This is a genomic window from Azoarcus sp. Soil_N_20 (assembly GCF_057656155.1).
The window spans coordinates 114505-171148 of sequence record NZ_JBDGKX010000011.1 but is presented as its reverse complement, the minus strand read 5'-3'; the positions used below and the strand labels follow the sequence as shown (position 1 = coordinate 171148).

The window sequence follows — 56644 nt, the reverse complement described above, 5'->3', positions numbered from 1 at the left end:
ACCGTGAGCCCGAGGTTATGGCCGAGGGCGATGGTGGAGGCGACGATGGCGGCATCGTTGCTCTGGTTGCGGATGTCGCCGATGAAGCTGCGATCGATCTTTATGATGTCGATTGGCAGGCGCTTGAGGTAACTCAGGCTGGAGAAGCCAGTGCCGTAGTCGTCGAGTGCGATCCGGAGCCCGAGGGCGGACAGCGCTTCGAGGGCGAGGCGGGGGCGCTCGAAATCTTCGACGACGCAGCGCTCGGTGATTTCGACTTCCAGCAGTTCGGCGGGGATGCCATAGTGCGTCGTGGTCTCGCGGATGACCTCGACCAGGCTTTGATCGCGTAACTGCTTCGGCGACACGTTGATTGCGACCGGCACCACATCGATGCCCTGGGCCAGCCAAGCGGCAATCTGGCGGCAGGTTTCGCGCACCACCCAGTTGCCGAGTTCCACCACCAGGCCTTCCTGTTCCGCGTAATCGATGAACTCGCCCGGGAAGACCAGTCCGCGCTCGGGGTGCTGCCAGCGGATCAATGCCTCGAGGCTGGTGATCCGATAGCCGTTGAGCGCGATCCGCGGCTGGTAGTGGAGCACGAACTCATTGCCCATGATGGCGCGACGGAAGCGGCCACTCAGATCGAGCTGCAGTGCCGAACGCGAGTTGAGCGACGGGTCGTAGAAGCGGAAGCAGGCTCGCCCCGCCCCTTTTGCTTCGTACATCGCCGAGTCGGCGTGACGCATCAGCACCTCGAGATCGAGGCCGTCGCGCGGGTGCACGGCGATGCCGATGCTCGGTCGAATATCGATTTCGTGTCCCTCGATCTGCAGGGGACGGCCGATTTCGTCGATCAGCTTACGTGCCACCTTGCCGGCATCGTCGATTGACTCCAGTTCGGTGAGCAACACAACGAACTCGTCGCCACCGATCCGGGCCACGATGTCCGCCTCCCTCACCGTCTTGCCCAGGCGTTGTGCCACTGCCTGCAGCAACAGGTCGCCAATGCGGTGACCGTGCGTGTCGTTGATGAGCTTGAAGCGGTCGAGGTCGAGAAACATCAACACGAATGGCGCATGGCTTCGTCGGGTGCGTGACAGGTGGCTGTTCGCCAGTTCGGCGAAGAGCATCCGGTTTGGCAGTCCGGTGAGATGGTCGTAGGAGGCAAGCTGATAGACCGCACCCTTCTCCTCGCGCAGTTGTGCCACCAGTGCCGTCTGACGGTCAAAGGCCGCAGTGAGCTCGATAAAGGTCTGCCTGCGGCGGCGCACCTGGGCGACGAATACGCCAGTGCCCCCAAGCAGAAATACAGTCAGTAAAAGCGTCAGCGCTACGCGTTCGTCGCCGGACACCATTGAACGCAGGCCCCATATCCCGAAGCTCAAGCCCAGGCCAACGACGACGGGGCCGAAGGTCAATGTCGTCCAGTCGTCGAGCAGGCAGCTGGCTCGGCGCGAGAGCGCGCTGATCATCGTCGCAATGCGATGTGTGTGCAGGGGCACGGGTGCGACCCCCGGTTGTTGCTCGTTCGGATTGGGTCTGGTCACTGGGTCTGAAGAACGTGGCGAATATGCAAGTGGTCGCCAAGCTTGGCGCCAAGGCCACCATCCTCCATTACCAGCATTGCACCTTTGTTAAACGTAACCGCACTGACACACTTTGCGAGATCCATAAGCGGCACAGTGCCTCGTCGGTGGCGACATTGCGCTTGCGCTGCCCTGTTGTGAGCCCTCCGCCTCGAGGCCCAGAGGGGAGCAAATGTCTGCAATCACATGCCCGTGTCCAACGACTGAGGGCTTCCAATGAATTTGAGCGCGTCCATCCGTGGGACTGGAGCGCGGTGGAGAGAAGATCGGCATCATCTGTCTCACGACCGTGATCAAGACCGGGCAATCCTCTCGCCCGGACATCGGAACGCCCCTGCTCGATGAAGTGCTCTCCGCGCAAACCGAGATCGATGCCCTGACGCGCATCGGGATCGATTCGATGGCGAGGGCGAGGTGAAGTCCCGCACCGGACAGCACCACATACTGATCGGCGGGGACTTTGGCAACGGTGCCCCGGAGGCGGTGGCCGCGATCAAGGCCGATATTGATACGCTCCTGCTTCTGCCAGATTGCGGATGGCGTGGCGGGAACGAAACCGCCAATGTCAGTGGGACGTTGTGCTGAGCGACACAGGCAACACAGTTGTCGGTACCGCCGGGAAGTTCGGAAGCGCTGAGCCCGTTACACCGCTTTCGATCATCGCCAGCGTGAAGTTGCTGTAGCGGGTGTCCAGCGTAATCTCTTCGCCGATCCAGACAGGAAGGTTCAGGGTAGTGTGTTCGTGCGGCAGTTCCACTTCCGCCACGATCAGGCCTGTGTGGCGCCCTTCGAAAACATCGACTTCAAACACATGGCTAGCGTGATCGATCAGGTAGCGGGTCTTGCGCACAATTCGTCCGGCACAGTGGTGGTCGATCATCGCCTGTGCGTCGGCGAGTGGGATGGCGTATTCGAACTCGTCACGGCTGAAACCCTGCTTGGATGACTTCAAGGTGAGATAAGCACGTCCGGCACGGATACGTACCCGCGCCGACATCGACCCGGCCTCCTTCGCAATGTAGCCCTGAACGATGCGCTCGCCATTGCGGCCATCGAGGACCCGAAGGTCACGGACCAGGAACCTGCGCTCGATCTCTCGCGCCATGATCTCTAATTCCCTTTTGCAGGAATGCAATTATAGCGAAGACTTCCGTCGCTGTGCCGCAACACAGCAGTGCCGCATCCAGTGCTGTCGGGCGCTGGCGCTACCGCCGGTTCACCCTGCTCCCGAACCCGATACGCTCGCCTGCATCGCAGCGGCTGCGTTTGGCTTGCGGCAGCAGTGGGGGCGTCGGCATGGGTTTAACACTGAGAACGTTCGGACTCACAGTCAGCGCTGCACTCAAGTCAGCCGTCGAGTCAGCTTGAGGACGAGCGCCGGCAGGGAGACATTCAAGCCTCAGACTCTCACCTTGTTGAGTAATCCTTGCTTGATCGCGCATACGGGAGGATTGTCATCGGATGCCCGCCGCTGTCCTCACGGCTCGAAATCACCCCGAAGACAGTTTTGTAGAAGCGCGCCGCGCGCCCGATGTCCACAGCCGGCAGTTCGAACCGGCAGATCGGGTTTTCCATGACCAGCTCCTGTGCAAGATGTCCGTCGCAACATGTTGCGGCGCGAGCGATCGAGGAGCGCATCGCCGGCAGCGAGATGCGATTCTGCGCGCCCGCTCCGAGGCGGTGGAGTCCACCGCGGAGCTTTGCGACGATCGCTACGGCCATCTATGGAAAGCGTATCTCGTCCCAGCCCGCAGCGACGCGGAACTCTAGGCCGGCGCGATCAACTCACGTGCGCCAGTCCAGGCTCCGCGCCGAGGCGGAAGCGCTCGATGATGTGGCCCATGCGCGCCGAGATCTCGCGCAGGGTTTCCGCCGAGCAACGGGTGTGACCGGCCAGGGCGTTGGTCTGGCTCAGCAGTCCGTCGATCTGGCCGACCTGGTCGGCGATGCCGGCGCTGGCCGAGCGGCCCACGTCCGCGCGCGCCGTGATCGCCGCGACGACGGCCACCGTCTCGCGCGCATGCCGTTCGATCGTCATCATCGCCGCCGCTGCAGCGTTGGTCAGCGCCGTGCTCGCGACCATGTCCTCGACCACGCTGCGCATCAGCGCCGCCGACTGAGCCGACGCCGCCTGCACTTCGCCCGCCTGGCCGGAAATCGAGCGCGTCGCCTGCGCCGCCATCTCGGCCAGCCGGCGCACCTCGTCCGCCACCACCGCAAAGCCGCGCCCGGCTTCGCCCGCCCGCGCCGCTTCGATCGCTGCATTGAGCGCCAGCAGGTTCGTCTGATCGGCAATGTTGCGGATCTCGTTCACCACCGCTTCGATGCGCTCACCGGTCGCCGCGAGTGCGACGACCTGTTCCGAAGCGGTTTCCGCACGGGCCGCGAGCGCTTCCAGCCGCTGCGCAGCCGCACGGATGACCTCGCTGTTGCTGACCGCCTGCTCGCCAGAGCGGGTGCTGAGCGTGTGCGCCTGTTCGGTGCCGGTGGTGATCTCCTCGATATGCGAGCGAATGCTGCGCACGGCCGATTGAATCTCTTCGGAGGAGCGGTGGCCGTCTGCCGCGATGGCCGCCAAGACCTGTGCCGACTGCTGCATTTCGATCGATGCCGTCTCGTTGTGCCGCACCACGCCGACCATTTCGCGCAAGCTCGCCTGCAGTGTTTCCAGCAGCGCATTGAAGGCGCCGACGGTCTGGCCGATCTCGTCCCGGTGGAGCACTGGCACGCGGCGGGTGAAGTCGAGCGAGCCGGCGATCTCGACCATCGCCGCTTCCATCATCCGCAGCGGGCGCACGATGCGGCCGTAGATCCGGAAACCGACGCCGCAGAGCACGAGCGCGCTCAGCAGGCCGGTCACCAGGCCGATCCGGCGCGTCGCCACAAACTGCTGCTCGATCGCTTCGACGCTGGCGTCCTTGCTGCGCCGCTTCTCGATCCGGAGCGCGTCGAGCACGCCCTGGAACTCCTGCCGATAGGGGGCGACACTGGCGGCGACGCTGATTTCCGCCAGCTCGCGCTGATCGGCACGAACCAGGGCCATGACCTCGGCGATCGCGTCGTCGTATTGCCGCAGACTGGTCTTGGCCTCGGTCAGCATCGCCTGCTCGCGCTCGGAGCTGGCATAGCGCAACTGCTCGTGAAGCGTCGCGGCGACGGACGCGGCGCGCTTGCGCAGGGCCTCGGCCGCTGCATCCGCGTCGGGCGAGCGCACCAGGCTCAGCAACGCGACTTCGAGGTTGGCGGCTTCGATCGCAAGCTCGGACGCGCCGAGCACGCCCGGAATGTCTTGGTCGGTGAGCGAGCGCACCAGCGCCACATTGCGGTCCATCTGCTGCCAGGCCGCGGCGCCCATTATGCCGAACAGGATGAGGGCAAAGACGAGGATCAGGATAAGGTGGCGCCGGATGCTCATGGTTCACGCAGGGTTGACGCTGCACTGCAGCAAGGGCGTCAGCCTACCCGCCCATATTGGGGTCTGCATGAAGCTTTTGTTAAGGCCATCCCCGTTCGTGCGATTTGTCGCAACTGCGGCGCGCGTCGGCGAGCGCCGCGAGTGCCGGCTCGGTATTGACGGGGCGGTTCACGGGGGCAGGTCGTTCATCGAGTCCTCGTAGAAGCACCGCGGCAGACCGCGCAAAGGGGCGCTCGCCGGCCTCATCTTGCCGGTTGGGCTTTTTCCAAGCGGCCCTTCGGTCCCGCAGACGGGACGGTTAAATCCGCAACCCCTGACCCGCCGTAGAACGTCTGGTGATCGAGCGGCAGTCAAGGCCGAGAGCCGGAGAAGGCTCACGGCGGGCGGATGGCAACTGCCTGGGGTAGAGAGGCCGTCCAATCGACAGGTGCGCGAAATGCATGAAGGGCCGCAGTTGGCCGACTGCCGCCGGTCGAAGACTCCACAAACAGGCCATTCCGACGGCTGCTCCACTCCGGTAGCTGCCGATCAGACTCCCAGCGTCGACACGCCGAGCACAAAACGGTCGGAGCCCGTTCGACGCGATGATCACCTCAAGGAACCGAAACCCAGCCCTCAAGCGCCTGGTGGGCCGCCGCGTCCAGGGTCTTGGGGTGGAAAGGATCACCGTAATTGCGATCTTGTTGGTCCTCCAGCATCTGACCGAGCATGCCGAGTCGGTTGGAATAGTCCCATATGCCGCCGCGCACGGCGCTCATGGCCTTGGCGTCGAGGATTTCGGTGGCGGGAAGGTCGTGGATGGTGAGGTGGGGCATGGCGGTTCTCCTGACGTGGGTATCGCGTTTCCGTTGGTAGTGAGCCGGATGTTGCGCTCGCCACTCCACTGCAGAAAGCGCGCCAGGGGGTCGCCATGAGCACCTCGAGAACGCCTAAGGTTTTGAAGAATAGGCAATGTGAAACTGGGCCGATCGCGGAAAAGGCGATGACGGTACCGCTGGCGGAGGCCAAACGGTGGGTACTGTCCAACAGGTTGACGAGAGGTGTTGGGTTGTCGCAGCCACTGACGTGCTAAAGCCAGGCCCCACCGGCCGCCGGGTGTTTCGGCAGCGCTCGAAAAATTCAAACTATTCAATGTATTAGGATTTTGCAATGGCTGACTGCGGTGCACTGGCATGAGTCCTGCGGAACGATTGTCGAGGGCCCGAACGGGCTCATTTGAAATCAACAAGGCACCCAAGGAGAACCGCCATGAACGCCGTACTGACCAAGAGCCGGGCCGCGATCCTCATGAACTACGCACGCCTGCAATGGATGCGGGTCAACGCGGTGATCGGCGTGAGTTGTGCAGGTTGCGCCGCTGGGCGGGTGCTGCTTCATTTCCTGTGCGCCTGCGGCGATCGCCAGTTCAAATGGCACCTGCACGGCATCGTGCGGGAACTCGCCAGCGCGGCAGGCGGTGCTGGCGATGACCTTGTCCAAGGGCAAAATTGAAATCAAGCAGAGATCGCGAGCGCCGGGGGTCGGTGCGCGGGCCTTTGGCTCGAACTCTCAGCCCTTGATGTGCAGATTGATCTCTTGAGCACCGAACCTGAACGCCTTGCGCTCGACCGGCCGCGATGATGCACGGCAGCGCTGACCTGATAGCAGCTTTGTAGTAGCCTTGCCCCTTTTTCGCCAATCGGGCGTCGGTTTTCGGTATGGCGCAAGGCTTGCCGCGTACAAGTTTGAACAGTTCCGGGCTGGTCCGTGCGCTTGCTGACCTGGCGGTGTCGGACGTTCCGGAATCGAAGCAGTCCTTTGCCGACAGACTCGGCCAGTGGCTGGACTTTCCCGATGCCCTGTCGCTGTTCTCCGCGCTCAACGCGGACGCGGCAGGCACGGCGGAGGGGCCGTCTGCGGCGCGGTCGTTGGCGACCGCCGCGGCACGGGAGGAGTTCGCCCGCGTGCGGGGTGCCCTGGCGGATTCGATAGCCGCGGACGACGTGCTCGATCCCGGCACTGCGCGAATACCGCTGCCCGCGCCGGCGCCGCAGGCATCGGTCGAGGACGCGGCCGATTTCGCTCCCTACCATCGCTACTATCTCGCCCATCAGCGGGACATGGCCGCGAGCATCGGCCCCTTGCGCGCCACGGTGCGGGCCGCGCTGTCGGCGCGTTCCCCCGCCCTCAAGCAGCTCGCCGCGCTGGATGCGGTGCTCGACCAGGCCCTGGCGGCGCGGGAGCGCAACCTGCTGGCGACGGTGCCCGGACTGCTGGCGAAGCGCTTCGAACATTTGTTCAAGGCGCACCAGGCGGCACGCGGTGATGCACAGGCAACGGATGAGCCGGCGCGGTGGATGCAGTCCGGCGGGTGGTTGGCGGTGTTTTGCGCGGAGATGCAGGCCGTGCTGCGGGCAGAGCTGGACGTTCGCCTGCAGCCGATCGCGGGCTTGATCGAGGCACTTGATAACGAGGTAACAGCTGGCAATGAATAGAACCCTCTGCGTGGCGGCCTTTGTCGCGGGTGTGATCGCCGTGTGCTGGGTCGGTGTCGGTTATATCGGCACCAGTCCGCTGGCGCTGACCATGACCGCGCTGATCGGCGCGGTCTATGTGCTGGGCGCGGTGGAACTGCTGCGTTTTCATCGGGCCACGGCCGCGCTGGCACGGGCACTGGCGGCGATTCCCGAAAACTTGGCGCATCCGGGCGAGTGGCTCGGGCGGCTGCCTCCTTCCTTGCACAACGCGGTGCGCCTGCGCATCGATGGCGAGCGCGTCGGACTGCCTGGCCCCGCGCTGACCCCTTATCTGGTGGGGCTGCTGGTGCTGCTGGGGATGCTGGGCACCTTCCTCGGCATGGTGCTCACCCTCAACGGCGCGGTCGTCGCGCTGGAAAGCACCACCGACCTGCACACCATCCGCGCCGCGCTCGCGGCGCCGGTCAAGGGGCTGGGCGTGGCGTTCGGCACCTCGGTCGCCGGCGTGGCCGCTTCCGCGATGCTGGGGCTCGTTTCGGCGCTGTGCCGGCGCGCGCGGCTGCAGACCGCGCAAGTGCTGGACACGAAGATCGCCACCGTGCTGCGCGGCTTCTCCCTCGTCCACCAGCGCCAGGAAACCTTCAAGGCCCTGCAGATGCAGGCCCAGGCGCTGCCCGAACTGGTGGACAAGCTGCAGGTGATGATGGCGCAGATGGAACGCCACAGCAGCCAGTCGAACGAGCGCCTGGTCGCCGAGCAGGAGCGCTTCTATCGCGACGCCAGGGGGATGTACACCGAGCTGGCCGCGTCGGTCGACACCTCCCTGAAGGACAGCCTGATCGCGAGCGCCCGCGTGGCCGGCGAGACCATCCAGCCGGTGGTCGAGGCCACGATGAGCGGCATCGCCCGCGAAACGACCGCGCTGCAGGCGCGTGTGGCCGACACGGTCAAGGCCCAGCTCGACGGGCTCTCCGAGCGCTTCGGCACCACCGTCGCCACGGTGGCGGACACGTGGACGGCGGCGCTCGCCCAGCACCGGGACAGCAGCGAAGGCCTGAGCAAGAACCTGCAGGCCTCGCTCGCGGCCTACACCGACACCTTCGAGCAGCGCTCGGCGTCGCTGCTCGCGTCGGTGGAAGGCGCCCACGCCGGCCTGCGCGCCGATCTGGTGGCAACGACGACGGACATGGCGCACGAGACCGCCGCGCTGCACGAGCGGCTGGCCACGACCGTCGAGATTCAACTCGACGGGCTCGCGGCCCGTTTCGGCACCGCCGTCACCACCGTGACCGACACCTGGACGGCGGCCCTGGCCCGCCACGAGCGCAGCAGCGAAAGCCAGAGCGCGCAGCTGCACGAGGCCCTGCAAGCCTTTGCCGATACCTTCGCCCAACGCTCGACCGCGCTGCTGGCCACGGTCGGCGAGGCGCACGCGGGCTTGCGGGCGGAACTGGCCTCCACGGATCAGACGCGGCTGACGACGATGACCACGGCGCTGGAGGCGATGGCGGCAGCGCTGCAAGTGGAATGGCAGCAGGCCGGGGCGCAGACCCTGGCCCGGCAGGAGCAGATCTGCCAGACCCTGGCCGACACCGCCCGCGACCTCAGCGCCGAAGCGAAAGCCCAGGCCAGCACCACCATCGCCGAAGTCGCCGGGTTGATGCAGACCGCCGCCGAGGCGCCGCGGGTCGCGGCCGAAGTCATCGGCGAGCTGCGCCAGGAGCTTTCCGCCAGCATGGCGCGGGACAACGAACTGCTGGCCGAACGCAGCCGCATCATGGAGACCCTGGGGACGCTGCTGGCCGCAATCAATCATGCGTCCACCGAACAGCGCGCAGCGATCGACACCCTGGTGGCGTCCTCCGCGACCATGCTCGAGCGTGTCGGCACCCGGTTCACCGAGCGCGTCGAGGCGGAGTCCGCGAGGATGGGCGACCTCGCCGGCCAGATCACCGGCGGTGCGGTCGAGGTGGCCAGCCTGAGCGAAGCCTTCGGTCTCGCGGTGCAGCTGTTCAGCGCGTCCAACGACAAGCTGATGACGGCGCTGCAGCGCATCGAAGGCTCGCTCGGCAAATCCGTGGCGCGCAGCGACGAGCAGCTCGCCTATTACGTGGCCCAGGCGCGCGAGATCATCGATCTCTCGATCATGTCGCAGAAGCAGATCGTCGAGGATCTGCAGCAGCTTTCCGGCCGGCAGGCCGCGCTTGCCGGCGAGGCCTGACGATGGACGAGATCGACGCCGGCATCGAACATTCCGCGCCCGCATGGGCGGTCTTCGGCGACCTGATGTCGGGCCTGCTCGGTGCCTTCGTGCTGATCCTGGTCGGCGTCCTCGGCGTTCAGCTCGAACTGACGACCAGCCTGGAGACCGAGGTGCAGAAGCGCCGGATGGAGGAACAACGACGCGAGGCACTGGAAAAGGCCCTGGCGGTGCCGCTGGCCTCCGGCCGGGTGACCCTAAACGACGGCCGCATCGGCATCAGCGGCAGCGTGCTGTTTGCGCTCAATTCCGACGCGCTGCAGCCCGAGGGCCGGCAGCTGCTCAAGAGCCTGGCGCCGCCGCTGGCCGCCTATCTGGGCGCGCGCGACGAGATGCTGATGGTCAGCGGCTTTACCGACGACCGGCCGGTGCGGGAGACCAACCGCCAGTTCGCCGACAACTGGGAGCTGTCGGCCGAGCGCGCGCTGACCGTGACCCGGGCCCTGATCGACGAAGGCATTCCGTCCTCGGCGATCTTTGCCGCGGCCTTCGGCCCCGAGCAGCCGGTGGCTTCCAATGCCGACGCCGACGGCCGCTCGCAGAACCGGCGCGTGGAGATGGCACCGGTGCCGAAGTCGGCCAAGGGCAGCCCGGGGCCCAATGGCTGAGTCCGCGAACGCCGGCGCCGCGGTGGCAAACCCGCCCGAGGGCCTCGACCCGGGGGTGATGATCGACGCGTTGCGGGCGCGGGGCGCGGAGCGCTTCGATCCGGTCGGCTTCCGGTTCATCGAGGCCCTGGCCCGGCGGGCTGCGGCCCAGGGCGATGCCGCCCGGCGCGTTCTGGATCGCCGGCTGGCAAAGGCATTGGCCGAGTATGGCGAGCGTTTCGACCGCGCCGGGGGCGAGGCCGACGCTACGCTCGCCCGCGAGAGCGCACGATTCCCGGAGGCCGTCGAAGCGCTCAAGCAGTGCTACGACGCCGGGGATTTCGGCGGAGTGCACCGCCTTCTTGCCAGGCTGGATGCGCGGGGCGGCAACGGGCCTTTGGTGGAGCTGCTCGCCCATATTCGGCGGCACACGCAGGAAGGCCGGCATGGCGGGCCTGCCCATGCCACCGGGGGCGGAATCGAGCCGCGCGGCGAACTCAGATCCATGCAGTATTTCCGCAGCACCTGGTCGCGGCTCAGCGTCGATCGGCAGCTGACCCGGGCCCTGGCGCACGCGCCCGAGAATGCCGGCCCGCTCAATTCGCATTTTCTGCTGCTGCAGGCGCTCACGCAGATGCGCGACATCGCGCCGGAATACCTCAGGCAGTTCATGGCCTATGCCGATGCCTTGCTGTGGCTGGACCAGGCGGACAGCAGCCGAAGCCCGGCGCAGAAAAGCGCCGGTCGCGGCGAACGCGACCGGAAGCGGAAATCGGGCCGCGGCAACGCCGGCTGAACGCCGTCAGGCGGTGTGCCGGCCACGGCCTGCGAGGGAGCCCCGCCGCGCGTGGAACACGTGGTCAAGCCGCTCGGGACGAAGTTCGTGCGTATCCTGGATGAACTGGAGACGCTGCAGCATGAGATCGACTGCGAAACCTGGCGGCGCGTGGATCCGGGACGGAGTACGGGGTTTCGAGCCGGCGTCGGTCCAGAGCAACCAGCACGGGAGACTTTCATGGCGATGTACAGTAACGCGGCGATGGTTCTTTACTACGATTTCGATGGTGACCCCGCCGAGCACGACGACTGGCATACCTACGAGCATATGCACGAGCGCCTGTCGATCCCCGGCTTCCTGCGCGGCACGCGGTGGGTGGCGCGGTCCGGCGGGCCGCGATACCTGATCGTGTACGAAGTGACCGGCGTCGAGGTCGCGACGTCGCCGGCCTACCTGGCCCGGCTGGACGACCCGACGCCGTGGACGGCATCCACCATGGCCCGCCTGCGCGGCATGATCCGCGGTTTCTCCAAGGTCACCGCCAGCTCGGGCTATGGCCTCGGGAGCACGGCACTGTCGATTCGTTTCTCGCCCCGCGCGGGGACGGAGGCGAAAGTGCGCGCAGTGCTGCAGGGCGAAGTATTGCCGGCCATCGCCTCGCGCCGTGGCCTGGCCGGCGTGCATCTGCTGGAGCCCGCGGCGCGCCCGCCGATGACCCGGGAGCAGTCGATCCGTGGCCCGGATTCGGCGCTCACATGGGTGCTGATCGTCACCGCGTACGACGCCGAGGCGCTGCAACGGGCGCTGGTCGACGATCTCGCCGACGATGCCCTGGCGTGCTGCGGCATCCCCCTTCCGGTCGAGCGGGCGAGTTACGCGCTGCAATATACGGTGACGTCAGCGGAAGTTGCCGCCTCCCCACCCAATCCGGCGCTGGCGCCGCAGGCCCGTGGGGCGGACGGCGTGCGGCGTTGAGCGGGCGCAGTCCGGAGTGAGCGGCCGCGGGCGTCCATCGTCGATGCGGAGAACAGCGCGGCACGGCTCAACGGCGACGGCCCGCTGCCAGGCTACAGGCGCATCCCGCCCATGCCGAGCACCCCCATCAAGCCCACGATGATGAGGTAGAGCGCGACGATGAACCTGAGCAGGCGCGGCATCACCAGGATGAGGATGCCGGCGATCAGGGCGATCAGTGGGCCGATGGACAGCGTGAAATGCATACGGAGTTCCTTGCAAGGGGGCAGTTGTGGTTGAACGGCGGCGGGGCGTCTATCGCCAGCGTCGGCTTCGCGCCCTGACCACCAGGTAGACCTCGCGCAGGAAGAGCGCCAGCGACATGATCATCGACGCCATGGCCAGGACGAACAGCGCGGCCACGCTGGTTCCGGTGTCGAAACTCACCATCGTGCCGAGAAAGGCGGTCGCCACCACCAGGCAGACCAGCAGCGCACCCAGTACCGAGAAGAACATCGCGTGGTAGATCAGCCCGCCGCGGCTGTCGATCAGTGCCAGCTCCTCGACGTCGTCGGCGACCTCTTCGGCGGAGGTCGCCGCCGTGATGCGTCCGTTGAGCACTCGCCGACGGTCGACGACGCGTGACAGGCGTCCGCTCAGCACATTGATCACGGTGGCGATGGCGGTCAGCAGAAAGACCGGGGCCACCGCGAGCTGGATGGCATGGGTGATGTCGGCGATCTGGGGGAACATTGGGCGTGCGCAGCGGTGGGGCGGAGAGGCAGACTCTACCCGATCTGGGCCGGGGCGGGTCGGATTGCCCGGGCGGATGGTGGCGATGCCGTCCGGCTAGCCATGCGTGGTCACCGGCAGGCGAACTTTGTTCGCTACCGATTTACTCCGGATACCCGGTCGAAATCTCCTTCACCTGCTGCCTGAGCCACATGTTCGCCGGATCGTGGTGAAAGCGCGGATGCCAGTGCTGGCGCAGGGCGAAGCGCGGTAGCTGGGTGGGCGGTTCGACCACCCGGACGGCCTGGTAACGGGTGAAGATGGCACCGAGTTCGCGCGGCACGGTGGCCACCAGATTGGGCTGGCGTTCGAGGATCAGTGGTACCACGAGGAAATGCGGCGTGGTCAGGTAGATGCGCCGGCGGATGCCGAGATCGTCGATGACGCGATCGTAGGCGGTGCCGCTGCTGCCGGTGAGCGAGACCACGACGTGATCCATCCCCTCGAACTGCTCCAGCGTCAGCCGGTCGCCGACCGCAGTGTTCGCGGCGGCGACGATGGTGACGAAGGGGTGGGTGAACAACTGCTGCTGGAACAGCCCCTGGGGGATGGCGCGCAGCGAGCCGATGGCAAGGTCGGCCTCGCCCGATTCCAGGGTCTCGGCAACCCGTGCCTGGGGCACCTGCAAGGTCTGCAGGGTGCAGCCGGGGGCCCGTTCGCGCAGGCGTTCGATCAGCAGGGGCAGGAAGACGAGCTCGCCCATGTCGGTCATGCAGAAGCGAAAGCAGCGCTCCGCCCGCGCCGGGTCGAAGCGGGCCTGGCGCTGCAGCTCGTTGCGCACGATCTCCATCATCTGCAGCACGGCCGGCGCCAGCGCCTCGGTGCGCGGGGTGGGCTTGAGGCCGGTCGCGGTCTTGATGAAGAGCGGATCGTCGAGCGCCTTGCGCAGCCGGCCGAGCGCGTGGCTGACCGCGCTTTGCCCCACGCCGAGCTGCTCGGCCGCGCGGGTGGTGCTCTGCTCGCGGATCAGCGCGTCGAGGACGATGACCAGGTTGAGATCGAAGTCTTGATGAACCATGTTCATTACCCTAATCAAGGCCATGAGTTGGACTGATTTTCCGCCCGGGCTATCGTTGAAGCAACCGCCCGCATGAGACGGTACCGACAACGATGGAGACGATAATGAGCATTCGCCTTGCCCCCCGCAGTCTGTTGCTGTTCCTGCTTGCATTCGCCTGTCCCGCGCTGGCCCAGGTCAATGTGGGCGTGACCCTGTCCCTGACCGGCCCCGCTGCCTCGCTCGGCGCGCCGGCGCGCAAGATGGTCGATCTGCTGCCGCGCGAGATCGACGGCACCCGCATCGACTACACCGTGCTCGACGACGGCTCCGACCCCACGCTGGCGGTGAAGAACTTCCGCAAGCTGGTCGAGGAGCACCAGGTCGACGTGGTGATCGGCTCCTCCACCACGCCGTCCACGCTGTCGATGGTGGAACCGGCCGCGCGCGCCGGGGTGCCGCTGATGAGCCTGGGCAGCGGCGCGGCTATCGTGTTGCCGCAGGACGAGACCCGGCGCTGGTCGTTCAAGGCGGTACAGAACGAGGCCCTGATGGTGGAAGCCACGCTGGCCCACATGAAGGCGTCCGGGGTCAAGAGCCTGGGCTTCATCGGCTTCACCAACGCCTTCGGCGAGGGCTGGCTCGACCAGGTGCGCACTCAGGCCGCGACGCATGGCATCCGGCTGACCAGCGTCGAGCGCTACGGCCAATCCGATACCAGCGTGCTGTCCCAGGTGTTGAAGCTCCTGACCGGCAAGCCCGATGCGGTGCTGATCGCCGGTTCCGGCACGCCGGCTGCGCTGCCGCAGAAGACCCTGGTCGAGCGCGGCTACAAGGGCCGTATCTACCAGACCTACGGCATCGCCAACCGCGACTTCCTGCGCATCGCCGGGCGCGATGCCGAGGGCGCGGTGTTCGCGGTCGGGCCGGCGCTGGTGGCGGACCAGCTGGCCCCGTCCAACCCGGTGCGGGCGGTGGCCACTGCCGTGACCGCGCGTTACGAGAAGGTCCACGGCGCGGGCTCGATGTCGATCTTCGCCGCCAACGTGTGGGATACCGGCCTGTTGCTGGGGTCTGGCCTGAAGCAGGCGCTGGCCAGGGAAAAGCCGGGCAGCGCAGCGTTCCGCGCCGCACTGCGCGACGGCCTGGAGGCGACCCGCGAACTGGTCACCAGCCAGGGGGTGATGAATCTGTCGCCCGCCGATCACGTCGGTTACGACCAGCGCGCGGTGGCGCTGGTCGAGATCCGCCAGGGCGCCTGGCACTACCTCGGCGGCGACTGATCCGCCCGGCGGGGGCGCTCCCGCCCCCGCCCGTACGCACCCAATCCCCGATGTGTCCTGCATCGCGGCGCCGTTCTCCGGCGCCGGGCGGGCGGGGTGCGCCTGTCTTCCCCCGAAACTGCTCAAGGAGCCACTCATGTTCGTGAACAATTGCTGGTACGTCGCCGCGTGGAGCGACGAGGTCAAGGACGAACTCTTCGCCCGCACCCTGCTCGACACCCCCATCCTGCTTTACCGCGACACCGCCGGCCGCGTGGTGGCGCTCGACAACCGTTGCTGCCACCGCGCCGCGCCGCTGTCCCTGGGCCGGCGCGAGGGCGACTGTGTGCGCTGCATGTACCACGGCATGAAGTTCGATCCGAGCGGGCGCTGCGTCGACATCCCGATGCAGGAGATGATTCCGCCGCAAGCCAGGGTGCGTGCCTATCCGGTGGTCGAGCGTTCGCGCTGGATCTGGATCTGGATGGGCGATCCGGCGCTGGCCGACGAATCCCTGCTGCCCGACACCCACTGGCTGGACGACCCCGAATGGCGCAGCCTGTCGGGCTATATGCGGCACCAGGCCAACTACCTGCAGGTGGCCGACAATCTGTGCGACTTCTCGCATCTGTCCTTCGTCCATCCGGAGACGGTCGGCGGCTCGGTGGCCTATGCGCGCTCGCAGCCGCGCATCGAGCGCCTCGACAACGGGGTGCGGATCACCCGCGGCCTCGACGACGACGAACCCGCGCCCTTCGTGAAGAAGCTGCGCCCGGACTGGAAGCGGGTGGATCGCTGGAACAACTATGATTTCCTGGTGCCGGGCATCCTGCTGATGGAGTCGGGCAGCGTGCCGGTGGGCCGTGGCGGCGCCAGTGGCAGCCGCGAGGGTGCGCTGCAGTTCCGCAGCTGTCAGGCGATCACCCCGGAGACCGCGGACACCACCCACTACTTCTTTGCCCAGCCGCACAATTTCGGTATCGAGGATCCGGAAGTGACGCGTCAGATCCACCAGATCCTGATCGAGGCTTTCGAGGAGGATCGCCGCATCATCGGCGGGCAGACGCAGATGCTCGCCTTCGATCCCGGCTTCAGGATGATCCCGCTGGGCGTGGATGCGGCGCTGTCGCACTTCCGCTGGGTCATGAACAAGCGCATCGGCGCGGAGCAGGCAGCATGACGGCGGGGCCGCTGCGGGTCCGCATCGCCGAGCGCGTGGCCGAGGCGCGCGACGTGGTCACGCTGGAGCTGCGCAGTCTCGACGAGCGGGCTTTACCCGTCTTCGCCCCCGGCGCCCATCTCGAGATCGCCCTGCCCAACGGCCTGATCCGGCACTACTCGCTGTGCAACGACAGCCGCGAGCGCGACCGCTACGTGATCGGCGTCGGCCGTGCGGTGGACAGCCGTGGCGGTTCGCGCTACCTCCACGAGTCGCTGCGCGTGGGCGACACCCTCGAGATCGGCGCGGTGCGCAACAACTTCCCGATGGTCGAGGGTGCGCGCCGCCACCGCTTCATCGCCGGCGGCATCGGCATCACCCCGCTGCTGGCGATGATCCGGCAGTGCGAGGCCCAGGGCGCGGACTGGTCGCTGTTGTACTGCATCCGCAGCCGCCAGCGCGCCGCCTTTCACGAGGTGCTGGTGCAATGGCCCGACCGCGTGCGCTACCACACCGACGACGAAGCCCCGCCTGGCGGCCCCGACCTGGTCGCCGCCCTGGCCGCGCCGGTGGACGGTGAGCAAGTGTATTGCTGCGGTCCCGACGGGCTGATGCGCGCGGTGAGTGCGGCGGCGGCCGACTGGCCCGCGGGCAGCGTGCATTTCGAGTGGTTCTCGGCGCCAGTGGCGCCGGCGGCCGTATCGTCCGGGGCGAAGCCGTTTCGCGTGCTGCTCCGGCGCCAGGGCATTACGCTGGACGTCGCCGCCGACCGCAGCATCCTCGACACCCTCGAGGACCACGGCATCATGGTGCCGTGCGCCTGCCGCGAGGGCTTGTGCCGCACCTGCGAGACCACCGTCTGCGCCGGCGAAGTGGAGCATCGCGACTTCGTGCTGTCGGGCGCGGAGCGCAGTGCCGGCAGCTCGATGATGATCTGCGTATCGCGTGCCAGGTCGGCGTCGATCGAACTGGATCTCTGAGCCGGCGGTGTCACCGCCAGGCGCAGGCGATCCCCGACGATCCGGTGTAACGCTCGCGTTCGACTGCCGACCAGCCCCTATCGACCTGACGGCAGCGGCCGCTGTCCTGGCAGGCGCTGGCGTGGGGCGCGACCGAGGATCGCTTTCGCCCCGCCCATCCCCGCGAGGACCCCGAGGGCAAGGAGCAGCAGCGCAACAGTGGGCGGTTCCGGCACCTGCATGACCTCCGACACCGTCAGCTGCCAGGAACCCGGATTGAAATAGATCGAGCCGTGGTCGTAGCCCCATCCGCTGAAGCTGTCTCCCCGATCGGTGATGTCCACGTCCTCGTAGCCCGCCACGCCGCTTCTCGAGCTGATGGTCGCACCGCGGAAAGTGCGAAAGTCTTCCTGCTCATGGACGCCGAGATGGATGTACCACGCCGTCGGAAGACCGAAGGCATCCAGTTCATGGATGAAGATTTGCCCTTCGTAGGAGATGGGCGAGCTGATCCGTATGTAAGGGAAATACGGATAAGAGAGGTAGACGTCCTCGGTGGGCGCCGACATCCATTCGTCGATGAACTCCTGCGGCAGCAGCTCGTAGTACGGTTCGAAGGTTGTCTGGTACACCAGGGTATGGTCGCCGTCCCCCATCAGGAAGCCGAGGCCGGGGGTGCCCATCTGGTTGTGATCGCCGGCGACAAGCGGGGTGGGTGTGGTGATCTCGGCGAAGATGAAATCCTCTGCGGTGTACGGGCCGCGATAGAAGCCGGGGTTTCCGCTGCCGAACGGATTCCCGGTATAGGTGTAGTGATACATCGGGGCGGCCCCGGCGAGCGCGGGCAGCAGGAACAGAAGCGCGGCAATGAAGTGCAGCACAAGTACGAATTTGCCGGCCGGGAACTGCCGCCACGACGATCCATTTTCCGGTGGAACGGTGGAGCAACGAGAGGGGAAATACATCGGCGGACTCCTTCCTGCTGCGTTTCAACCGGATTGGATATTCAGCTTAGGACGGATGTCCCGAGTGTGATCCGAGTGTCTTGTAAGCATTCGTTTCGCATGGCCGGCGCGGGTGCATGACCGCGGGCAGTGACCGCGCCGACCGCCCCGTAAGCGCGATGATGATCTGCGCATCGCGGGCGATGTCGGCGTCGATCGAAGCACCTGGTGTAATTTTCGGCTCGCACGCCCGACCAACACGTATCGAGGCAACGGGAGCGCTCCATGTACTGGCAGATCCTGGCGAGGCTTGCGCTGATATCGGCAAGCTGCCTGGCGGGACCGTCTGCGCACGCCGAAATGCCGTGCACGCGCAGCAGCCCCGCACATACGGTAGCGCTGGTGGAGTTGTACACGTCCGAGGGCTGCAGCAGTTGCCCGCCGGCCGATCGCTGGCTGAGTGCGCTCCCGGGCCGCTATTCCACCGACCAGGTGGTGGCGCTCGCCCTGCACGTCGATTACTGGGACTACATCGGCTGGCAGGACCCGTATGCGCAGGCGCAGTTCAGCGGCCGACAACGGCGCCTGGCCAGTCTCGCCCGCACCCGGACGATCTACACCCCGGAAGTGTTCGTCGCCCAGCGCGAGCTGCGGGGCTGGGGGGAACCGGCCACGTTCGCGCGCCGGGTGCAGGAGATCAACCGGCAGCCCGCGCGCGCCGACATCACGGTCAGCGTGCAGCGGCTCGCCGGGCGCGAGGCCACGATCGAGGCCCGCTTCGCGCTGGCGCCGGCGGAAGATTCCGGATCGCAGCTGCAGGGCGTGGTCGTGGTGTACGAGGATCGGCTGGTGTCGGCAGTCCGTCGGGGTGAAAACAGCGGCGTCACGCTGCATCACGATCGTGTGGTGCGGCGCTGGTCGCCGCTGACGCTGGTTTCCGGCAGTGAACCGCAGCGTGTGCGCGAAACCATCGCTCTGGAGCCGGACTGGAACGGCGCAAACCTCGGCGTCGCCACCTTCGTGGAGGACCTGCAAAGCGGTGAGGTGTTGCAGGCGCTTGCGCTGCCGGGATGCATGGCGGCCGTGCGCTGAGCGCCGGGCGGAAGCGTACGGTTACGGCCCGTCCTGACCGGCAGTGTCGCGAGAAACGGCAAGCCGTCGGCATCGCCGGACCCGAGGTCCATGCGGCGTGGCCGCAAAAGACGTGCCGGTCGTCCGCCTTGTTTGGGACTTCCTCATGGTGCCCTGGGCGAGACTCGAACTCGCACGGCTTGCGCCACTACCCCCTCAAGATAGCGTGTCTACCAATTTCACCACCAGGGCTCCTGCTTCCCCCGGATCCCGCCGACATTGCGTCGGGCGGGGCGCGTCAGCGACGTGCCGAGGAGGCGAAGGGCGCGGATTATAGACGCGATGGGGTGGTCGCGGTCAAGCGCGACGGTTCCCGCTGTCGTTGCGGGCGCTTTATGGTGTCGGTTGGCCGGACCGTTCGGCGGCGGTGTCGAGGGTGGCCTCCAGGGGGGCGATGATCGCTTCGACCTCGCGCGCGTAGTCGGCGGCGCCGGCGAGAATGTCGCCGGCCAGCGCGGGCGGGAAGATCACCGTGGCGAGGGCGGTCGGCTCGCCCGCGGCGAGGGCGGCATGCAGCGCGTCGGTGGCCGGGCGCGGATGGCGGACCCAGTAGGGCTGCCAGTAGTCCTGGATGCCTTGGCACAGCGCGCGGCCGCGGTCGGCATCGGCCGCGGCGAGCGCGCCGGCGCGGGTGGCGATGCGGCCGGTGATTTCGCGATAGAAGGCCATGGTGTAACTGTCGGCCGGCTCCGGGATGGCCTGGAAGGCGTAGGCATAGAATGCGGCCCGGCAGTAATACCGGCGCGCCGCGGCCAGCTCGCCGGCGGCCAGGGCGACGTCGCCCAGCAGACGGAAGTTGTTGGCGAGCAGTTCCGGGTCGCGTTCCGCGAGCGGGGCGTGCTCGCCGCCCGCCGCGCTGCCGGCCTCCTGCAGCGCGCGCCGGGCATAATCGCCGGCCGCCGCGGGCTCGCCCTGGTCGAGCAGGAACTGGCCGACGTAGAACCAGATCCACGCCGCCACCCAGAGGTCGCCATCGCGCTGGAACAGGTCGTGGGCGGCGGTGTAGCGGCGGAGCGCGCCGTCGCGGTCGTTGCGGCCGTAACCGTGGGCCTCGGCGAGCAGAAAGTCGGTGAAGCCGCGCACCCGGCGGGTGTCTTCGTCACGGATGTTCGCGGCCTCGCCCTCCAGCCCGAGGCTCTGGCGGATTCTGGAAAGGGTGCGCTCGACCTCCGGCCAGTTCCCCCTGGCCGCCTTCTCGTAGCCTTCGGGATAGGCTTCCTGGAACGCCGCGACCAGCTCGAGACCCTGTTTGACCCGCGGATCGACGCTGCGGCGCTGGCGCCATTCGAGCAGCAGGCGCTCGCAGAAGGGGAAGCGCTGGTAGTAGCCCCACCACCAGAACGCATCGAAATAGACCCGCAGGAAGGCCAGCACGCCGGTGACCGCGTTGCCGGCATGGGCCAGGTGGTAGAGCCAGGCGTCCTTGGTGGCTTGCCAATCGGTCTGCTCGTAGCGGTACCAGCCGAGGTAGGCCACCGGGTTGTCGTCGATGTCCTGCTGCAGTTTGCGCGAATAGTAGTCGAGCGCCTTGTGGTGCAAGGCCTGCGATTCGGTCAGCGGCAGCTTGGTGCGCGCGTACTCGGCGATCACCCGGTGCATGGTGTATTCGCCGTGGCCGTAATGCTCGATCACGCCGATGTCGCTCAGGTCGTAGAGCACCGCGGGTGGAGCGTTGGCGACCTCGAGGGCGATGTCCTTGGAGAAAGTGTTGGGTTTGGGGCGGAAGATGGACAGTGCGAGCAGCGCCCTCCGGGCCTCGTCGGAATGCAGGGCGGTGAAGCTGATGTCGATGATCTCGGCCAGCGAGCGCGAGCCGTCTTCCGCGCTCGGATTGATCTCCAGCCGGTGACCGGCCTCGGCGACGGTCTGGAAGGCGCTGGCAATGCGGTCGGGATCGCCGTCGCCGGATTCGCGGCGCAAATATTTTCCGATCAGGACCAGGGCCAGCGGCAGGCCATAGACCGCGCCCACCAGGTTGCTGGCACCCTCGGGGTCGAAGGCCACCGCTTTGGGGGCGATGTCGGTGAGCAGGCGAAGGCCGGTGGCGGGGTCGAGTTCCGGCACCAGTTCCGGGTCACCGAGCATGTTGCCGATGTCCTTGAGGCGGGTGGTAATGATGAACACGCCGTTGGGGACGAGCTGCATGAACTCCCGCGCGGCCTTCTTCTGCCACACGTCGTCGAGCACCACCAGCATGCGGCGGGTGCCGATCGCATCCTTTACCGTGGTTTTCCAGTCGTCGATGCTGGCCAGGCTGAGCTTGCGTTCGTCGGCGATCTGCAGCGCCGAGGCCCAGCGCCGCAGTTGTTCGCCGACCTGGGGCTGGCGCCCGAGATCGGCCCACAGCACGCCGTCAAAATGCTCCAGGATGGCGCGGCGGTCGAGCAGCAGTTCCTGCGCGACCGCGGTCTTGCCGACCCCGGGCAGGAACACCAGGCTCTGGCTCTTGCCGCCCAGGATACGTTCGCGCAGCTCGCGGACCAGATCCTCGCGGCCGACGATGTCGTGGTCGCGATGATGGTCCGGCACCAGGAAGGGTGGCGGCTTGCCGGCGGTGGGCTGCGCTCTGGCGGGCGCTTCCGGCGCCGCATGCAGTCGGTCGAGGCGGGCGGTGAAGTAGGACTCCAGCAGCTTGCGGAACAGGTCTTCGAATTCCTCCGGGGTGGCGTAGTCGTGGCGGCCGCCGGCGGCAGACCCGTCGGGATTCTGCAGCCGTTCGAGAAAGGCCCCGACGGCCCGGTACTGGGCCTTGCATTCGGCGATCCCGCGGTCGTCGAGATCGACATCGATGCGCGGCTTCTCGGTGCGCCGGAACAGCCACACCTCCTTGCCGGCGGCGAGGGCGTTCTCGTATTCCGACACGGTGCCGGATTCGTAGCGACTGCCGTCGCTGCGCACGATCGCGGCCGACACCGGGGTGCCCAGCCGACTCCACAGCAGCACCACGGTCAGGTCGCACTCCCCCGCGGGGCCCTTGTAGCGATCCACTGCGACCTGCGGGTTGATCCCCGCCGGCATCGGCGATGGCGCATCGGGATCGTCGTAGGCGATCGCTTCGGTGGTGATCTTGCCGCGATAGGCCGGGGTGCGGGGCAGGGCGTCGATGACCGCGCGTGCACGCTGGCGCTCTTCGCCCACGTCACCGGGCGAAGAGATGAAGATCTTCAGATGCAGGGGCTGGTTCGCGCCCATGCCTGATCAGCTCGATTCCTGGCGCACGCCGTCGGCAAAGCGGTAGCTGCGGATCGGTGCGCACACCTGGACCTGGTAGTCGGAGAAGAACACCGCCCGGCCCTGTTCCTGGACCGCGACGTGCTCGGGGTGGTTGCGCCACGCGATCAGCGTTTCCAGGGATTCGAATTCGACGATGGAGACGCTCTCGCCATCGGCCGCGGCGAAATCCTTGTAGGACCTGAATCCGGGCATGCCGGAGGCGACTTCATACATCCGTTCGCCCATCGCGGTCAGCGCCTGCTCGTCGATTCCGGCCTTCAGCCGGGTGCGGAATACCACGACCACCATGATCTTCTCCTTGGCTCGGGAATGTCAGCGGAGGCAGCTACCCTGTGATCATCGTAGACCACATGTAAGGCCTCTGCCGCCGGGGGACGAGTCCGGGCCGATAGCGGGAGGTCGTCGGCGGGCGAAGATGCACGGCCCGGCCCGATACCCCGGGCCGCTGGCCGGGGCCACTGCCGGACGGCGCTACATTGCCGCTACATGACCACTACATTGCTACACATTCCGGGTAGGGTCCGGGCAGTACCATGCCTCTACGAACAAACCCTCACTGCCGGTCCGAGCTCCGCGAGCGCGCCGGGCCTGGCGGGTTGCCAATAACGAGAACGCGTATGAAAGCTGATACCGGGCCGCGGCCCGCCCCTCTCCGTTTGCCTGCCCACAAGCGTCGGGCCCTCGCCCTGGCGCTGGCTGCGGCGCTCACCCTGTCCGGCTGCATGACCGTGGGCCCCGACTATCGCGTACCGCATACCGATGTGCCGGCGCGATGGACCGCTGCGGCCGACACGCGCACGCCGAATGCGGCGGTGCTGGGCGAATGGTGGCGCCAGTTCGACGATTCGGTGCTCGACGCCCTGGTGGCCGATGCGCTGGCGGCCAACCTCGACCTGGCCACGGCGCGGGCGCAGTTGCGCGAGGCGCGGGCGCGGCGCGGGCTGGCCGGTGCGCAGCTGGGGCCGACGGTGAGCGTGTCGGGTTCGGCGGGGCGCAGCCGGTCGAGCGCAGAGAGCGGTACCGCGTCCACGAGCGAGCTGTACAGTGCAGGCTTCGACGCAAGCTGGGAACCGGACATCTTCGGTGGGCTGCGGCGTGGCGTGGAGGCGGCCGAAGCCGATCTGGGCGCGAGCGCAGAGAGCCTGCGCGATACCCAGGTGTCGCTGGTAGCCGAGGTGGTGCTCAACTACGTCGAACTGCGCACCGCCGAGCGGCGTCTGGCGGTGGCCGAGGGCAGCGTGGCGGCGCTCGGCGAAACCCATGATCTGACCCGCTGGCGGGTGCAGGCCGGGCTGGTATCGACGCTCGACGAGGCCCAGGCGCGCACCGAGCTGGAAAGCGCGCAGGCCGCGCTGCCGGCGCTGCGCACCACGATGGTCGAGGCGCACAACCGGCTTGCGGTGTTGCTGGGGCGCGCGCCCGGAGCGTTGCAGGCCCGTCTGGCGGCAAGCGGGGCGGTTCCGCTGGCGGGCCGTGCCGCGGCGGTGGGCATTCCCGCCGACACCTTGCGCCAGCGTCCGGACGTGCGCGGCGCCGAACGCGAGTTGGCGGCGCAGACCGCGCGCGTGGGCGAGGCCGAGGCGGCTCGTTACCCCAGCTTCAGCCTGTCCGGCTCGCTGGGAGTGGAGGCGCTGGCGCTCGATGCGCTGGGCAATGGCGGCGCGGTGGCGCACTCGTTACTGGCCGGCATCACCGCGCCGATCTTCGATTCCGGGCGCATCGGCGCCAATATCGAGATCCAGGATGCGCTGCTCGAACAGGCCCTGCTGGGCTATCGCGGCGCAGTGCTCGGCGCGCTCGAGGAGGTGGAGAACGCCCTGGTCGCCGTTGCCAACGCCGGTGAGCGGCGTACGCAACTGGCGCAGGCGACCACCTCGGCCCGCGAAACCCTGCAGATCGCCGAGCATCGCTACGCCGGCGGCCTGACCGATTTCCTCACCGTGCTCGACAGCCAGCGCACCCTGCTCACGCTCGAAGACGAGCTCGCGAGCAGTACCGGCGCGCTGGCCACCGCCCAGATCCAGCTCTACAAGGCCCTCGGCGGCGGTTGGTCGCCGACGGACCCGATCGAAACTTCCAGGACGGCCTCATGAACGACGTAACGAAACAGGACGCCGCGGGTGTTCCCGCGCCGGCTCTCGACCAGCTCCTCGCCACCCACGGTGGATTCCTGCGCCGGCGGCGCTGGCCGATCGCGCTGGCCGTGGTACTGCTGCTCGTAGCCGGCATTTTCATCGTGCGCGGCAACGGCGAGGCCACGGCCCCGCGCTACGTGACCGAGGCCGCAAGCAGCGGCAGCCTTGTGGTCAAGGTGTCGGCCACCGGCAACCTGGAGCCGACCAATCAGGTCGATGTGGGTAGCGAGCTCTCGGGCACGATCGCCGCGGTGTTCGTCGACGACGACGACCGGGTCACCAAGGGCCAGGAGCTGGCCCGGCTCGATCTGTCCAAGCTCCAAGATGCGGTGGCCAAATCGCGCGGGGCGCTGGCGGTGACTGAGGCCGTCTTGCAGCAGGCGCTGGCCACGGTGGCGGAAACCCGGGCCAAACGCGAACGCTACCGCGAAGTGGCGCGTTTGTCCGGCGGCAAGGTACCGTCCAGGACCGAGATGGACGCCGCCGAAGCCGAACTGAAACGTGCCGAAGCCAACGCCGCGAGCGCCCGTGCGAGCATCATGGAGGCGAAGGCGAGCCTGCAGACCGAAGAAACCAATCTGGCCAAAGCCCACATCCGCTCGCCGATCGACGGCGTGGTGCTGGAACGCTCGGTCGACCCCGGGCAGACCGTGGCCGCTTCCTTGCAGACGGTCACCCTGTTTACGCTGGCCGAGGACCTCTCCAAGATGGAACTCAAGGTGGAGGTGGATGAGGCCGACGTCGGTCAGGTCAAGGCCGGGCTGAAGGCCACCTTCACTGTCGATGCCTGGCCTGGACGACGGTTCGAGGCGGTGATCACTCGCGTGGGCTACAACGCCACCGATGACGACGGCGTGGTGTCCTACCCGGCGGTGCTGCAGGTCGCCAACGACGACCTCAGCCTGCGTCCGGGCATGACCGCCACCGCCGAAATCACCACCATTACCCGCGACGATGCGCTGCTGGTCCCCAACGCTGCACTGCGCTTCACCCCGCCGGCCGAACCTGTCGGGCAGAAGTCGGGCACCAGCGTGATCGCGTCGCTGATGCCGCGCCCGCCTGCTAGTGCCCCCAAGGTGCAGGCGCCGGTCGCCGCCGAGGACGGCACCCAGCCCATCTGGGTGCTGCGCGACGGCGCACCGGTGGCGCTGCAAGTAAAGACCGGCGCGAGCAACGGCCGCGTGACCGAGGTCGTCGGCGGTGAGCTGCGGGCCGGCATGGAGGTCATCACCGAGACGGCGGGCGTCCAGCCATGAACGAAGCACCCCCGCTGATCCGGCTCACCGGCATCACCCGCAGCTATGGCCGCGGCCAGGTCGCGTTTCAGGCCCTGAAAGGCATCGATCTGGAGGTTGCGCAGGGGGAGTTCGTGGCGGTGATGGGGCCGAGCGGATCGGGGAAATCCACTGCAATGAACATCCTCGGCTGTCTCGACACGCCCACCGCCGGCGGCTACGAGTTCCAGGGCGTGCGGGTGGAGCGCATGTCGCGCGACCAGCGCGCACTGCTGCGCCGGCACTTTCTCGGATTCGTGTTCCAGGGCTTCAATCTGCTGTCGCGCACGACCGCGCTGGAAAACGTCGAACTCCCGCTGATCTACCGAGGCGAACCTGCCGCCCGGCGCCACGCCGCGGCGCGTGAGGCGCTGCGCCAGGTGGGCCTCGAAGGCTGGGAGGATCACGCCCCGAACGAGCTTTCCGGCGGCCAGCAGCAGCGCGTTGCGATCGCACGCGCCATCGTCACCAACCCTAAGGTGTTGCTCGCCGACGAACCCACCGGCAACCTTGACACCCATAACAGCCAGGAGATCATGGAACTGATTGCCGGGCTCAACCGCGAGCGCGGCATTACCGTGCTGATGGTCACCCACGAGCCCGAAATGGCCGCCTATGCTCGCCGAGTGGTGCGCTTCGTCGACGGCCGGGTGGATAGCGACCACCGCAACGAGGAGCACGCCTGATGGTGTGGAACACCCTACTCCTGGCAATGCGTGCGATCCGCCGCAACCTGATGCGTTCCTTCCTCACCATCCTGGGGGTGGTGATCGGCGTGGCCGCGGTGATCACCATGGTCACACTGGGCAACGGCGCCACGCGCTCGGTATCCGACCAGATCGCGAGCATGGGCAGCAACCTGCTGATGGTGCGCCCCGGCCAGCGCTTCGGCCCCGGGTCGAACGACGCGCCCGACTTCAAGGTCGCCGACGTCGAAGCGGTGCGCAACCAGATCAGCGGCATCGCCGCGATCGCGCCGGTGGCGAGCAGTTCGGAAACCGCGGTCTACCAGGCACGTAACTGGTCTACCTCGGTCACCGGCACAAGCAACGACTACTTCCTTGCGGGCAACTGGGAGATCGCCGCCGGGCGCGAGTTTACCGATGCCGAGGAGCGCGCCGGCAAGGCCGTGTGCGTGATCGGCGACACCGTGCGCGACAAGCTCTTCGGTCAGCAGAACCCGGTGGGTGCCGAGATCCGCATCAAGCAGTTTGCCTGCGAGGTGATCGGCCAGCTCAAGCCCAAGGGACAATCGGCGATGGGCTCGGACCAGGACGACGTGGTGATCATGCCCTTGCGCACCGTGCAGCGACGGCTCAAGGGTAGCCAGGACGTGGGCATGATCATGCTGTCGGTGAGCCCCGGCGCCTCGATCGACACGGTCAAGAAGCAGCTCGAACTGCTGCTGCGCGAACGGCGCAAGATCGGTGACAGCGACGAAGACGACTTTCGCGTGATGGACACCCGCCAGATCGCCGAAACGCTGACCGGCACCACCCGCATCCTCACCATGCTGCTCGGTGCGGTGGCCGCGGTGAGCCTGCTGGTGGGCGGCATCGGCATCATGAACATCATGCTGGTGTCGGTCACCGAGCGCACACGCGAGATCGGCATCCGGCTGGCGATCGGCGCGCTCGAGCGCGAGGTGCTGCTGCAGTTCCTGATCGAAGCGGTGGTGCTTTCCAGCCTGGGCGGGGTGATCGGCATCGTGCTCGCCGCGGTGGCGTCGGTCCTGCTGTCCGGGGTGATGAACGTGTCCTACCTGTTCGACCCCTCGATCAACCTGCTGTCCTTCCTGTTTTCGGCCGCAATCGGGGTGATCTTCGGTTACTTCCCGGCGCGGCGGGCGGCGCAACTGGATCCGATCGACGCCCTGCGGCACGAGTAGGGGCGTCCCGGCGCGGCGATCGCGCAATGATGCCCCGGCCCCTCGCGGCGGGGCATAATCGGCCCCATCATGTCTTCGCACAGCCTGTCGCTGCGCGACGTCGGCGCCCGCGTCGCCGGCTTTCTCGCCGAAACCACCCGGCAGACGGTGTCGGCGCATCTCAGCGCAATGGCGCGCCAGGGCATCCTCGAACGCCATGGTCGCCACGGCTTGCGGGTGTACCGTCTCGACCTGCTCGAACACTGGCGCAGCGGCGCCGGCGCCCCGGACTGATTGCATTTTTCGTCGTCCACCCGACGGACAAGCCGCGCCCGCGGGCGATGATGTGGCCTTCGTCCGTCTTTCGCCTGCCCGCCATGAACCCAGACAACACCCGCTGCAGCTGTTCGACCCGCCCTGACCGCTACGTGAGCTTCAAGGGCATCGACTGCGACGGTAATGCCCGCCGCAGAATGGAACTGCTCGATGCGCTCCGCACCGACGACCCCGACGAACGGGCCCTGCTCGCGCGGCTACGTGAGCGCCGCAGCGCCGCCCGCAGCGTGCAGTGCGACGACCTGTTGCTGCTGGCGAGCTTCGTGAACCCGATCCGGGACCTGTGCGAGCGCCGGAGCCACGGCGACGCCGTTGCACTGCTGGAGCAACTCGAGCAAGAGTGCTTCTGAACCGCGCCCGGAGCGCGTGCATCTTCTTCGGCACCGCAACATGCCCCGGAGGAAGCGTGGGAATACTGCCCCGGGGCGAAGCATTGGTCTATCCTGAAGGCGGGATCGCATGCCAACGGCTTGGGGGGACACATCGGATGCAGGCAGGACGCAGCTTCAGGCGCATTATTGCGGGGACCTTGTTAATACTGTTGTCGTGCGCTGCGGCATTCGCAGGCACGACCCAATCGTTCAACTTCGAGTCGCGCCAGTACGCGGGATCGCGCGATCGCCAGTACAAGGTCTATGTTCCGGACGGCTTGAGCGCGCCGGCCCCCATGGTGATGGCCCTGCACGGATGCCAGCAGAACCACGACGATGTGCTGCGCGACTGGGGTCTGACGGCCGCGGCGGAGCGCTACGGATTCATCCTCGTTACCCCGTTCATCACCAGCTATGACGGACTTCGCAACACCAACTGCTGGGGCTTCTGGTTCGACGGGCACCGCCACGAAGGAAGCGGCGAACCGGAAGACCTGCATCAGATCGGGCGCGAGGTCGAAACCCGTTTTGCGATCGATCCGGCGCGTCGCTACATCACCGGCCTGTCGTCCGGTGCCGCCATGGCGGTGGTCGCCGCCACCACCCACAACGAATACTGGGCGGCCGCCGCGAGCGCATCCGGCCTGCCCTACGGCGAGGCCGCCGCCTCCGTATCGCTGTCCGGCCGCTGCCCCGGATCCGCGACCTTTCGCAGCGTTGACCAGGTGACGCGCGACATGCTGGGCGAACTCGATGACGGCTACGTGATTCCGCTGCTGATCCTGCACAATGACCGCGACTGCACCGTGGTGCAGCCTGCCGGGCGCAACCAGCGCGACGCCCACCTCAAGGTGTTCGGGCGGCCGCCGCACGACACGCCGGCCGCCGCCCGTGCCGCACAACGCCCGTGCGCACCGGTGCTGGGCGAGGACTATGGCTGCGTGCACGAGCTCTATACCGTCGACGGCACCGCCAACACCCGGTCGGTGGTCGAAACCGTGTTCTACAACGGCCCGATCGCCACCCCGGATCCCACCGATACCGATCACGGTCACTACTGGATCGGTGGCGAGGAGGGCAGCAACGGCAGGTGGTCGATGCGCCGCGGGCCGAGCTATCCGGACATCGCGTGGGACTTCTTCGCCCGTCATGCGCGCGACGGCAGCGTGCCCGCCGGCGCGCCACGCATCGTCCTCAATGGCGTCGATCCGGTGCGCATCGAGGTCGGCCAGGCGTTCACCGATCCCGGAGCGACTGCCACCGACCCCGAGGACGGCAGCGTGCCGGTCGTGGCCGATTGCAGCGAGGTCGACACCGCACGCGTCGGGCAATACACGTGCACCTATCGCGCCACCGACGGCGACGGCAATACCACCACGGCGAGCCGGGGCGTCATCGTGTTCGAACCGGGCCCGCCGCCGGGCTGCGCCGAAGTCAGCGCCCCGCCGGCGGCTCATATCACCGCCGGACGCGCGGCCGTGGGCGGCTGGTTCAACCTGCGCGCACTCGCCACCGGCGACCGCCGGGATATCGGCTTTGCATGGGATTACTGGTGGCCGGTCACCTTGTACGAAGGTGCGCCCGGGCAATGGTTCGCAATCCCGCCGACGGCCTGCCGCAACGTGTAGGCCGTCAGCCCCTGCCGTGGCGGCGGTGCGTGCGGGTGCTCAGCGCCCCCGCCGCCGGCGGTGCTGGGACTTGATGCGCGCGATTTCCTCGTGCTGATACTGGAAGGCCTTGATCGCACGGAGCTCGTCCGGTTTCAGCTCGTCGAGTCGCACATGGGCGAGCAGCACCGCCACCACGTCACCGATCTGCCCCAGCTGCCGCCCGTAAGTGCCGACGTCGTTGAGTATCCGCTCCTCCAGTTCGGGGTCGGACGTCTTGCCCAGGTTGATGTTGATCAGCCCGAACTGGCAACCGACCGCGCGCAGGAACCAGTTCCATGGGTTGATCGTCTGGGTGACGTCGCCCGACAACGGCAATTGCAGATTCGGCATGGAGATCTCCTGAAATGACAGTGGGGGCAGGGGCCCGTGCGGTGGCGGCGAGCATCGCTTCCGATCCAAGAATAGGATATCCCGCCGACATTGGCGACCCTCTCCCGGCGGCCCGATCGCGTCCGCGGGCGGCGCATGCGCGGATGCCGCCGCACGTCCGTTCGGTGCCTGTCAGGCCCGTTCGGGCGCCGCCCAGACCCCGGTGCCGGCGAGATACGGCGACGGTTCCACTGCCGACCCCCAGCGCAGCGGCAGCGACCCGGGCAGCCAGCGCGCAGCAGACACCGTGATCCGCAGCAGCCGCAATGCGCCTTCGAACATGGTCGCCGCCGAGCCGTCGTCGACGATCTCGCCGCGGCCGGCCAGCTGCAGCACGGCAGCGCGGTCGAAGTCGACGAAGAGCAGGCCCAGCTGCGGGTCGAGCACGATGTTGCCGAGCGTGTTGTAGTAGTCGTTGCCGCTGAAGTCCGGCAGCGTCAGCGTGGCAGGCCCGGCGCCGCCCTGGTCCACGCGCACGAAACCGGGTCGTCCGCCGCGGTGGGAAACGTCGGCGCCGGCGATGAGGTTCGGGTCGGTGGCGGCCTCCGGGTGCGCGGTGGCGATGAACAGGGTGTCGGCGCCGGCGATCAGCCGGCATGCGGCCGCATCCAGGAGCGGGCCGGACCGGGCAGGCGTGCTTTCCGCGCTGTCGTCTACCCGGCCGCCGGGCGCCGTGGCGGCCGCGAACTCCACCGTTCGCGCCTGGATGTAACGCGGGCAGTTGCCGAAGCTCTCGCGCACGTGCACGCTAAAGCCGTTCTCATCGGTCGCGATGATGATGCCGTTCGCCCGGTTGCGCCGCCGGGTGGGCGGCTCCAGTCCGAGCAGACCGACCCGCGCGCCGGGGCGGATGGCGCCGGCCAGCGGGTCGTGCGCCGTGGGCAGCGTGTCGATACGCAGCGTGCGGTCGTCGGGCGTGGACATGAACCCCGGCGGGCCGGCGAGGATCGATGCCCACGGCTGCCCGTGCCCGTCGGCCGCGCCGACCACGACGTAAGGCTGGCGGGCGAAGAAGATCCGGTGCTGGTCCGGCATGTGGTCGCGGATCAGACGGGTGCCGAGTTCGTCCATCCGCCCGGCCACGCCGGCGCGCGCCTGCAGCAGGCGTTCGCCGGCATGGAATGCGCCGCCGGTGGCGGGCTGGGTGCCGGACATGGTCAGCCCCGGCTCGGGTCGGTGGCGCGGGGCATGGCGACGAAACCGGGCAGCGCTTCGACGCGTTCCAGCCAGGCGCGGACGTGCGGCCACGGTTCGAGCGCGATCGTCCCCTCCGGCGCGCGCGCGGTGTAGCTGTAGAGCGCGAGGTCGGCAATGGTCGGCGCCTGCCCGGTGAGCCATGGCCGGTGCTGCAGTTCGAGATCCATCACCGGCAGCAGGCGGTTGGACAGTGCCAGCGCGGCGCTATCGTCCTCCGCGGTATTGAACACCCGCTTGCGCCGTGCCGCTGCGGGGCCGAAGGCGAGCATGCCGGCGGCGACCGACAGCCAGCGCTGGACCGCGGCCGCGGCAACCGGTTCGCGCGGCAGCCAGTCGATCGCGCGACCCTGGCCGTAGCGGCTCGCCAGATACACCAGGATGGCGTTGGAATCGGCGATTACCCCCTCGCCATCCTCCAGCACCGGCACCTGGCCGAAAGGGTTCAGGGCGAGGAAGCCCGGCTTGCGATGGGCGCCGCCGGCGAGGTCCACCGGACGGTATTCGAAGGGCAGGCCGAGCAGCGACAGGAACAGCTCTACCCGGTGGCAGTGGCCCGACAGCTTTACGCCATGCAGCACCAGAGGGCGGGCGGGGGTGGAAGTGGATGGTGTCATCGTGGTCTCCGTGGGTGATGGCACCATTGTCTTTAGTGCGAACGAAGCAGTAAATGACAGCGTAGGATTAGACTCTTCCGGTTTTCGCAGCAATCGCACCATGGACAAGCTCAGGGCGATGCAGATCGCCGTTGCCATTGCCGACGGCGGCAGCCTCACCGCGGCCGCCGATCGCCTCGATATCTCGCTGCCGGTGGTGGTGCGCATCCTTGCCGCGCTCGAGTCGCAGCTCGGCGTGCGCCTGTTCAACCGCAGCACGCGCCGGCTCGCACTCACCGGCGAAGGACGGCAGTACGTGGCGCAGTGCCGCCAGATCCTCGCCGACATCCACGACGCCGAGGCCGCGCTGCTCGGCGACGCGGTCGACCCCGCCGGTGCGATCGCGGTCACCGCGCCGGTGCTGTTCGGGCAGAAGCACGTGGCGCCGGTGGTGACCGCCTTTGTCCGCCACCACACCCGCATGCATGTGGACCTGCGGCTCTACGACCGGGTGGTGAACCTGCTCGACGAGCAGATCGATGTCGCGATCCGGATCGGCATGCTCGAAGACCAGTCGCTGGTCGCCCATCCGCTCGGCAGCCTGCGCCGCATCGTGGTCGCCGCGCCGGACTATCTTGCCAGCCGCGGCGTGCCGGCCCACCCGCGCGAACTGGCCGCGCACGACTGCGTGGTGTTCGCCACCGGTGGCGGCAGCGCCTGGCGCTTCGTCGACGGCGGGCGCGAATTCGCCGTCGCAGTGAGCGGGCGGCTCGGCTTCAACCATGTCGCGCCGGCGGTGGATGCCTGCCGCGCAGGCATCGGGCTCGGTACCTTCATCTCCTATCAGGTCGCCGACGACCTGCGCGCCGGCCGCCTGCAGGCGGTGCTCGAAGCCTACGAACTGCCACCACGACCGGTGCACGTGGTGTATCCGCACGCCCGCCTGTTGCCGGTGCGCACGCGGGTGTTCGTGGACTGGATCCGGCGCGAACTCGGCGGGCGGCTCGCCGCGCTGTGAGGCGTGCGTGCCGCAGCGCGGCCGCGCGCTTGTCGGCTTTGTCGGGTTGACGCCACATTCCCCGCTGCGGAGCCATTCAGGATCAATGGCTTGCGCATGGTCCCGGACTTGCTTCCGTGCTGTTTCGGAGGGAGCAATGAAACATCATCTGGACTGGACAGGGTACGAAACGGCCGGGCAGGGCGACGCCTATGCGGGCATACCCGCCACCGGCGGCGACTTCGCCAAGGCGGTGGCGGTGTGCATCAGCGACCGTCTGTGCCAGCGCAGGCCGAAAGGGGTGATGTGCCCCAGCTTTCGCGCCACCGACGACGCGCTGCAGTCACCCGGCGGCCGGGTGCTGGCGCTCAAGGCCGCGCTCAACGGCGAGCTCGGCCCTGCCCCGTTTGCCGACCCGCGCCTGGCCGAGGCGATGGAGCTGTGCGTGGGGTGCAAGGGGTGCAAGCGCGAATGCGCGAACCAGATCGACATGGCGGCGATCAAGATCGAATGGCAGGCCCAGCGCAACGCGATCACCGGTGTGCCGGCGCGAGATCGCCTGTTCGCCAGCCTGCCGCGCTGGCTCGACCGTCATCCCCGTCTGCTGCGGATCGCGGTGCGCCTGCGCAATCGCATTCCGGCGCTGGCGCGGCTGCTCGAGCGCCGCATCGGCATCGCCGCCAGCCGCAGCCTGCCCGAGCCGGTCGCGCGCCCCTACCAGGCACCCGTTCCGGTGTCGGCGAGCCCGGCCCTGGCCGATGGCGGACGCGACGTGTTCCTGTTTGTCGACACCTTCGCCCGTCACTTCGAGCCCGCCATTGCCGCTGCGGCGCACACCGTGCTCGACGCCGCCGGCTATCGGGTGACGGTGCTCGGGCCGGCTGCCGACGACCCCGAGCCGGGCCGCGCGCTGTGCTGTGGCCGCACCTGGCTGTCGCTGGGCCAGGTCGAGGCGGCCCGCCGCGAGGCGCTGCGCATGCAGGCCGCACTGCGCCCGGCGCTCGCCGCCGGGACCCCGGTGATCGGGCTGGAACCCTCGTGCATCCTGTCGCTGCGCGACGACCACCTCAAGCTCGGTCTCGGCCCCGAGGCCGAGGCGCTGGCTAAACAGGTCTTCCTGTTCGAGGAGTTCATCGCCCGCGAATATGACCGCAAGCGCCTGACCATCGCGCTCAGGCCGCTCGGGCGGCCCAAACTGCTGGTGCACGGCCACTGCCACCAGAAGGCCGTGGGGGCGATGAAATCGCTGCGCAAGGTGCTGCGCCTGATCCCCGATCTCGAATTCGAGTTCATCGAAGCCAGCTGCTGCGGCATGGCCGGCAGCTTCGGGCTCGAAGCGGAGCACGCCGCGATCTCGAAGCGGATGGCCGAACTCGACCTGCTGCCCGCGCTGCGCGCCGCACCGGATGCACCACTGCTGGCCAATGGCTTCTCCTGCCGCCACCAGATCGTCGACGGCGTGGCGCGACGGCCGGCGCATGTGGCGGAGCTGATGCGGGATGCGCTGGCGTGACGGCGGACAGCGCGTCGGCGACGCCCGGCCCGGCACCGCTCTGCCCGCGGCGGTGCCCTGCGAACCCCCTTTCCCCACGATCCAGTGAGCGCAATCCATCATGAGCAAAATCGGCATATTCTTTGGCACCGAAACCGGCACCACACGGCTGATCGCAAAGAAGATCCACAAGAAGCTGGGCGACGAGATTGCCGACAAACCGGTCAATGTCAACCGTATCGGCGTGGACGCGATGCTGCAGTACGACGCCCTGATCCTGGGCACGCCGAGCTATGGCATCGGCGAGATTCCGGGGCGCAGTGCGGGCTGCCTCGAACCCAACTGGGAGGAGTTTCTGGCCGGGTTCGACAGCGCGGATTTCTCGGGCAAGCGCATCGCGCTGTTCGGGCTCGGCGCCCAGGAACGCTACGCGGACCGCTTCGCCAGCTCGCTGATCCGGCTGCATGAGGTGTTCTCCGGCTTCGGCGCCGAGATCGTCGGCAGCTGGAGCACCGAGGGCTATACCTTCGAGCACTCCGCCTCGATCGTGGATGGGCGTTTCGTCGGGCTGGTGATCGATGCGCGCACCCAGGGCATGCACACCGACGAGCGCATCGATGTGTGGCTCGAACAGGTCAGACCGTTGTTGCTGGGGAAGATCGGCGTGGAGGCATAGGCCTGCCCCGCCGGGGCAGGGGCGGCGAATAGATGAAGGTGCAGCCCGTTTCGGGATCATGATCAGATAATCCTGATTTCGCCCTTTTTCGGAAGTCGCCGCCATGAACGACCCGGCACTGCTGTGGCCACTGCTTCTGCTGCGCCTGTGCGCCGGTATCCCGGCGCGGGGCGCGGGCCTTGTGCTGGTCGCGGCGCTTGGCGGATGCACGTCGCTCGCGACCCTGCCCCCCGATACCAACTATCAATCCCGCGTCGGACGGGTGGCGGTCGTCGCCGCCGAGCAGACGCCGGAGCTCGACTTCGAGGGCTTCGCGCACGGTACGACGGCGGCGGCGAGCGCCGGCGGCGGGACATTCGTGCAGTGCCTGAGTGCGCTCGGTTCCGGAGGTTGCAGTGGCGACTACTGTGGGGCGGCCTTGCTGTTCGGCGTGGGCGTGTGCGGGATCTTCGGACTGGTCAGCGGCGTTGCCGGCGCGGTCGCCACCCCGCCCGCCGCGACCCTCGCGGCGACCCGGGCGACACTGGCCCGCTCGGTGGAGGCCAGGGCCGTTCAGGAGTCCTTGCGCCGTGCGGTGGAGGCGGTCGTGGTGCTGAAGGGCGCGCCGATGGTGGCGGCGTCCGCCTCGATGCGGGACACCGGCGGCGGCCGGGACTTCACCGCACTGGCCGGGCACGGCATCGATACCGTACTCGAAACCGCCCTGACCGCTGCCGGCACCGAGGGCGGCGAACGCGGTTCCCCGGCCACGGCCTACATGCAGGTCCGGGTCCGGCTGGTGAATACACACGACAATGCCGAGCTGCATGCGTCCGACTTCCGCTATGAGGGCCGGCGCCTCACGCTGGCGGCGTGGTCGGCCGATGGCGGACGGGCGCTGCAGCAGGAGCTGGACCAAGGGTTTCAGGTGCTCGGTGCACATATCTACGACTATGTGTTCGACTGGTATGCCTTCCCCGACCAGAGCGTCACTCCGTTCGCCGGTGTGCTGTCCGCCGCCTTCGGCCTGGCGCCGGTGTCTCCGGCCACGCGCGTATCACTGAGCGGCGACAACCCGATCGCGCGTTACCTGGAGTGGACGGGCGTCGACTCGGTGAATCCGGTGCTGAACTGGCAGTCGTTTCCGCGCAAGGGGGATGTCATGGCGGCCCCTGCCGACATGGACCGGGTGCGCAATGTCACCTATGACTTGGTGATCGCCGAAGAGGACAACCTCGCGCCGGCGAAGATCGTCTACCGCCGCGACCGCCTGCCCGCCCCGAAGCATCGTCTGGAAACTGCGCTGCAGCCGTCGACGCGGTACTTCTGGACGGTGCGCGCACGCTTCGATCTGGATGGACGGAGCCGGGTGACCGAATGGGGTTCGACCCATTTTGCGGTAAGACAGAAGTTCACCGCGCCGTCGGTGTTCTCGTATCGCTTCAGAACGCCGTAGGCCCGGTGGGCGGAATCGCCGCCTTGCCGACCTTGCGTGCGAGCCATACCCAACTACCATGGAAGCGAGCGGCCGCTGCCATCGGTGTCGGCGGGCGACATTCGGTAGGCGACAAGAACCAGGCTGCGCTGCACAGCCTCGAGCCAGGGAGACTCCTCATGAACGATCAGAGCGCAGGGACCGTCGTCCGCATCCCCGGCCGGCTTCAACCCGACGAGCCGCTGTGGCTGGCCAGCCAGATTGCCGCGGGCTCGCCGCTGTTTGCCAACGCGCGCCCGGCGCGTGCGTTCCGGCTGGGCGGGACCGGCGCCCGCGGCAATGCGGCCGAGGGGGTCACCGAGCGCATCCCGGATGACGCGCTGGTCGAGATCGAGTTCGAAAGCGGGCTGCGCTTCTGGACCGCAGGGGCGCAGTTGCGCGAGCGGCTGCAGGCGGCCGGCGGCGATACCACCCGCGGCGCAGGAGATGTCGGGGGGGGCTGGGAGCTGCCGGCCAGCATCACGCCCGCGGTCCAGGGCACCCGCGGGGTGGCCGGCAAGCTGGCGATCAAGGCGCTGCGCTGGGTGGGACTCGATCCGGTGCAGGCCGGGGTGGACAAGCTGGTCGAGTTGGCGGAGACGCGCTCGGTGCCGCGCGAGGGACTGTTTCGGGTCGGCGACGACGGGATCGTCGGCGACCCGCTCGATGCGCCCATCCCGGAGGGCGCCCGCACGCTGATCCTGATCCACGGCACCGCGTCGAATACGCGCGGCAGCTTCTCCCGGCTGTGGCTGAACCAGCCCAGACAGTGGGCTCGCCTGCGGGCCTGGTTTGGCGAGCGCATCTACGCCCTCGATCACTGCACCCTGACCAAGAGTCCGATCGACAACGCCCTCCGGCTCGCCCGCCTGCTGCCGCGGCGGGGCGCGGTGCGCCTGCTGTCGCACTCGCGCGGGGGGCTGGTCGGGGAATTGCTGTGTCTGGACCCGGCGCGGATCGATCGCATCGGGGTGGGCGCCACGCTGGATGCCGCCAAGACCGGCAAGCTCGCCACCGACGCGGCGCTCGACGGGCAGAAGACGCAGTTCTTCGAGCTGATGCAGGAACTCGAAAGCCGCCCCGAGCTGGAGATCGAGCGCTTCGTCCGGGTCGCCTGTCCGGTCATCGGCACCACGCTGCTGGGACGGAAACTCGATCAGTGGTTTTCGCTGCTGGTGCTGGCCGCGATCGCCGACGAGATGCGGCGCAGCAACAGCCGGGGGCTCGTCGCCAGCGCGCTAGGATCGCTGGCGCGCTACGGCCTGGACACGCTCGCCGAGATCACCGCCGGCATCGTCGCCAGCCGCAAGGAGGCCCACCAGCTGCCCGGTCTGGAAGCGCAGATGCCGCAGTCGGCGCTGGTGCGCATCCTCAACGGCAACCAGGGCCGCGGGGAGTTGTTCGTGGTCGCCGGCGATGCCGAGCCCGCGGAACAGCAATGGCTGGCCGAATTGCGCTTCGGCCTGGTCGACCGCTATTTCGAGCACGACCACGATCTGGTGGTGGATACCCGCGCCATGCTCGACGGCCCCGCCCGCGCCGGGCGCAAGCTGCTCTTTCGCAGCGGAACGGACGTCAATCATTTCAGCTATTTCGGTAACGACGACAGCGCCGCCGCGATCGCCGCCGCTCTCACCGATGGCGCCGAAACCCGCACCGTGTTTCGCGACTACAGCGGCGAATGGCCCTTGCCGGACGATACGTCGCGCGGCCTGTTCGCACCCCGCCCGCTGGCCGACCCGCCGCTTGAGAGTGCGCGCGGCATCGTGCTCATCGTGCCCGGGCTGTGCGGGTCGGAATTGCGGGTGGCGGGCCGCGACGTGTGGGCCGACATCCTGTCGCTGGCCTGGGGGGCGTTCGGCAAGACCCTGGGCATCGACAACCCCGCGGTGGAAGCGGGCGAGCCGCTCGCCCGCAGCTACCTCGCGCTGGCGAACGCCCTGCGGCGCGAGGGCTATGTGGTGCGCATGCACGGCTACGACTGGCGCAAGTCGATCGTCGACTCCGCCGACGGCCTGGCCGCGGCGCTGACCCGGGCGCTGGACGATTCGACCCCGCGCAAGCTGCCGGTGCATGCGATCGTCCATTCGATGGGCGGGGTGCTGATCCGTACCACCTTTGCCAAGGACGCGGACCTGTGGCGGCGGTGGAAGGACCAGCCCAGCCGGGATGCGCGGGTGATCATGCTCGGCACCCCCAACCGCGGCTCGCACGCGGTGACCCTGGTATTCACCGCGCGCGACGGGTTTTTCGGCAAGCTTGCGCTGATCGATCTGCACCACACCCAGGCCGAACTGCTGGCAACGGCCAATGTCTTCCCCGGCGTGCTCGAACTGCTGCCGCGGGATCCGGCGGAGAACGGCGACGAGATCCGCCTGCCCGCCACCTGGGCGCATTTTCACAAGGCCGACGATGCGCGCTGGCCGCTGTTGGCCGAGGGCCCGCTGACGGCATCGGCCACGCTGTGGGAAACCCTGCTCAAGGATGATCCGCTCACCACCCACGAACGTCTGATCTACATTGCCGGCACTGCGCCGGAAACGCCGCTGCGCGCGGAGGTCGGTGCCGACGGCAAGTTCCACCTGCTCAAGACGGCGGAGGGCGATGGCCGTGTCACCTGGTCCAGCGGCATTCCGCCGGCATGCAGGGACGGTCAGCGCTGCTATTACATGGGCGCGGTGCACGGCGACATGCCGGAGCACGTCGACGCCTATCCGGCGCTGCTCGATCTGCTGCAGAAGGGCACCACCAGCCATCCCGCCCTGGCGCGCCAGCCCGCACCGCCACAGGCGCGCGGCGCCCTCGAGGCGGCGGGCGAGTATGCCCCGCTCGGCGCTGCCGACCTCAGCCACTTCCCGTCGCGCGAGGATCTGCTGGCGAGCGCCACCGGCGCCACGCTGGAGGCCGCCCGGGTGCGGCCGCGCGCCGACGACCGGGCGGCGGTGCGGGTGATCCACGGCGACCTGATCTATGTCGATTCGCCGGTGCTGGTGGGACACAAGCAGGGGGTCAACAACCTCGAGCAGGCCGAATACATCCTCAATCACGCCTTGAACGGGCGTTTGCAGCGTCGTCTGGACGCCGGCATCTATGCCGGTCCGCTCAAGAGCTTCGCGCTCTTTCCGCGCCAGCCCGACGAGACCTCGGCGTTCGGCGCCATCGTCATCGGCATCGGCCGGATCGGCGAGCTGTCACCCGGCCGGCTGGCAGACGGCGTGGCGCGCGCGCTCGCCGCCTACGCCATCGCGATGCTCGAGGAACGCGACCGTATGCGTGGCCCGCAGGCGGCGGACGACGGTGGTCAGGCGCTCGAACTGCCGGTGAGCGCGCTGCTGATCGGCGCCGGCATCGGCGAAATGAGCCTGCCGGACTCGGTGGCCGCGATCCTGCGCGGTCACCGCAATGCGCGCGAGCGCCTCGTCGACGCCGGCGTCGACGCCCGGGTCCGGCTGTCCGCACTCGATTTCATCGAGCTGCTCGAAGACCGCGCGATCCAGGCGCTGAAGGCGGCGCGCGATGCGGTTGCGCTCGATGGCGAGTTGCGCCGCCGCTTCACCGTAGCCGACACCCTGGCCACCAACGTCGGTGGCCAGCACCGCGCCTACGCCGAAGTGGTCGAAGGCGCGTGGGCGCGCATTGCGATCAGCGCGGTCAGGATCGCCGATGGCAGCGGCACGCAGTTGCTGTTCGACGCCTATGGCGAGCTGGCGCGGACCGAACGGCTGTACAACGGCATTCCGCTCGACAGCATCGAGCGCCTCACCCGCGAGCTGATCGCCCGGGAGAGCGACGACGAAGAAATCGGGCGCACCCTGTTCGAGCTGCTGTTGCCGCACTGGCTGAAGGATCAGGCGCCCGACCGCCGACGCGCGCAACTGGTGCTGGACGCCGCTGCCGCCGCCATCCCGTGGGAGCTGTTGCGCGACCGCATGGCCGACCGCAGCGATCGGGGTGGCGAGCCCTTGTCGGTACGCAGCGGCCTCGTCCGCCAGTTGGCGTCCGGGCGTTTCCGTCAGCGCATCCAGCGTGCGGATGGCTACCATGCGCTGGTGGTGGGCGACCCCGACCTCGGTGGGCTGAGCAAATACTTTCCGCAGCTGGCCGGGGCGCGCAGCGAAGCCGCGCGCGTCGCCGGCCTGCTCGACGAGGGCGGCTACAGCGCGCCCACGGCCTTGCTCGGCAGCTCGGCGCAGCGCATCCAGATCGCGCTCTACCAGCAGGATTGGCGGATCATGCATCTGTCGGGTCATGGGGTATATCGCGAGATTCTGCCCACCGCCGGCGACGGGGACTGCGCCGACGGGGTACCGGTAACCGGCATGCTGATCGGCGAGAACAGTCTGCTGACCACGGCCCACATCGAGCAGATGCGGGTGGTGCCGGACTTCGTGTTCCTCAACTGCTGTTCGCTCGGCCGCATCGAAACCGACGGTGCGACGCTGGACCATAGCCGGCCGGGCAATCCGGCGCTGGCGGCCAACCTCGCCACCCAGTTGATCGAGATGGGGGTGCGCGGCGTGATCGCGGCCGGGTGGCGGGTGCTCGACGATGCGGCGGCGCTGTTCGCCACCACCTTCTATGCGTGCTTCCTCGACGGCGAAACCTTCGGCGAGGCGGTCCTCGCCGCACGCCGGGCGACCTATGACCGCTTCCCGCGCAGCAATACCTGGGGCGCCTACCAGTGTTATGGCGATCCCGGCCTGTTGTTGCCCCGTCCCCCCAGCCGCAGCGGTCGCAGGGTGCGCCCGGTGCGTTACGATTTCGTGGCGCCACGCGAGGTGCTGGTCGAACTCGAGCGCCTGTCGCAGCAAACGCGCTATCGCGCGATGGAATCGGCACATGGCCGCCAGCGCGGAGAAGAGCGCATCGACGCCCTCGCCCGTCTGTGCGAAGGGCGCGGATGGGGTGCGCGCGGCGACATCCAGGAGGCGTTCGGGCGGCTGTGGGGCGAACTCGGCGACCATGACCGGGCCATTGCCAGCTATCGCGCGGCGCAGGCCGCCGGCGACGCCAGCGCGTCGCTCAAGACCACCGATCAGCTCGTCAACATGCTCGCGCGGCGCGGTTCGGAGCTGATCGACGCCGCCGCCGATCGCCCGGAGGACAAGGCGCGCGGCAATGCCCTGCTCACCGAAGCGGAGACCCTGATCGACCAGCTGATCGCGATCGCGCCCAATGCCGAACGCTACTGCCTGAAGGGCAGCCTGTGCCGGCGCCGGCTCAGGACGACGGCCGACGACGAGCTGGACCGCGCCCTGCGCCGCATGGCGGACGCCTACCAGGCCGCCGAACGCTTCGCCACCGAGCCGGGCGGACGGCTGTACTACCCGGCGCTCAGCGTCCTTCATGCCACCCTGCTGCGCCAACTGCTCGGCACCCTCAGCGCGGCGGAGCTCGACGCCGCATGGGCGCGCATCGAGGCGGTCAGGAGCGAACTGGAAAACCCCGGATTCGAAGCGATGAACTTCTGGGATCGGGTCGCCCGCCACGACCTTGCGCTCGTCGAGGCCCTGCTCGATGCCGCCTGCAACGGACCGCGCCAGCTCGACGCGCGGCTCGACAAGGCGCGGCGCGGGTATCAGGAACTGCTGGCCTACACTTCCACACGCGAGCGCGGTTCGGTGGCGAGTACGCTCGATGCGCTCGTGGGCTTCCTACACCGCTTGCCCCAGGGCGGCCGCAAGGGCGGCCATATTGGGCGGGCGCGAACGCTGGTCAGCAGCCTGAAGACCCTGGCCGACGCCCTCCGCAGCTCCTAGGAGGCGGTCGGACTCGAGGCTGATCTACTGCGCCAGTGGGAGCAGCGGTCCAATCCGCCCGTTTTTTCGTTGCACAGAATGACTATGCGCCTCAAGAACGGCCGAATCTGTCCTCGGTTTCCCACTCGGCTCGCGACGATCGCTCGAGTCCGACCCCGTCCCGGGCGGCCGTCCGGAGCGGAAGGGCAGCGAACAGACCGCCGCCCCATCGCGGCGACACCACCCGCGCGGATGACCAGCGGAGCAGGAAGACCGTTACAATGACGCGGGTTTTGGTCCCCGGCACGGCGTTTCTGACCGAGATCACCATTGTGCATCGCTACATCGGGTCCATCATCGCCTGCAACGGGCGATGGCGGTCATGAGGACGTGCGCGCGGGGATACTGACCGCCTGCATTTGTTCGAAATCGATAATGAAGGGAGCAGGATCGGAATGGCCCATGCCGACCACCAGGGAAGGCCCGATGTGCGCCGGATTTTGGCCCGTGGCGCGGGCCGCGGCGGTAGCGAGTGAGCAGTGAAGTGCCGTCCTGAGGGACCGTACCCTCACGCGTCGATGACGATGCGGTGCTCCCCGACGAGCGCCCGGCGCGACCCCGCCGACCGCCTGGCGCGGGCGTACCGGGCGGGGCTCGAGCGCCTCGTGTGCTTCTGGTGCTTCTGGTTTATGGCGCTCGCGATCGCCTGCCTGCCCGCGCTCGGACGCGCCGCGGAAACCGTTCGCCCGCCCCCTGACACGGCGCCGGCCGCAGCCGGGGCAGCGCGCGCGGCGCCGGAACTGGACCTGACCGAGCAGGAAGCGGCCTGGCTCGCCGCGCATCCGGTGATCCGGGTCGGCATCGACCGTGATTTCGCGCCCTATGAATGGATCGACGAAGACGGCAAGTACGTCGGCCTGGCCGCCGACTACATGCGGATACTCGAAGCAAGACTGGGGGTGCGCTTCGAGATCATCGGCAATCAGCCGTGGGCCGTGGTGCTCGACATGGCCAGGCGCGGCGAACTGGAGTTGCTGTCGTGTGCGGTCAGGACGCCGGAACGGGAGCAGTTCCTGACCTTTGCCGAACCCTACAAGTCGACCCGTGCGGTGATCATCGACCAGGGCCGGGGGGATTTCATCGGCAGCCTGGATCACCTGGCCGGCAAGCGCGTGGCGATCGAAAAAGGCTACTTCATGCAGGAACTGCTCGCCACCAACCATCCGCGCATCCAGCTGGTGTTGGCGGGCAACACCAAAGAGGCGCTGAAGCTGGTGTTCGACGGCAGTGCGGATGCCTATGTCGGCGATGCCGGCACCACCAACTATGCAATCAAGCGCGAAGGCCTGCTCACGCTGCGCTTTTCCGGCCTGACCGAGTATTTCAGCCGGCACAGCGTGGCGATCCATCGCGACCACCCGGAACTGGCATCCATCGTCACCAAGGCGATGGCCACCATCCCTGCGCACGAAGCCGATGCCATCTTCAATCGCTGGCTGGGGCTGCGGATCGAACAGGGGGTCAGGATCGAGACCCTGGTCGGCTACGCTGCGGGCGTGGTGGGTTTCTTTCTGTTGTTTGCTTACTGGGTGCTTCGCCTGCGGCGGGAGATCGGCGTCCGCAAGCTGGCCGAACTGCACCAGCAGCACCACAACCGGGTGCTGCAGATGCTGGCCGAAAAGGCCCCGCTGACGCGGGTGCTGAACGCCATTTGCGGCAACGTGGAAGCGCTCAATCCAGACATGTCGTGCCGCATCGGGCTGGTGGATGACGACGGCCGGTCGCCGTGGCCGCCGGCGTTCGACCCCGCCCGCCGCCCGGGAGCCGGCTCCTGCTGGTCGCAGCCGATCCGCTCCGGGCAGGGCGACCTGCTCGGCGCATTCCTCATCGAGCATCGGCATCCACGTCCGCCGTCGGCCGCCGACCTGCAACTGATCGAGGATGAGGCGCGCCTCGCTGCCCTCGCCATCGAGAAGTCCGCGGACGAAGCGCGCCTGCAACTCGCCGCCAGCGTGTTCACCCATGCCCGCGAAGGCATCATGATCACCGACCCCGAAGGCACCATCGTCGAGATCAACGACACCTTCACCCACATCACCGGCTACAGCCGCGAAGAAGCCCTCGGCCAGAATCCGCGGCTGCTGAAATCAGGGCGGCAGGCACCGGAGTTCTACGCCGCGATGTGGGAGCAGCTGAAGACCAGCGGCCACTGGGCCGGGGAAATATGGAACCGGCGCAAGGACGGCGAGGTTTTCGCCGATCTGCGCACCATCAGTGCGGTACGCGACGCCGCCGGAACGACGCAGAATTTCGTCGCCCTGTTCACCGACATCACCCCGATGAAGGAACATCAGCAGCAGCTCGAGCACATCGCCCATTTCGACGCCCTGACCGGCCTCCCCAACCGGGTGCTGCTGGCCGACCGCCTGCAGCAGGCGATGATCAAGAGCAGGTGGCGCGACCAGTCGCTGGCGGTGGCCTATCTCGATCTCGATGGTTTCAAGGCGGTCAATGACCGCTACGGCCATCACGTCGGCGACGAACTGCTGATCATCATCTCGCGACGGATGAAGGCGGTGCTGCGCGATGGCGATACGCTGGCGCGCATCGGCGGCGACGAGTTCGTCGCGGTGCTGTTCGATCTCGAGCAGCCGCAGGACTGGAAGCCGGTGATCGCCCGCCTGCTGCAGGCCGCCGCCGATCCGGCGACGGTGGGCGATGCCGTGGTACAGGTCACGGTCAGCATCGGGGTGACCCTCTACCCCCAGGACGGGGCCGACGCCGACCAGCTGATGCGCCATGCCGACCAGGCCATGTACGGCGCCAAGCAGGAGGGCAAGAACCGCTATCACCTGTTCGACGTCGATCACGACGCCGCGTTGCAAAGCTGGCGCGACAGTCTCGAGCACATCTGCCGCGCCCTGGTGCGGCGCGAGTTCGTGCTGTACTACCAGCCCAAGGTCAACATGAAGACGGGTGCGGTGATCGGCGCCGAAGCCCTGATCCGCTGGCAGCACGCCGAGCGTGGCCTGCTGGCGCCGGCGGCCTTCCTGCCGATCATCGAAAAGCACCCGGTGAGCGTGGAGCTGGGCGAATGGGTCATCGACACTGCACTGACGCAGATGAGCGCATGGCGCGCGGTGGGCTTCGACATCGCGGTCAGCGTGAACGTCGCCGCCCGCCAGCTGCAGATGGCCGACTTCGTGCCTCGTCTGGAGGCGTTGCTGGCCGCCCATCCCGACGTCGAGCCGCGCTGTCTCGAACTGGAAGTGCTGGAAACCAGCGCGATGGACGACATGGCCCATGTGTCGGCGGTGATGCATGCGTGCCACGCGCTCGGCGTCCGCTTCGCGCTGGACGACTTCGGCACGGGCTATTCCTCGCTCACCTATCTCAAGCGCCTGCCGGCCGACATCCTCAAGATCGACCAGAGCTTCGTGCGCGACATGCTCGACGACGCGGACGATCTGGCCATCATCGAGGGCGTGATCGGGCTGGCCACCGCGTTCCGGCGCGAAGTGATCGCCGAAGGCGTGGAAACGGTGACACACGGCGAGCTGTTGCTGACCCTCGGCTGCGAACTGGCGCAGGGCTACGGTATCGCCCCGCCGATGCCGGCCGCGGAACTCCCCGGCTGGACCGCGACCTGGCGTCCGGACGCCGCGTGGACGGCGCGGCGCGAGCACCCGTCGCTGCGCGGAGAGGCGACGCTGGAGCCCGCTTCGGGGTAGTGCACCGGCAGCGGCTAATGCCCGTGACCGTGTTTGTGATGGGGCTTGGCAGGGGCTGGTTCGGGGGCCGGCGGCGGGTGGCGGATCACGACCACGGACTCGTCCGGCTCGAACCAGAACTCGCCGTGGGGAACATCGGGCTTGCCGGTGAGCAACAGGATCAATCCGTCGACGGTATCGACCTGGGTGACGGTTTCCCACGCATGGGTCGGATGCTTGCTGCTGTCGGGACCGTTGTAGATGTGATCGCCGATCCGGACCTCGGCTGCGGTGATGGTGATCCTGTTGGTCATGCCCCGCGTCCTCCTGAACCGCCCGCAGCACCGCCGCGGAGGTCACCCGATCATGCGCTTTCCCGCGAACGGGCGCCACGCGATCGATCGCGGTGTCGCGATCATCCGCCGCGCCGGCTCAAGCAGGCCACGCCCGTGCGAGCAGCGTGTCCGCGATCGACGGGGTGACGAGGAGACCCGCCACCTGTCCGCCCGGATGGGCGAAGCGGCTGGCGATGAAGGTTTCCGCCACTTCCGCGGGGGCATGGCGCATCAGCAGGCTGGCCTGGGCGAGCAGCACCAGTTGCATGGCCATCCGTCGGGCGTGCCAATCGACGTCGGCGGGCGCGCGCAACTGCGTGGTCATGGCCGCCAGCGCGTGGGCCAGGGCGGGTTCGGTGGCGCAGATTGCGGCGAGGTTGTGCAACAGCAGCGCGGTGCTGTCGGACTCGCGGGCAATGGCGCGCAGGACGTCGAGGCACATGATGTTGCCGGCGCCTTCCCAGATCGAGTTGACCGGGGCTTCCCGCACCAGGCGTGCCATCGGGCCGTCTTCGACGTAGCCGTTGCCGCCGCACACTTCCATGCATTCGGCGGTGAATGCGATCGCGCGCTTGCAGATCCAGAACTTGGCGGCAGGGGTGACGATGCGCCGCCAGGCACGGGCGAGCGCGGTGGTTTCGGTGCCGACGGCGGTGTCGAGATCGACCGCCGCGGCCAGGTGCATGGCCAGCATGGTGGCGGCTTCGCTTTCGAGCGCGAGGTCGGCGAGCACGTTGCGCATCAGGTCCTGCTCGATCAGCGGGCGGCCGAAGGCGCTGCGGTGGCGGGCGTGGTGGATGGCCTCGATCAGCGCGCGGCGCATCAGCGCGGCACTGCCGAGCACGCAGTCGAGCCGGGTCTGCACCGCCATGCCGACGAGGGTGGGGATGCCGCGCCCGGGCTCGCCGACCAGGATGCCGGCGGCGTCGTGGAACTCGACCTCGGACGAGGCATTGGAGCGGTTGCCGAGCTTGTCCTTGAGGCGCTGGATGTGCACCCCGTTGAGTCGTCCGTCCGCCCGCCAGCGCGGGACGAAGAAGCACGACAGGCCGTCGTCGCAGCGCGCGAGCACGAGGTGGGCATCGGCGGTGGGCACGGAGTAGAACCACTTGTGGCCGTCCACCGTGTATTCCTGGCCGCGGCCGGCGGTCGCGAGCGGGCGGGCGCGGGTGGTGTTGGTGCGCAGGTCGGAGCCGCCCTGCTTCTCGGTCATGCCCATGCCGATCGTCACCGAGCGCTTGGCGGCGAGCGGGATGTCGCGCGCGTCGTAGTCACGGGTGTTCAGCTTTGCTGCCAGGGTGGCGAACAGTGCCGGTTCGCGGCGCAGCACCGGCACCGCGGCGAAGGTCATCGTCACCGGGCACAGCGAGCCGGCTTCGGCCTGGCCGTGGAGAAAGAACGACGCCGCGCGCGCCACGTGAGCGCCGGCCTGCGGCTCGAACCAGGCCGCGGCGTGGACGCCGTCGGCATGGAGCATCTCCATCAGCCGCGTCCATGCGGGATGAAAATCGACCCGGTCGATGCGGTGGCCGTCGGCGTCGTGGGTGACCAGCTGCGGCGGATGGCGATTGGCGAGGTCGGCGGTTTCCATCGTCGCCGCGCTGCCGAGGCGTTCGCCCTGCTCGGCCAGCGCCGGGGCATGCCAGTCCGCCCCTTCGCGCGCTACCGCTTCCTGCAGCACGGGATCGGCGGTAAACAGGTTGATGTCGCTCAGCGGCGGCACCTGGTTGAGTCCTGCATCGCGGTCCGGCATGGTGATTCACTCCAGCACACGGCGCGCCGGCCAAGGTTCAGCCGAAGCGCACGCAATAGATCGGCGGCAGATGGGCCGAAATGCACTGCCAGCGATCGCCACCATCCTCCGAGATCCACAGCCCGCCGGTGGTGGAGCCCATCGCCAGGCGTTCGCCGGTGTCGTCCACCGTGAGGCCGTGACGGTAGATGAGATCATAGGCGGGCACCGGGGGCAGGCCGTCGGACAGGGTCTCGAAGCTGCGGCCACCGTCGCGGGTGCGGGTCACCACCAGCCGCGCGTCCACCGGGATCCGGCATTCGTCCTTCACCGCGGGCACAAACCATGCGGTGTCGGGCTGCTGCGGGTGGACCGCGACCGCGAAGCCGAAACTCGACGGTCCCGCGTGCACCTCGTGCCAGTGGTGGCCGCCGTCGATGGAACGGAAGATGCCGTTGTGGTGCTGCACCCACAGCGTGTCGGGCTCGCCCGCACACTGCCCCATCCGGTGCGGATCCTGGATCTCGGGGTCGTCGCGGCGCTCGGGCGGCATGTATTCGGCATGCATGCCGGCGCTGGTGCACACCCAGTCGCGGCCGCCGTCGAGGGTTTGCCAGATGCCGCCGCAGGACACCGCGAGGGTGAGGTGGCGACTGCCGCGCGGGTCGACGCAGATCGAATGGATGCCGGGGTAGTCGTAGCCGCCGCCGAACCAGCGGCTGCGCTCCGGACGGTCCCATAGCGCGCGGTTCAGTTCCCAGCTGTCGGCTCCGTCGGCGGAGCGGAACAGACCGCCGGGAAGGGTACCGGCCCACAGCACGGCGGGCTCGTCGGCACCCCCGGCCTCGAGCGCCCAGATCTGCTGTAGCGACCACGGTGCGACCTTGGGCTGGTCCGGCGCGGGCGGCGGCGCGGGCTCCGCCGCCTCCGGCCGGGGCGGATAGACCGGCACGGCACAGGCTTCCCACTCCTGCCCGCCGTCACGGCTGCGCCACAGCTTGACCCCGAAATGACCGAGGTTGAGCGCGGCGTACAGAGTGTCGTCACGCGGATCGGCCAGTACCATGCTGACCGGTTCGCCGAGGAACTGCGTCGGGGTCGGCTGCCACTGCCCATCGCCGAGGCGATGCAGGATGAACAGACCCTTGCGGGTGGCGACGAGAAGTCGGTCTTTCATGTCGTGGATCTCCTGGTCAGCCACCGGAAAGGGCCTGCACGACGTAGATCTCGCTGCTGGCGCCGACCGGATCGCTGAGCCGACGACGGTCGTCGATGGCGACGCCATCGACGAAAATGGCGAGGTGGCGGCGCAACTCGCCCTGGTCGTCGAGGATGTAGCCGCGCAGCGCGGGCAGGGCGGCGAACGCGAACTCAAGCGCGGCGCCGACCGTAGTGGCGTCGACATCGTGCGCCGGGCTGGCGACATGGCGCTGGATGGCGGGGGCGAAAACGATGCGCGGCATGGTGCGGCAGGCTGAAGTTGAATGAACGACGGGCCGTGACGGTGGCTGCGGAATGCATCCGGCGTTTCAGGGGGCCGGATGGACGACTGGATCGCCGGCCGGCTGGCAGATCTTGCTATTCAGTGTAGATGCCCGCTGGCGCATTCGCCACGCGGCGGCGACCGGCCTCGGGGCGCCGGCTCGCCAGCCGGGCAATACGTCTGCTTGCAATGCACTGCCCGCCGGGATGGACGCCGGGGCGCTGGGGCCGGTAGAGTCGAAGCCTCTCGTGTGCCGTGGATGCCGAAGATGATCGTCGATCCATCCCCGCTTCCGGCTGCCGACCAGTGTCCGCCGGGACCCTTCCTCATCCTGCTCAATGCCGGATCCGGCGCACAGGATGCCGATGCTGCGCGGGCGCGGATCGGGGCGATGCTGAGCGCGAACGGATGCCGCCATGCCTTCGTGGATATTGTCGATCCGGAGCGGATCGGCGAACTGGCGACCCGGTGCGTACAGCGCGCGCGGGCACAGGGCGCGACGGTGGTGGCGGCCGGCGGTGACGGCACGATCAATGCGGTGGCCCACGCGGTGCTCGGTTCCGGCTGCACCTTCGGGGTGTTGCCGATGGGCACCTTCAATTACTTCAGTCGCACCCACGGCATTCCCGAAGACCTCGAACAGGCCACCCGGGTGCTGCTCGAGGGGCGGGTGCAGCAGGTGCAGGTCGGGGCGGTCAACGATCGCGTGTTCCTGGTCAATGCCAGCCTGGGGCTGTATCCGCAATTGCTGGAGGACCGCGAAGCGGCCAAGCGGCAATTCGGCCGCAGCCGGGTGGTGGCTTTCGCTTCGGCGTTCAAGACCCTGTTGCGCAGCCATCGGACATGGCGTCTGCAACTGCGCTACGACGATAGGGCGGAGCGCATCACTACGCCGACGCTGTTTGTCGGCAACAACCGCCTGCAGCTCGAACAGATCGGCATCGCCGAGTCCGCCTGCCTCGCGCGCGGGCAACTTGCCGCAGTCGCGCTGCGCCCGGTCAGTGCGCCGGGCCTGCTGGGCCTGGCGCTGCGCGGTTCGCTCGGCGTCCTGGGCGAGGCCGGGAACGTGGTGAGCTTTTCCTTCCTCGATCTGGTGGTGAGCGCGGCGGGTGGCGCTACGCCGCGGATCAAGGTGGCGACCGACGGCGAGGTGGGCTGGATGCGGCTGCCATTGCGCTTCCGGGTCGCGGCCGACACCCTTCCTCTGCTGTGCCCGCCCGCGCCCGCCGACGACGCGGTGGCCGAACCGGACTGAGCGCGGCGATGCCTGCCCTGCTCCATCTGTCCGACCCCCATTTCGGGACCGAGCGCCCGCATGTGGTCGAGGCCCTGTTGCGCTGCGTGGCGGAACAGGCGGTGAGCGTGATGGTGATCTCGGGTGACATCACCCAGCGCGCACGTCGCGGCCAGTTCCGCCGCGCGCGGGTCTTCGTCGACCGGCTGCGGGAAACCGCACCGGATGCCCCGGTGCTGGTACTGCCCGGCAACCATGATATTCCGCTGTTCAATCTGCCTGCCCGACTGCTGCATCCCTTCGCCGGTTTTTGCCGGGCCTTCGGCATGGACCTGGAGCCGAGTTACGAAGATGCGCAGATCCAGATCCAGCTGGTGAACACCGTGAGCCGCTGGCGCCACACCGACGGTGTGGTGGGCGCCGCGCAGGTGGCGCGCGTGGCGCGGCGCCTGGCCCAGGCGCGGGCCGGGCAATTGCGGGTGGTGGTGACGCACCAGCCGGCGGCGGTGGTACGCGAGGCCGACGCGCCGGACCTGCTGCGCGGTCACGCGGCGGCGATCCGGCACTGGTCGCAGGCCGGGGCCGACCTGCTGCTCGGCGGCCACATCCACCTGCCCTACATCCACGCCCCGCGCGCCGACGGCGCGGCGGCACACGGCATGTGGGTGGTGCAGGCGGGCACCGCGGTGTCGAGCCGGATTCGCCACGAAGCCGGAAATTCGTTCAACCTGATCCGCTACGGCGGGCACGGCGCCGGGGTCGGCGACCCGGTCGCCCGCGCGTGCATGGTCGAGCGCTGGGACTATATCGACGATGACGACCGCTTCGCGTGCCGTGCGGTCACGCCGCTCGCGCTCGGCCCGGCGGCGGTGGCGGGCTGATCGCGCGCGCCGTACGGCGTGTGCGCCGCATTCTTGCAGGCGCGCGAGCGTTGCAGCGTCCTCCGGAGACGGTCAGCCGTTCGTCCGGAGGTCGATGTCGGGCAGCGCGCGCACCCGGTGCTTGCGACCCCGGTAGGCGGCAAACAGGGCTTCGTGCCCGGCGCGCGACAGCTCGCCGCTGCGGCTGTCGTACTCGCTGACCCAGGTCAGCAGGAAGGCGAGGGTGGCGTCCTGTTCCGTGCGCGTCGCGTACTTGTGCGGCTCCCACGGCCGCGCGATGCAGTTGGCCATGCACTGCGCCACCCCGGGATCGAGGAACAGCAGTACCGGCCCGAACGCCAGCGCGGCGGCGACGAGGTTGGCGTAGCAGCCTTCGACCACCCACCCGGGGTGGGTGCGGCAGAACCTCTGTACGTCGGCGTTCGCATTGTCGGGCGGGCGCGCGAACGCCTGCTGCTCCGGCCTCCAGGCAATGGTGTCGAGGTCGAGGACCGGCACCTGGCGACGCTCGGCGAGGTGCCGGGCCAGGGTCGATTTGCCCGCGCCGGCGTTGCCGATGATGGCGATTCTGGTCGCAGCCATGACGCCGGTGTCAGCGCCCGTACATCGATGAACGCGTCGCGAACGGGCGTCGGCTCAGCGCTGATCGCTCGCGTTCCCGCTGCGCTGCTCGCGCATCAGGCGCTTGTTCAGCTTGCCGACGCTGGTGCGCGGCAGGGCGTCGACGAACTCGACCCGTTCCGGCACCGCGAAGCGCGAGATCCGTCCCTGGTCGGCAAAACCGCGGACATGCGCCTGGATGTCCGCAATGCCGAGCGTGCCGACGGCATCGGCCTTGAGCACGATCAGCGCGAGCGGACGTTCGCCCCACTCGTGGTCGCTGATGCCGATCACCGCGGCTTCCGCGACCGCGGGATGGCGGCCGATGATGTCTTCCAGTTCCAGTGACGAGATCCACTCGCCGCCGGTCTTGATCACGTCCTTCATGCGGTCGCTGATCTGCAGCGCGCCGTCGCCGTCGATGTAGCCGACATCCTGGGTATGCAGCCAGCCGCCGGCCCACAGCTGTTCCGATGCCTCCGGATTGTCGACATAGCCCTGGGTGAGCCACGGCGCGCGCACGAGCACTTCGCCGGGGGTGCTGCCGTCGCGCGGCAGGGTGTGCATGGCGGCGTCGACGGTGCGCAGCTCGACCAGCGGGATGGGACTGCCGGCGCGGATCCGGGTGCCGAGGCGATCCCCGCCATCGGCGGACCCCGCCGGCGGCAGCTGGGCGAGGGTGAGGACGGGGCCGGTTTCCGACATGCCATAGCCGGCGAACACGTCGATGCCGCGTTCCAGGGCCGCGCATGCCAGCGCACCGGGGAGGGCGGAGCCGCCGACGACCACGGTCCAGCCGGAGAGGTCCACGGCAGCGGCAGCGGGCGCCGCCAGCAGCATCTGCAGGATGGTGGGCACGCAGTGCGAGAAGCTCACCTTTTCGCGCTCGATCAGCCCGAGGAGGGTGTCGGGCACGTAGCGCCCCGGATACACCTGTTTGACTCCGGCCAGGGTGGCGACGTAGGGCAGGCCCCAGGCATGAACATGGAACATCGGGGTCAGCGGCATGTACACGTCGTCGCGATGGAAGCCGCCCTGGTGCGGCGCGAGGGCGAGGGCCGCGGTCAGGGCGAGGGTGTGGAGGACGATCTGGCGGTGGCTGAAATAGACTCCTTTGGGCACGCCGGTGGTGCCGGTGGTGTAGAAGGTGGTGGCGCGGGTGTTCTCGTCGAAGTCGGGGAAATCGAACGCATCCCGGCTGCTCGCGAGCAGGGCCTCGTACTCGCCGGCGAAGCCCGCCGGGGGCACGGGGTCGCCGTCGGCGAGGAGCACGAAGGTTCGCACCCCGCCCAGCTGAGGGCGGATCCGCTCGAGGACCTCGACGAACTCCCGATTCACCAGCACCACATCGGCCCGGGCATGGTTCAGGGTATAGGCGATCTGTTCCGGCGACAGCCGGATATTGACCGTCTGCAACACCGCGCCGAGCATCGGCACGGCGAAGAAGCATTCCAGGTAGCGGTGGCTGTCCCAGTCCAGCACCGCCACCGTGTCACCGGCGCCGACGCCCAGGCCGCTCAGCGCATGCCCCAGGCGGTTGATGCGGCGGAAGAACTCGGCATAGCTGTGGCGGCGCCGGTCCGCATACACGATCTCCTGGCCGGGACAGGTGGCCATGGGCGTGACCAGTAGCTGCTTGATCAGCAGCGGACAGCCGTGGGCGGACGGAGTGACGTGGATCGATCTGGCAGGCATGACCATCGCCTCCTGGGTTGACCGGAGCGGTGCTCGTCACCTTGCCGGATCCGGCCGCAGAGCCCGCCCGGGAATCGCCGCACGCGGCGGAGGCGTGGCTGTCCGCCGTGGCGGCGCGCAACGCCTGTGGGTGATGTTCACGATAGATCGGATGGTCCCGACTCTCAAATCGGCTGACCCGGTGGATGCCGTGGTGCCGCTACGCGGGCCTAGAATCCGGCTCCCGGGTGCTGCAGGAAGGCCGTTTCGTCCGCGGTCGAGCGCCGTCCAAGGGCCCCGTTGCGGTGCGGGAAGCGGCCGAAGCGGTCGATGATCTGCTGGTGGCGGCGGGCGAAATCGACAAAGCCGTCGAACGCGGGCCGCAGTTCGGGCCCGACCTGAGCCGCGAGGGCAGCGAACAGGTGCACGCTGTCGGCCTGGTCGGCGCGATCTTCGGCGTGTTCCAGCGGCAGGTACAGAAAGACGCGCTCGATCGGACGCAGTACGCGGTCGACGCGGTCGCGGATCGCGGCCTTGCTCCAGCCCAGTGCAAGGGTGTCGAAGGCGAAGGCATGCGCATCGCCGCGCCAGATGTTGCGCGGGAACTGGTCGGTCAGCAGCACCAGCGCCAGGCGACCGCGGGCGCTGGCGAGCCAGCCGTCCAGTGCGCCCGACGCGGCGCGGCCGACGAGCGCCTCGAAGCGGTGGCGGATCTCCGCGTCGACCGCTGCGCCCTTGCTCCACCACAGCGTCGACTGCTGCGCGATGACGGTGGCGTCGTCCGCGGCGGTGCCGAACCAGAAGGTGTGGATCGTATCCGGGGTTTCCATGCGTGCCTCCCTTGATCGGCGGCGCCGACACGAGGTGCCTGCCGCTGCGCTGCCGCGGGTCGACAGCTTATTCCGTCCTCAGTGCGTCCGGAACCGCGCGCAGCACGCTGTCCGCCTCGGTCTGCGCGCTGCCGCGCACGGTATGCAGCGGCACCACGCCGGCCCACACCGGCCAGTCCAGATCCTCTTCGTCGTCCTTCACCCCCCCGGCGCGGATCTTGGCCGAGGCCTCGGCGAGCGGGATGCGCAGTACGCTGGTGGCGTTCAGTTCCTTGGCAGTGACCGGGCGCAGGGTGTCCCAGCGTCCCGGCGCGATGCCGTCGATGAAGGCCTGCAGGCTGCGCGTCTTGTGCGCCGGGTCGTCCACGGTTTCGAAGCGGCCGTAGATCACCACCGAGCGGTAGTTCATCGAATGGTGCATGGCCGAGCGCGCCAGCACCAGGCCGTCGACGAGCGCGATGGTGACGCAGGCCTGGCCGGCGGTGAGCGCCTTCTGCATGCGCGAGGCCCTGGCGCCGTGGATATAGAGGTGATCGCCCGCGCGCCAATGCACGGTCGGGATGGCATGCACCGAACCCTCGTGCTGGAAGGCGACGGTACATACCAGCGCGGCGTCGATGATGGCGGCGACGGTTTCGGAGTCGTAGTGGCCGCGGTCGGGCAGGCGGCGGATGCGGGTGCGGGCGGAGGGGGCGGTGGGTGTATTCATGTGCAGGCTCGCAGGGTTGACGTTGATCGTGGAAGCAAGGGTAAGCTTGCGGTGGTGCTAGCAATAGCGCCACCAACTGCACCAACCATGGAGCCACCATGCAACTCGACTGGCTGCTGGCGGCGCCGCTGCCGCCCCGCGTGCCGCGTCAGCGCCTGCTCTACCAGCGCCTGCGCGCGGCCATTCTGGACGGGCGCCTGGCGCCGGGCACCCGCCTGCCCGCCAGTCGCAGCCTCGCCGCGGAGGTGGGGGTGGCGCGCAACACGGTGCTGTTCGCCTACGAGCAGCTGAGCGCGGAGGGTTGCCTCGAGGCGGATCGCCACGGTACCCGGGTGGCGACGCTGGCGCTTGCGCCGGCGGCGTCGGCGTGTGCCGGGCCCGCCATGCCCGGGCTGTCGGCACGCGCCACCGCGGCCCTGAGGCCGGAGCCGGGGCGCGATACCGAGATCCTGCCCTTTGCCCCCGGTGCGCCGGAACTCGGTGCCTTTCCCTTCCGCGCCTGGCGGGCGAGTCTCGAGCGCGCGTGGCGCGACGCCACCTGGCGCCAGCTCGGCTACGCGGCACACGGCGGCGAACCGGCGCTGCGGCAGGCGCTGGCGGGGCACCTGTCGGCGGTGCGCGGGTTTGCGGTAGCGCCCGAACAGGTGGTGATCACCGGCGGTACCCAGTCCGGACTCGATCTGTGCGCCCGTCTGCTCACCGACAGCGGCGATACGGCGTGGGTCGAGAACCCCGGCTATCCGGCGGCGCGCGCCGCGCTCGGGCTCGCCGGCCTGCGATTGCACGCGGTGG

The 56644-nt window shown here is 68.4% G+C and carries 49 protein-coding genes and 1 tRNA gene (2 of these 50 running past the window's edge); 27 read left to right on the top strand and 23 right to left on the bottom strand.

Annotated features, from left to right (window positions below):
* Positions 1 to 1484, bottom strand: the 5' portion of a protein-coding gene (locus AC3A35_RS20385) for a putative bifunctional diguanylate cyclase/phosphodiesterase (RefSeq protein ID WP_487438137.1). The gene continues 277 nt to the left of window position 1, outside the view; the window shows 1484 of its 1761 coding nt (coding positions 1-1484); it begins with the start codon at positions 1482 to 1484; its stop codon lies beyond the left edge, outside the window.
* 322 nt (positions 1485 to 1806) lie between these two features.
* Between AC3A35_RS20385 and AC3A35_RS20380 the strand changes: the two genes are divergently transcribed.
* A complete protein-coding gene (locus tag AC3A35_RS20380) occupies positions 1807 to 1986 on the top strand; it encodes a hypothetical protein (protein ID WP_487438136.1) in 180 nt (59 codons plus the stop codon).
* Positions 1987 to 2133: 147 nt separating this feature from the next.
* On the opposite strand, the gene AC3A35_RS20375 is transcribed toward AC3A35_RS20380, so the two are convergent.
* From AC3A35_RS20375 to AC3A35_RS20360, 4 genes are all read right to left on the bottom strand, one after another.
* Complete coding sequence (locus tag AC3A35_RS20375) at positions 2134 to 2673, bottom strand: CYTH domain-containing protein (RefSeq protein WP_487438135.1); 540 nt, start codon at positions 2671 to 2673, stop codon at positions 2134 to 2136.
* A gap of 302 nt (positions 2674 to 2975) precedes the next feature.
* A complete protein-coding gene (locus tag AC3A35_RS20370) occupies positions 2976 to 3143 on the bottom strand; it encodes a VOC family protein (RefSeq protein WP_487438134.1) in 168 nt (55 codons plus the stop codon).
* Positions 3144 to 3348: 205 nt separating this feature from the next.
* A complete protein-coding gene (locus AC3A35_RS20365; protein WP_487438133.1) occupies positions 3349 to 4983 on the bottom strand; it encodes a methyl-accepting chemotaxis protein in 1635 nt (544 codons plus the stop codon).
* Between the two features lie 593 nt (positions 4984 to 5576).
* Positions 5577 to 5798 (bottom strand): hypothetical protein, encoded by a 222-nt coding sequence (locus AC3A35_RS20360; RefSeq protein ID WP_487438132.1) that lies wholly within the window; start codon positions 5796 to 5798, stop codon positions 5577 to 5579.
* Positions 5799 to 6231: 433 nt separating this feature from the next.
* On the opposite strand from AC3A35_RS20360, the gene AC3A35_RS20355 reads away from it, so the two are divergent.
* From AC3A35_RS20355 to AC3A35_RS20330, 6 genes are all read left to right on the top strand, one after another.
* The gene (locus AC3A35_RS20355) at positions 6232 to 6474 is read left to right on the top strand and encodes a hypothetical protein (protein WP_487438131.1); all 243 of its coding nucleotides are present in this window, start codon (positions 6232 to 6234) and stop codon (positions 6472 to 6474) included.
* Positions 6475 to 6692: 218 nt separating this feature from the next.
* Positions 6693 to 7457 (top strand): DUF3348 domain-containing protein, encoded by a 765-nt coding sequence (locus tag AC3A35_RS20350; protein ID WP_487438130.1) that lies wholly within the window; start codon positions 6693 to 6695, stop codon positions 7455 to 7457.
* Positions 7450 to 9660 carry a DUF802 domain-containing protein gene (locus AC3A35_RS20345; RefSeq protein ID WP_487438129.1) on the top strand — a complete coding sequence of 737 codons (2211 nt, stop codon included), beginning with the start codon at positions 7450 to 7452 and terminating at the stop codon, positions 9658 to 9660. The genes AC3A35_RS20350 and AC3A35_RS20345 overlap by 8 nt, the downstream gene beginning before the upstream one ends.
* 2 nt (positions 9661 to 9662) lie before the next feature.
* Positions 9663 to 10307, top strand: a complete 645-nt coding sequence (locus AC3A35_RS20340) for an OmpA family protein (protein ID WP_487438128.1) — start codon at positions 9663 to 9665, stop codon at positions 10305 to 10307.
* Positions 10300 to 11082, top strand: a complete 783-nt coding sequence (locus AC3A35_RS20335) for a DUF2894 domain-containing protein (protein ID WP_487438127.1) — start codon at positions 10300 to 10302, stop codon at positions 11080 to 11082. Before AC3A35_RS20340 ends, AC3A35_RS20335 begins: the two co-directional genes overlap by 8 nt.
* Positions 11083 to 11133: 51 nt before the next feature.
* Complete coding sequence (locus AC3A35_RS20330) at positions 11134 to 12039, top strand: hypothetical protein (RefSeq protein ID WP_487438126.1); 906 nt, start codon at positions 11134 to 11136, stop codon at positions 12037 to 12039.
* 92 nt (positions 12040 to 12131) lie between these two features.
* Here AC3A35_RS20330 and AC3A35_RS20325 read toward each other — a convergent pair whose 3' ends face one another.
* The 3 genes from AC3A35_RS20325 to AC3A35_RS20315 all read right to left on the bottom strand — a co-directional run bounded on the left by AC3A35_RS20325 (position 12132) and on the right by AC3A35_RS20315 (position 13828).
* Complete coding sequence (locus AC3A35_RS20325; protein ID WP_487438125.1) at positions 12132 to 12284, bottom strand: DUF3096 domain-containing protein; 153 nt, start codon at positions 12282 to 12284, stop codon at positions 12132 to 12134.
* A gap of 49 nt (positions 12285 to 12333) precedes the next feature.
* On the bottom strand, positions 12334 to 12771 hold the full coding sequence (locus AC3A35_RS20320) for a DUF2721 domain-containing protein (protein ID WP_487438124.1): 438 nt from the start codon (positions 12769 to 12771) through the stop codon (positions 12334 to 12336).
* A 142-nt stretch (positions 12772 to 12913) separates the two neighbouring features.
* Positions 12914 to 13828: a LysR family transcriptional regulator gene (locus AC3A35_RS20315; protein WP_487438123.1), complete on the bottom strand. Its 915-nt coding sequence runs from the start codon at positions 13826 to 13828 to the stop codon at positions 12914 to 12916.
* A gap of 104 nt (positions 13829 to 13932) precedes the next feature.
* Between AC3A35_RS20315 and AC3A35_RS20310 the strand changes: the two genes are divergently transcribed.
* From AC3A35_RS20310 to AC3A35_RS20300, 3 genes are all read left to right on the top strand, one after another.
* On the top strand, positions 13933 to 15090 hold the full coding sequence (locus AC3A35_RS20310; protein ID WP_487438122.1) for an ABC transporter substrate-binding protein: 1158 nt from the start codon (positions 13933 to 13935) through the stop codon (positions 15088 to 15090).
* Between the two features lie 136 nt (positions 15091 to 15226).
* Positions 15227 to 16249, top strand: a complete 1023-nt coding sequence (locus AC3A35_RS20305) for an aromatic ring-hydroxylating dioxygenase subunit alpha (protein ID WP_487438121.1) — start codon at positions 15227 to 15229, stop codon at positions 16247 to 16249.
* On the top strand, positions 16246 to 17208 hold the full coding sequence (locus AC3A35_RS20300; RefSeq protein ID WP_487438120.1) for a PDR/VanB family oxidoreductase: 963 nt from the start codon (positions 16246 to 16248) through the stop codon (positions 17206 to 17208). The genes AC3A35_RS20305 and AC3A35_RS20300 overlap by 4 nt, the downstream gene beginning before the upstream one ends.
* Before the next feature lie 77 nt (positions 17209 to 17285).
* On the opposite strand, the gene AC3A35_RS20295 is transcribed toward AC3A35_RS20300, so the two are convergent.
* Positions 17286 to 18152 carry a hypothetical protein gene (locus AC3A35_RS20295; RefSeq protein ID WP_487438119.1) on the bottom strand — a complete coding sequence of 289 codons (867 nt, stop codon included), beginning with the start codon at positions 18150 to 18152 and terminating at the stop codon, positions 17286 to 17288.
* 264 nt (positions 18153 to 18416) lie between these two features.
* Between AC3A35_RS20295 and AC3A35_RS20290 the strand changes: the two genes are divergently transcribed.
* A complete protein-coding gene (locus tag AC3A35_RS20290) occupies positions 18417 to 19223 on the top strand; it encodes a DUF1223 domain-containing protein (RefSeq protein WP_487438117.1) in 807 nt (268 codons plus the stop codon).
* 146 nt (positions 19224 to 19369) lie between these two features.
* Here the strand turns inward: AC3A35_RS20290 and AC3A35_RS20285 are convergent.
* The 3 genes from AC3A35_RS20285 to AC3A35_RS20275 form a co-directional block, all read right to left on the bottom strand.
* Positions 19370 to 19454, bottom strand: a tRNA-Leu gene (locus tag AC3A35_RS20285).
* Between the two features lie 141 nt (positions 19455 to 19595).
* Positions 19596 to 22454 (bottom strand): NB-ARC domain-containing protein, encoded by a 2859-nt coding sequence (locus AC3A35_RS20280; RefSeq protein WP_487438116.1) that lies wholly within the window; start codon positions 22452 to 22454, stop codon positions 19596 to 19598.
* A 6-nt stretch (positions 22455 to 22460) separates the two neighbouring features.
* Positions 22461 to 22784: an antibiotic biosynthesis monooxygenase family protein gene (locus AC3A35_RS20275; RefSeq protein WP_487438115.1), complete on the bottom strand. Its 324-nt coding sequence runs from the start codon at positions 22782 to 22784 to the stop codon at positions 22461 to 22463.
* 329 nt (positions 22785 to 23113) lie between these two features.
* Between AC3A35_RS20275 and AC3A35_RS20270 the strand changes: the two genes are divergently transcribed.
* The 7 genes from AC3A35_RS20270 (at position 23114) to AC3A35_RS20240 (ending at position 30107) form a co-directional block, all read left to right on the top strand.
* Positions 23114 to 24589 carry an efflux transporter outer membrane subunit gene (locus tag AC3A35_RS20270; protein WP_487438114.1) on the top strand — a complete coding sequence of 492 codons (1476 nt, stop codon included), beginning with the start codon at positions 23114 to 23116 and terminating at the stop codon, positions 24587 to 24589.
* Entirely contained in the window at positions 24586 to 25887 is a 1302-nt protein-coding gene (locus AC3A35_RS20265) for an efflux RND transporter periplasmic adaptor subunit (protein WP_487438113.1), read from the top strand. The genes AC3A35_RS20270 and AC3A35_RS20265 overlap by 4 nt, the downstream gene beginning before the upstream one ends.
* On the top strand, positions 25884 to 26591 hold the full coding sequence (locus tag AC3A35_RS20260) for an ABC transporter ATP-binding protein (protein ID WP_487438112.1): 708 nt from the start codon (positions 25884 to 25886) through the stop codon (positions 26589 to 26591). The genes AC3A35_RS20265 and AC3A35_RS20260 overlap by 4 nt, the downstream gene beginning before the upstream one ends.
* Positions 26591 to 27793 carry an ABC transporter permease gene (locus tag AC3A35_RS20255; protein WP_487438111.1) on the top strand — a complete coding sequence of 401 codons (1203 nt, stop codon included), beginning with the start codon at positions 26591 to 26593 and terminating at the stop codon, positions 27791 to 27793. The genes AC3A35_RS20260 and AC3A35_RS20255 overlap by 1 nt, the downstream gene beginning before the upstream one ends.
* Before the next feature lie 69 nt (positions 27794 to 27862).
* The gene (locus AC3A35_RS20250; RefSeq protein WP_487438110.1) at positions 27863 to 28066 is read left to right on the top strand and encodes a hypothetical protein; all 204 of its coding nucleotides are present in this window, start codon (positions 27863 to 27865) and stop codon (positions 28064 to 28066) included.
* Positions 28067 to 28149: 83 nt separating this feature from the next.
* Positions 28150 to 28458 carry a N(2)-fixation sustaining protein CowN gene (gene cowN / locus AC3A35_RS20245; RefSeq protein WP_487438109.1) on the top strand — a complete coding sequence of 103 codons (309 nt, stop codon included), beginning with the start codon at positions 28150 to 28152 and terminating at the stop codon, positions 28456 to 28458.
* 137 nt (positions 28459 to 28595) lie between these two features.
* Positions 28596 to 30107, top strand: coding sequence for an extracellular catalytic domain type 1 short-chain-length polyhydroxyalkanoate depolymerase (locus AC3A35_RS20240; RefSeq protein ID WP_487438108.1), 1512 nt, complete (start codon positions 28596 to 28598; stop codon positions 30105 to 30107).
* 39 nt (positions 30108 to 30146) lie between these two features.
* Here the strand turns inward: AC3A35_RS20240 and AC3A35_RS20235 are convergent, their stop codons facing one another.
* From AC3A35_RS20235 to AC3A35_RS20225, 3 genes are all read right to left on the bottom strand, one after another.
* On the bottom strand, positions 30147 to 30479 hold the full coding sequence (locus AC3A35_RS20235) for a hypothetical protein (protein ID WP_487438107.1): 333 nt from the start codon (positions 30477 to 30479) through the stop codon (positions 30147 to 30149).
* A gap of 171 nt (positions 30480 to 30650) precedes the next feature.
* Entirely contained in the window at positions 30651 to 31673 is a 1023-nt protein-coding gene (locus AC3A35_RS20230; RefSeq protein ID WP_487438106.1) for a flavin-nucleotide-binding protein, read from the bottom strand.
* Between the two features lie 2 nt (positions 31674 to 31675).
* Positions 31676 to 32329, bottom strand: coding sequence for a glutathione S-transferase family protein (locus AC3A35_RS20225; protein ID WP_487438105.1), 654 nt, complete (start codon positions 32327 to 32329; stop codon positions 31676 to 31678).
* Between the two features lie 100 nt (positions 32330 to 32429).
* Here AC3A35_RS20225 and AC3A35_RS20220 point away from each other — a divergent pair, with 100 nt between their 5' ends.
* The 6 genes from AC3A35_RS20220 to AC3A35_RS20195 all read left to right on the top strand — a co-directional run bounded on the left by AC3A35_RS20220 (position 32430) and on the right by AC3A35_RS20195 (position 46395).
* Positions 32430 to 33326 carry a LysR family transcriptional regulator gene (locus tag AC3A35_RS20220; protein ID WP_487438104.1) on the top strand — a complete coding sequence of 299 codons (897 nt, stop codon included), beginning with the start codon at positions 32430 to 32432 and terminating at the stop codon, positions 33324 to 33326.
* Between the two features lie 136 nt (positions 33327 to 33462).
* Positions 33463 to 34818, top strand: a complete 1356-nt coding sequence (locus AC3A35_RS20215) for a (Fe-S)-binding protein (RefSeq protein ID WP_487438103.1) — start codon at positions 33463 to 33465, stop codon at positions 34816 to 34818.
* Positions 34819 to 34918: 100 nt separating this feature from the next.
* A complete protein-coding gene (locus AC3A35_RS20210) occupies positions 34919 to 35473 on the top strand; it encodes a flavodoxin (RefSeq protein ID WP_487438102.1) in 555 nt (184 codons plus the stop codon).
* Between the two features lie 103 nt (positions 35474 to 35576).
* Entirely contained in the window at positions 35577 to 36908 is a 1332-nt protein-coding gene (locus tag AC3A35_RS20205) for a hypothetical protein (protein WP_487438101.1), read from the top strand.
* A 158-nt stretch (positions 36909 to 37066) separates the two neighbouring features.
* Positions 37067 to 42685, top strand: a complete 5619-nt coding sequence (locus tag AC3A35_RS20200; RefSeq protein WP_487438100.1) for a DUF7379 domain-containing protein — start codon at positions 37067 to 37069, stop codon at positions 42683 to 42685.
* A gap of 563 nt (positions 42686 to 43248) precedes the next feature.
* Complete coding sequence (locus tag AC3A35_RS20195; protein WP_487438099.1) at positions 43249 to 46395, top strand: EAL domain-containing protein; 3147 nt, start codon at positions 43249 to 43251, stop codon at positions 46393 to 46395.
* Positions 46396 to 46409: 14 nt separating this feature from the next.
* On the opposite strand, the gene AC3A35_RS20190 is transcribed toward AC3A35_RS20195, so the two are convergent.
* The 4 genes from AC3A35_RS20190 to AC3A35_RS20175 form a co-directional block, all read right to left on the bottom strand.
* Positions 46410 to 46688: a hypothetical protein gene (locus AC3A35_RS20190; protein WP_487438098.1), complete on the bottom strand. Its 279-nt coding sequence runs from the start codon at positions 46686 to 46688 to the stop codon at positions 46410 to 46412.
* Between the two features lie 118 nt (positions 46689 to 46806).
* Complete coding sequence (locus AC3A35_RS20185; RefSeq protein WP_487438097.1) at positions 46807 to 48462, bottom strand: isovaleryl-CoA dehydrogenase; 1656 nt, start codon at positions 48460 to 48462, stop codon at positions 46807 to 46809.
* A gap of 37 nt (positions 48463 to 48499) precedes the next feature.
* Positions 48500 to 49618 (bottom strand): WD40/YVTN/BNR-like repeat-containing protein, encoded by a 1119-nt coding sequence (locus AC3A35_RS20180; protein WP_487438096.1) that lies wholly within the window; start codon positions 49616 to 49618, stop codon positions 48500 to 48502.
* 16 nt (positions 49619 to 49634) lie between these two features.
* Positions 49635 to 49904: a ubiquitin family protein gene (locus AC3A35_RS20175; RefSeq protein WP_487438095.1), complete on the bottom strand. Its 270-nt coding sequence runs from the start codon at positions 49902 to 49904 to the stop codon at positions 49635 to 49637.
* Between the two features lie 288 nt (positions 49905 to 50192).
* On the opposite strand from AC3A35_RS20175, the gene AC3A35_RS20170 reads away from it, so the two are divergent.
* Together AC3A35_RS20170 and AC3A35_RS20165 are read left to right on the top strand one after the other, a co-directional pair.
* Positions 50193 to 51179, top strand: a complete 987-nt coding sequence (locus tag AC3A35_RS20170; protein ID WP_487438093.1) for a diacylglycerol/lipid kinase family protein — start codon at positions 50193 to 50195, stop codon at positions 51177 to 51179.
* A gap of 8 nt (positions 51180 to 51187) precedes the next feature.
* On the top strand, positions 51188 to 52039 hold the full coding sequence (locus tag AC3A35_RS20165; RefSeq protein ID WP_487438092.1) for a metallophosphoesterase family protein: 852 nt from the start codon (positions 51188 to 51190) through the stop codon (positions 52037 to 52039).
* Positions 52040 to 52111: 72 nt separating this feature from the next.
* Here the strand turns inward: AC3A35_RS20165 and AC3A35_RS20160 are convergent, their stop codons facing one another.
* From AC3A35_RS20160 to AC3A35_RS20145, 4 genes are all read right to left on the bottom strand, one after another.
* Positions 52112 to 52621: a P-loop NTPase family protein gene (locus AC3A35_RS20160; RefSeq protein WP_487438091.1), complete on the bottom strand. Its 510-nt coding sequence runs from the start codon at positions 52619 to 52621 to the stop codon at positions 52112 to 52114.
* Positions 52622 to 52675: 54 nt separating this feature from the next.
* The gene (locus AC3A35_RS20155; protein WP_487438090.1) at positions 52676 to 54334 is read right to left on the bottom strand and encodes a fatty acid--CoA ligase; all 1659 of its coding nucleotides are present in this window, start codon (positions 54332 to 54334) and stop codon (positions 52676 to 52678) included.
* Positions 54335 to 54543: 209 nt separating this feature from the next.
* On the bottom strand, positions 54544 to 55143 hold the full coding sequence (locus tag AC3A35_RS20150; protein WP_487438089.1) for a DUF924 family protein: 600 nt from the start codon (positions 55141 to 55143) through the stop codon (positions 54544 to 54546).
* Positions 55144 to 55210: 67 nt separating this feature from the next.
* The gene (locus AC3A35_RS20145) at positions 55211 to 55852 is read right to left on the bottom strand and encodes a pyridoxamine 5'-phosphate oxidase family protein (protein WP_487438088.1); all 642 of its coding nucleotides are present in this window, start codon (positions 55850 to 55852) and stop codon (positions 55211 to 55213) included.
* Between the two features lie 98 nt (positions 55853 to 55950).
* On the opposite strand from AC3A35_RS20145, the gene pdxR reads away from it, so the two are divergent.
* A protein-coding gene (pdxR, locus tag AC3A35_RS20140) for a MocR-like pyridoxine biosynthesis transcription factor PdxR (RefSeq protein WP_487438087.1) crosses the window boundary here: on the top strand, positions 55951 to 56644 show its 5' portion. It continues 737 nt past the right edge of the window; only the first 694 of its 1431 coding nucleotides appear in the window; it begins with the start codon at positions 55951 to 55953; its stop codon lies beyond the right edge, outside the window.

Bases quoted from the DNA above. Each gene is read 5' to 3' on its own strand.
- AC3A35_RS20375 (WP_487438135.1), bottom strand. From the start codon at position 2,673: ATGGCGCGAGAGATCGAGCGCAGGTTCCTGGTCCGTGACCTTCGGGTC.
- AC3A35_RS20370 (WP_487438134.1), bottom strand. From the start codon at position 3,143: ATGGAAAACCCGATCTGCCGGTTCGAACTGCCGGCTGTGGACATCGGG.
- AC3A35_RS20365 (WP_487438133.1), bottom strand. From the start codon at position 4,983: ATGAGCATCCGGCGCCACCTTATCCTGATCCTCGTCTTTGCCCTCATC.
- AC3A35_RS20360 (WP_487438132.1), bottom strand. From the start codon at position 5,798: ATGCCCCACCTCACCATCCACGACCTTCCCGCCACCGAAATCCTCGAC.
- AC3A35_RS20355 (WP_487438131.1), top strand. From the start codon at position 6,232: ATGAACGCCGTACTGACCAAGAGCCGGGCCGCGATCCTCATGAACTAC.
- AC3A35_RS20345 (WP_487438129.1), top strand. From the start codon at position 7,450: ATGAATAGAACCCTCTGCGTGGCGGCCTTTGTCGCGGGTGTGATCGCC.
- AC3A35_RS20340 (WP_487438128.1), top strand. From the start codon at position 9,663: ATGGACGAGATCGACGCCGGCATCGAACATTCCGCGCCCGCATGGGCG.
- AC3A35_RS20335 (WP_487438127.1), top strand. From the start codon at position 10,300: ATGGCTGAGTCCGCGAACGCCGGCGCCGCGGTGGCAAACCCGCCCGAG.
- AC3A35_RS20325 (WP_487438125.1), bottom strand. From the start codon at position 12,284: ATGCATTTCACGCTGTCCATCGGCCCACTGATCGCCCTGATCGCCGGC.
- AC3A35_RS20320 (WP_487438124.1), bottom strand. From the start codon at position 12,771: ATGTTCCCCCAGATCGCCGACATCACCCATGCCATCCAGCTCGCGGTG.
- AC3A35_RS20315 (WP_487438123.1), bottom strand. From the start codon at position 13,828: ATGGTTCATCAAGACTTCGATCTCAACCTGGTCATCGTCCTCGACGCG.
- AC3A35_RS20310 (WP_487438122.1), top strand. From the start codon at position 13,933: ATGAGCATTCGCCTTGCCCCCCGCAGTCTGTTGCTGTTCCTGCTTGCA.
- AC3A35_RS20305 (WP_487438121.1), top strand. From the start codon at position 15,227: ATGTTCGTGAACAATTGCTGGTACGTCGCCGCGTGGAGCGACGAGGTC.
- AC3A35_RS20300 (WP_487438120.1), top strand. From the start codon at position 16,246: ATGACGGCGGGGCCGCTGCGGGTCCGCATCGCCGAGCGCGTGGCCGAG.
- AC3A35_RS20295 (WP_487438119.1), bottom strand. From the start codon at position 18,152: ATGTATTTCCCCTCTCGTTGCTCCACCGTTCCACCGGAAAATGGATCG.
- AC3A35_RS20290 (WP_487438117.1), top strand. From the start codon at position 18,417: ATGTACTGGCAGATCCTGGCGAGGCTTGCGCTGATATCGGCAAGCTGC.
- AC3A35_RS20280 (WP_487438116.1), bottom strand. From the start codon at position 22,454: ATGGGCGCGAACCAGCCCCTGCATCTGAAGATCTTCATCTCTTCGCCC.
- AC3A35_RS20275 (WP_487438115.1), bottom strand. From the start codon at position 22,784: ATGGTGGTCGTGGTATTCCGCACCCGGCTGAAGGCCGGAATCGACGAG.
- AC3A35_RS20270 (WP_487438114.1), top strand. From the start codon at position 23,114: ATGAAAGCTGATACCGGGCCGCGGCCCGCCCCTCTCCGTTTGCCTGCC.
- AC3A35_RS20265 (WP_487438113.1), top strand. From the start codon at position 24,586: ATGAACGACGTAACGAAACAGGACGCCGCGGGTGTTCCCGCGCCGGCT.
- AC3A35_RS20260 (WP_487438112.1), top strand. From the start codon at position 25,884: ATGAACGAAGCACCCCCGCTGATCCGGCTCACCGGCATCACCCGCAGC.
- AC3A35_RS20255 (WP_487438111.1), top strand. From the start codon at position 26,591: ATGGTGTGGAACACCCTACTCCTGGCAATGCGTGCGATCCGCCGCAAC.
- AC3A35_RS20250 (WP_487438110.1), top strand. From the start codon at position 27,863: ATGTCTTCGCACAGCCTGTCGCTGCGCGACGTCGGCGCCCGCGTCGCC.
- cowN (WP_487438109.1), top strand. From the start codon at position 28,150: ATGAACCCAGACAACACCCGCTGCAGCTGTTCGACCCGCCCTGACCGC.
- AC3A35_RS20240 (WP_487438108.1), top strand. From the start codon at position 28,596: ATGCAGGCAGGACGCAGCTTCAGGCGCATTATTGCGGGGACCTTGTTA.
- AC3A35_RS20235 (WP_487438107.1), bottom strand. From the start codon at position 30,479: ATGCCGAATCTGCAATTGCCGTTGTCGGGCGACGTCACCCAGACGATC.
- AC3A35_RS20230 (WP_487438106.1), bottom strand. From the start codon at position 31,673: ATGTCCGGCACCCAGCCCGCCACCGGCGGCGCATTCCATGCCGGCGAA.
- AC3A35_RS20225 (WP_487438105.1), bottom strand. From the start codon at position 32,329: ATGACACCATCCACTTCCACCCCCGCCCGCCCTCTGGTGCTGCATGGC.
- AC3A35_RS20220 (WP_487438104.1), top strand. From the start codon at position 32,430: ATGGACAAGCTCAGGGCGATGCAGATCGCCGTTGCCATTGCCGACGGC.
- AC3A35_RS20215 (WP_487438103.1), top strand. From the start codon at position 33,463: ATGAAACATCATCTGGACTGGACAGGGTACGAAACGGCCGGGCAGGGC.
- AC3A35_RS20210 (WP_487438102.1), top strand. From the start codon at position 34,919: ATGAGCAAAATCGGCATATTCTTTGGCACCGAAACCGGCACCACACGG.
- AC3A35_RS20205 (WP_487438101.1), top strand. From the start codon at position 35,577: ATGAACGACCCGGCACTGCTGTGGCCACTGCTTCTGCTGCGCCTGTGC.
- AC3A35_RS20200 (WP_487438100.1), top strand. From the start codon at position 37,067: ATGAACGATCAGAGCGCAGGGACCGTCGTCCGCATCCCCGGCCGGCTT.
- AC3A35_RS20195 (WP_487438099.1), top strand. From the start codon at position 43,249: ATGCGGTGCTCCCCGACGAGCGCCCGGCGCGACCCCGCCGACCGCCTG.
- AC3A35_RS20190 (WP_487438098.1), bottom strand. From the start codon at position 46,688: ATGACCAACAGGATCACCATCACCGCAGCCGAGGTCCGGATCGGCGAT.
- AC3A35_RS20185 (WP_487438097.1), bottom strand. From the start codon at position 48,462: ATGCCGGACCGCGATGCAGGACTCAACCAGGTGCCGCCGCTGAGCGAC.
- AC3A35_RS20180 (WP_487438096.1), bottom strand. From the start codon at position 49,618: ATGAAAGACCGACTTCTCGTCGCCACCCGCAAGGGTCTGTTCATCCTG.
- AC3A35_RS20175 (WP_487438095.1), bottom strand. From the start codon at position 49,904: ATGCCGCGCATCGTTTTCGCCCCCGCCATCCAGCGCCATGTCGCCAGC.
- AC3A35_RS20170 (WP_487438093.1), top strand. From the start codon at position 50,193: ATGATCGTCGATCCATCCCCGCTTCCGGCTGCCGACCAGTGTCCGCCG.
- AC3A35_RS20165 (WP_487438092.1), top strand. From the start codon at position 51,188: ATGCCTGCCCTGCTCCATCTGTCCGACCCCCATTTCGGGACCGAGCGC.
- AC3A35_RS20160 (WP_487438091.1), bottom strand. From the start codon at position 52,621: ATGGCTGCGACCAGAATCGCCATCATCGGCAACGCCGGCGCGGGCAAA.
- AC3A35_RS20155 (WP_487438090.1), bottom strand. From the start codon at position 54,334: ATGCCTGCCAGATCGATCCACGTCACTCCGTCCGCCCACGGCTGTCCG.
- AC3A35_RS20150 (WP_487438089.1), bottom strand. From the start codon at position 55,143: ATGGAAACCCCGGATACGATCCACACCTTCTGGTTCGGCACCGCCGCG.
- AC3A35_RS20145 (WP_487438088.1), bottom strand. From the start codon at position 55,852: ATGAATACACCCACCGCCCCCTCCGCCCGCACCCGCATCCGCCGCCTG.